At 70.2% G+C, this 54043-nt stretch carries 58 protein-coding genes and 2 tRNA genes (1 of these 60 cut by a window edge); 24 read left to right on the forward strand and 36 right to left on the reverse strand.

Features of this window, described 5'->3' with window-relative positions; all coding sequences use genetic code 11:
- Nucleotides 1–624 precede the first annotated feature (624 nt).
- The 3 genes from V3T34_RS20735 to V3T34_RS20745 all read right to left on the reverse strand — a co-directional run bounded on the left by V3T34_RS20735 (nt 625) and on the right by V3T34_RS20745 (nt 2000).
- Nucleotides 625–714: transfer RNA gene (locus V3T34_RS20735), tRNA-Ser, on the reverse strand.
- Nucleotides 715–796: 82 nt separating this feature from the next.
- Entirely contained in the window at nt 797–1141 is a 345-nt protein-coding gene (locus V3T34_RS20740) for a hypothetical protein (RefSeq protein WP_091887017.1), read from the reverse strand.
- 331 nt (nt 1142–1472) lie between these two features.
- Nucleotides 1473–2000, reverse strand: coding sequence for a cupin domain-containing protein (locus V3T34_RS20745; protein WP_060846262.1), 528 nt, complete (start codon nt 1998–2000; stop codon nt 1473–1475).
- A gap of 570 nt (nt 2001–2570) precedes the next feature.
- Here V3T34_RS20745 and V3T34_RS20750 point away from each other — a divergent pair.
- Nucleotides 2571–2768, forward strand: a complete 198-nt coding sequence (locus V3T34_RS20750) for a hypothetical protein (RefSeq protein WP_060846261.1) — start codon at nt 2571–2573, stop codon at nt 2766–2768.
- 63 nt (nt 2769–2831) lie between these two features.
- Here V3T34_RS20750 and V3T34_RS20755 read toward each other — a convergent pair whose 3' ends face one another.
- Both V3T34_RS20755 and V3T34_RS20760 read right to left on the reverse strand, forming a co-directional pair.
- Entirely contained in the window at nt 2832–4466 is a 1635-nt protein-coding gene (locus tag V3T34_RS20755) for an ABC1 kinase family protein (protein ID WP_060846260.1), read from the reverse strand.
- A 435-nt stretch (nt 4467–4901) separates the two neighbouring features.
- Nucleotides 4902–6227: a hypothetical protein gene (locus V3T34_RS20760; protein WP_305077988.1), complete on the reverse strand. Its 1326-nt coding sequence runs from the start codon at nt 6225–6227 to the stop codon at nt 4902–4904.
- A gap of 360 nt (nt 6228–6587) precedes the next feature.
- Here V3T34_RS20760 and V3T34_RS20765 point away from each other — a divergent pair, with 360 nt between their 5' ends.
- Entirely contained in the window at nt 6588–8636 is a 2049-nt protein-coding gene (locus V3T34_RS20765; protein WP_331369272.1) for a transglycosylase domain-containing protein, read from the forward strand.
- Nucleotides 8637–8667: 31 nt separating this feature from the next.
- Here the strand turns inward: V3T34_RS20765 and V3T34_RS20770 are convergent, their stop codons facing one another.
- From V3T34_RS20770 to V3T34_RS20795, 6 genes are all read right to left on the reverse strand, one after another.
- A complete protein-coding gene (locus V3T34_RS20770) occupies nt 8668–9378 on the reverse strand; it encodes an ABC transporter ATP-binding protein (protein WP_331369281.1) in 711 nt (236 codons plus the stop codon).
- 5 nt (nt 9379–9383) lie between these two features.
- A complete protein-coding gene (locus tag V3T34_RS20775) occupies nt 9384–10178 on the reverse strand; it encodes an ABC transporter ATP-binding protein (protein WP_305077986.1) in 795 nt (264 codons plus the stop codon).
- Between the two features lie 5 nt (nt 10179–10183).
- Nucleotides 10184–11023: a branched-chain amino acid ABC transporter permease gene (locus V3T34_RS20780; RefSeq protein WP_091753280.1), complete on the reverse strand. Its 840-nt coding sequence runs from the start codon at nt 11021–11023 to the stop codon at nt 10184–10186.
- Between the two features lie 5 nt (nt 11024–11028).
- Entirely contained in the window at nt 11029–11910 is an 882-nt protein-coding gene (locus V3T34_RS20785; protein ID WP_305077985.1) for a branched-chain amino acid ABC transporter permease, read from the reverse strand.
- Between the two features lie 237 nt (nt 11911–12147).
- A complete protein-coding gene (locus tag V3T34_RS20790; RefSeq protein WP_244533473.1) occupies nt 12148–13278 on the reverse strand; it encodes an ABC transporter substrate-binding protein in 1131 nt (376 codons plus the stop codon).
- 219 nt (nt 13279–13497) lie between these two features.
- Complete coding sequence (locus V3T34_RS20795) at nt 13498–13986, reverse strand: META domain-containing protein (protein WP_305077992.1); 489 nt, start codon at nt 13984–13986, stop codon at nt 13498–13500.
- Between the two features lie 258 nt (nt 13987–14244).
- Between V3T34_RS20795 and V3T34_RS20800 the strand changes: the two genes are divergently transcribed.
- Nucleotides 14245–14538 carry a helix-turn-helix domain-containing protein gene (locus V3T34_RS20800; RefSeq protein WP_060846253.1) on the forward strand — a complete coding sequence of 98 codons (294 nt, stop codon included), beginning with the start codon at nt 14245–14247 and terminating at the stop codon, nt 14536–14538.
- A 29-nt stretch (nt 14539–14567) separates the two neighbouring features.
- On the opposite strand, the gene V3T34_RS20805 is transcribed toward V3T34_RS20800, so the two are convergent.
- The 5 genes from V3T34_RS20805 to V3T34_RS20825 all read right to left on the reverse strand — a co-directional run bounded on the left by V3T34_RS20805 (nt 14568) and on the right by V3T34_RS20825 (nt 19733).
- Nucleotides 14568–15785 carry an NAD(P)/FAD-dependent oxidoreductase gene (locus V3T34_RS20805; protein ID WP_305077984.1) on the reverse strand — a complete coding sequence of 406 codons (1218 nt, stop codon included), beginning with the start codon at nt 15783–15785 and terminating at the stop codon, nt 14568–14570.
- A 118-nt stretch (nt 15786–15903) separates the two neighbouring features.
- Nucleotides 15904–16917 (reverse strand): zinc-dependent alcohol dehydrogenase family protein, encoded by a 1014-nt coding sequence (locus tag V3T34_RS20810; RefSeq protein WP_305077983.1) that lies wholly within the window; start codon nt 16915–16917, stop codon nt 15904–15906.
- Nucleotides 16918–17221: 304 nt separating this feature from the next.
- The gene (locus V3T34_RS20815) at nt 17222–18013 is read right to left on the reverse strand and encodes an ABC transporter ATP-binding protein (RefSeq protein WP_305077982.1); all 792 of its coding nucleotides are present in this window, start codon (nt 18011–18013) and stop codon (nt 17222–17224) included.
- Nucleotides 18013–18786 carry an ABC transporter permease gene (locus tag V3T34_RS20820; RefSeq protein ID WP_091887084.1) on the reverse strand — a complete coding sequence of 258 codons (774 nt, stop codon included), beginning with the start codon at nt 18784–18786 and terminating at the stop codon, nt 18013–18015. The genes V3T34_RS20815 and V3T34_RS20820 overlap by 1 nt, the downstream gene beginning before the upstream one ends.
- Nucleotides 18787–18791: 5 nt before the next feature.
- Nucleotides 18792–19733 (reverse strand): ABC transporter substrate-binding protein, encoded by a 942-nt coding sequence (locus V3T34_RS20825; RefSeq protein ID WP_305077981.1) that lies wholly within the window; start codon nt 19731–19733, stop codon nt 18792–18794.
- A gap of 184 nt (nt 19734–19917) precedes the next feature.
- Here V3T34_RS20825 and V3T34_RS20830 point away from each other — a divergent pair, with 184 nt between their 5' ends.
- Complete coding sequence (locus V3T34_RS20830) at nt 19918–20949, forward strand: SDR family oxidoreductase (RefSeq protein WP_305077980.1); 1032 nt, start codon at nt 19918–19920, stop codon at nt 20947–20949.
- A 68-nt stretch (nt 20950–21017) separates the two neighbouring features.
- Here the strand turns inward: V3T34_RS20830 and rnd are convergent, their stop codons facing one another.
- Nucleotides 21018–22178 (reverse strand): ribonuclease D, encoded by a 1161-nt coding sequence (rnd, locus tag V3T34_RS20835; protein ID WP_060846247.1) that lies wholly within the window; start codon nt 22176–22178, stop codon nt 21018–21020.
- 95 nt (nt 22179–22273) lie between these two features.
- Nucleotides 22274–22729 (reverse strand): hypothetical protein, encoded by a 456-nt coding sequence (locus V3T34_RS20840; protein WP_305077979.1) that lies wholly within the window; start codon nt 22727–22729, stop codon nt 22274–22276.
- A 325-nt stretch (nt 22730–23054) separates the two neighbouring features.
- Here V3T34_RS20840 and aspS point away from each other — a divergent pair, with 325 nt between their 5' ends.
- From aspS to V3T34_RS20855, 3 genes are read left to right on the forward strand one after another with little or no spacing between them, the layout of a single operon-like run.
- Entirely contained in the window at nt 23055–24869 is a 1815-nt protein-coding gene (gene aspS / locus V3T34_RS20845) for an aspartate--tRNA ligase (RefSeq protein WP_091887036.1), read from the forward strand.
- A gap of 9 nt (nt 24870–24878) precedes the next feature.
- On the forward strand, nt 24879–25778 hold the full coding sequence (locus tag V3T34_RS20850) for a glycosyltransferase family 2 protein (protein ID WP_305077977.1): 900 nt from the start codon (nt 24879–24881) through the stop codon (nt 25776–25778).
- Nucleotides 25772–26824, forward strand: a complete 1053-nt coding sequence (locus tag V3T34_RS20855; protein WP_305077976.1) for an acyltransferase family protein — start codon at nt 25772–25774, stop codon at nt 26822–26824. Before V3T34_RS20850 ends, V3T34_RS20855 begins: the two co-directional genes overlap by 7 nt.
- Nucleotides 26825–26847: 23 nt before the next feature.
- Here the strand turns inward: V3T34_RS20855 and V3T34_RS20860 are convergent, their stop codons facing one another.
- On the reverse strand, nt 26848–27066 hold the full coding sequence (locus V3T34_RS20860; RefSeq protein ID WP_305077975.1) for a CopG family antitoxin: 219 nt from the start codon (nt 27064–27066) through the stop codon (nt 26848–26850).
- A gap of 489 nt (nt 27067–27555) precedes the next feature.
- Between V3T34_RS20860 and ligA the strand changes: the two genes are divergently transcribed.
- Together ligA and V3T34_RS20870 are read left to right on the forward strand one after the other, a co-directional pair.
- The gene (gene ligA / locus V3T34_RS20865; protein WP_305077974.1) at nt 27556–30036 is read left to right on the forward strand and encodes an NAD-dependent DNA ligase LigA; all 2481 of its coding nucleotides are present in this window, start codon (nt 27556–27558) and stop codon (nt 30034–30036) included.
- A 32-nt stretch (nt 30037–30068) separates the two neighbouring features.
- Nucleotides 30069–30977 (forward strand): 3'-5' exonuclease, encoded by a 909-nt coding sequence (locus tag V3T34_RS20870; RefSeq protein WP_331369273.1) that lies wholly within the window; start codon nt 30069–30071, stop codon nt 30975–30977.
- A gap of 155 nt (nt 30978–31132) precedes the next feature.
- Here the strand turns inward: V3T34_RS20870 and V3T34_RS20875 are convergent, their stop codons facing one another.
- The 4 genes from V3T34_RS20875 to V3T34_RS20890 all read right to left on the reverse strand — a co-directional run bounded on the left by V3T34_RS20875 (nt 31133) and on the right by V3T34_RS20890 (nt 32572).
- Nucleotides 31133–31357, reverse strand: coding sequence for an AsnC family transcriptional regulator (locus tag V3T34_RS20875; RefSeq protein ID WP_091753266.1), 225 nt, complete (start codon nt 31355–31357; stop codon nt 31133–31135).
- A gap of 185 nt (nt 31358–31542) precedes the next feature.
- Entirely contained in the window at nt 31543–31755 is a 213-nt protein-coding gene (locus tag V3T34_RS20880; RefSeq protein ID WP_060846239.1) for a cold-shock protein, read from the reverse strand.
- A gap of 226 nt (nt 31756–31981) precedes the next feature.
- The gene (locus tag V3T34_RS20885) at nt 31982–32188 is read right to left on the reverse strand and encodes a hypothetical protein (protein WP_058618884.1); all 207 of its coding nucleotides are present in this window, start codon (nt 32186–32188) and stop codon (nt 31982–31984) included.
- Between the two features lie 27 nt (nt 32189–32215).
- Nucleotides 32216–32572, reverse strand: coding sequence for a DUF6496 domain-containing protein (locus V3T34_RS20890; protein WP_305077972.1), 357 nt, complete (start codon nt 32570–32572; stop codon nt 32216–32218).
- Between the two features lie 167 nt (nt 32573–32739).
- On the opposite strand from V3T34_RS20890, the gene V3T34_RS20895 reads away from it, so the two are divergent.
- The gene (locus V3T34_RS20895; RefSeq protein ID WP_091891786.1) at nt 32740–33126 is read left to right on the forward strand and encodes a hypothetical protein; all 387 of its coding nucleotides are present in this window, start codon (nt 32740–32742) and stop codon (nt 33124–33126) included.
- An 84-nt stretch (nt 33127–33210) separates the two neighbouring features.
- Here the strand turns inward: V3T34_RS20895 and V3T34_RS20900 are convergent, their stop codons facing one another.
- The gene (locus tag V3T34_RS20900) at nt 33211–33429 is read right to left on the reverse strand and encodes a hypothetical protein (RefSeq protein ID WP_060846237.1); all 219 of its coding nucleotides are present in this window, start codon (nt 33427–33429) and stop codon (nt 33211–33213) included.
- A 159-nt stretch (nt 33430–33588) separates the two neighbouring features.
- Here V3T34_RS20900 and V3T34_RS20905 point away from each other — a divergent pair, with 159 nt between their 5' ends.
- The 7 genes from V3T34_RS20905 (at nt 33589) to V3T34_RS20935 (ending at nt 41313) form a co-directional block, all read left to right on the forward strand.
- On the forward strand, nt 33589–34161 hold the full coding sequence (locus V3T34_RS20905; RefSeq protein ID WP_091891783.1) for a type 1 glutamine amidotransferase domain-containing protein: 573 nt from the start codon (nt 33589–33591) through the stop codon (nt 34159–34161).
- Nucleotides 34162–34867: 706 nt separating this feature from the next.
- Nucleotides 34868–36085: a tyrosine-type recombinase/integrase gene (locus V3T34_RS20910; protein WP_305077971.1), complete on the forward strand. Its 1218-nt coding sequence runs from the start codon at nt 34868–34870 to the stop codon at nt 36083–36085.
- Between the two features lie 313 nt (nt 36086–36398).
- Nucleotides 36399–36608 carry a helix-turn-helix transcriptional regulator gene (locus V3T34_RS20915; protein ID WP_305077970.1) on the forward strand — a complete coding sequence of 70 codons (210 nt, stop codon included), beginning with the start codon at nt 36399–36401 and terminating at the stop codon, nt 36606–36608.
- A 122-nt stretch (nt 36609–36730) separates the two neighbouring features.
- The gene (locus tag V3T34_RS20920; RefSeq protein WP_305077969.1) at nt 36731–37147 is read left to right on the forward strand and encodes a hypothetical protein; all 417 of its coding nucleotides are present in this window, start codon (nt 36731–36733) and stop codon (nt 37145–37147) included.
- A 100-nt stretch (nt 37148–37247) separates the two neighbouring features.
- The gene (locus V3T34_RS20925; RefSeq protein ID WP_305077968.1) at nt 37248–39725 is read left to right on the forward strand and encodes a hypothetical protein; all 2478 of its coding nucleotides are present in this window, start codon (nt 37248–37250) and stop codon (nt 39723–39725) included.
- 155 nt (nt 39726–39880) lie between these two features.
- Entirely contained in the window at nt 39881–40351 is a 471-nt protein-coding gene (locus tag V3T34_RS20930; RefSeq protein ID WP_331369274.1) for a hypothetical protein, read from the forward strand.
- Between the two features lie 242 nt (nt 40352–40593).
- Entirely contained in the window at nt 40594–41313 is a 720-nt protein-coding gene (locus V3T34_RS20935; protein WP_305077991.1) for a recombinase family protein, read from the forward strand.
- A 158-nt stretch (nt 41314–41471) separates the two neighbouring features.
- Here V3T34_RS20935 and V3T34_RS20940 read toward each other — a convergent pair whose 3' ends face one another.
- Both V3T34_RS20940 and arsH read right to left on the reverse strand, forming a co-directional pair.
- Nucleotides 41472–42005, reverse strand: a complete 534-nt coding sequence (locus tag V3T34_RS20940) for a DUF6428 family protein (RefSeq protein WP_305077966.1) — start codon at nt 42003–42005, stop codon at nt 41472–41474.
- A gap of 47 nt (nt 42006–42052) precedes the next feature.
- Nucleotides 42053–42814, reverse strand: coding sequence for an arsenical resistance protein ArsH (gene arsH, locus V3T34_RS20945; RefSeq protein ID WP_305077965.1), 762 nt, complete (start codon nt 42812–42814; stop codon nt 42053–42055).
- A 50-nt stretch (nt 42815–42864) separates the two neighbouring features.
- Here arsH and V3T34_RS20950 point away from each other — a divergent pair, with 50 nt between their 5' ends.
- The 6 genes from V3T34_RS20950 (at nt 42865) to V3T34_RS20975 (ending at nt 48024) form a co-directional block, all read left to right on the forward strand.
- Nucleotides 42865–43224, forward strand: coding sequence for an ArsR/SmtB family transcription factor (locus V3T34_RS20950; RefSeq protein ID WP_305077990.1), 360 nt, complete (start codon nt 42865–42867; stop codon nt 43222–43224).
- Complete coding sequence (locus tag V3T34_RS20955; protein ID WP_305077964.1) at nt 43217–43744, forward strand: arsenate reductase ArsC; 528 nt, start codon at nt 43217–43219, stop codon at nt 43742–43744. Before V3T34_RS20950 ends, V3T34_RS20955 begins: the two co-directional genes overlap by 8 nt.
- Nucleotides 43744–44169 carry an arsenate reductase (glutaredoxin) gene (arsC, locus tag V3T34_RS20960; protein ID WP_305077963.1) on the forward strand — a complete coding sequence of 142 codons (426 nt, stop codon included), beginning with the start codon at nt 43744–43746 and terminating at the stop codon, nt 44167–44169. The genes V3T34_RS20955 and arsC overlap by 1 nt, the downstream gene beginning before the upstream one ends.
- Nucleotides 44170–44203: 34 nt before the next feature.
- Nucleotides 44204–45499, forward strand: coding sequence for an arsenic transporter (locus V3T34_RS20965; RefSeq protein ID WP_305077962.1), 1296 nt, complete (start codon nt 44204–44206; stop codon nt 45497–45499).
- 9 nt (nt 45500–45508) lie between these two features.
- Nucleotides 45509–46705, forward strand: coding sequence for an MFS transporter (locus tag V3T34_RS20970; protein WP_305077961.1), 1197 nt, complete (start codon nt 45509–45511; stop codon nt 46703–46705).
- 575 nt (nt 46706–47280) lie between these two features.
- Nucleotides 47281–48024 (forward strand): hypothetical protein, encoded by a 744-nt coding sequence (locus V3T34_RS20975; protein ID WP_305077960.1) that lies wholly within the window; start codon nt 47281–47283, stop codon nt 48022–48024.
- A 40-nt stretch (nt 48025–48064) separates the two neighbouring features.
- Here the strand turns inward: V3T34_RS20975 and V3T34_RS20980 are convergent, their stop codons facing one another.
- Nucleotides 48065–48307 (reverse strand): helix-turn-helix domain-containing protein, encoded by a 243-nt coding sequence (locus V3T34_RS20980; protein ID WP_305077958.1) that lies wholly within the window; start codon nt 48305–48307, stop codon nt 48065–48067.
- Nucleotides 48308–48400: 93 nt separating this feature from the next.
- Between V3T34_RS20980 and V3T34_RS20985 the strand changes: the two genes are divergently transcribed.
- Complete coding sequence (locus V3T34_RS20985) at nt 48401–49042, forward strand: hypothetical protein (RefSeq protein ID WP_331369275.1); 642 nt, start codon at nt 48401–48403, stop codon at nt 49040–49042.
- Nucleotides 49043–49129: 87 nt separating this feature from the next.
- On the opposite strand, the gene V3T34_RS20990 is transcribed toward V3T34_RS20985, so the two are convergent.
- The 9 genes from V3T34_RS20990 to V3T34_RS21030 form a co-directional block, all read right to left on the reverse strand.
- Nucleotides 49130–49621: a hypothetical protein gene (locus V3T34_RS20990; RefSeq protein ID WP_305077957.1), complete on the reverse strand. Its 492-nt coding sequence runs from the start codon at nt 49619–49621 to the stop codon at nt 49130–49132.
- Nucleotides 49621–50100, reverse strand: a complete 480-nt coding sequence (locus V3T34_RS20995) for an XRE family transcriptional regulator (RefSeq protein WP_305077956.1) — start codon at nt 50098–50100, stop codon at nt 49621–49623. The genes V3T34_RS20990 and V3T34_RS20995 overlap by 1 nt, the downstream gene beginning before the upstream one ends.
- A complete protein-coding gene (locus V3T34_RS21000; protein WP_305077955.1) occupies nt 50069–50539 on the reverse strand; it encodes a hypothetical protein in 471 nt (156 codons plus the stop codon). The genes V3T34_RS20995 and V3T34_RS21000 overlap by 32 nt, the downstream gene beginning before the upstream one ends.
- 372 nt (nt 50540–50911) lie before the next feature.
- Nucleotides 50912–50989 (reverse strand) — tRNA-Pro (locus tag V3T34_RS21005).
- 25 nt (nt 50990–51014) lie between these two features.
- Entirely contained in the window at nt 51015–51389 is a 375-nt protein-coding gene (locus V3T34_RS21010; RefSeq protein WP_305077954.1) for a DUF1330 domain-containing protein, read from the reverse strand.
- Nucleotides 51386–52225 carry a helix-turn-helix domain-containing protein gene (locus tag V3T34_RS21015; protein ID WP_305077989.1) on the reverse strand — a complete coding sequence of 280 codons (840 nt, stop codon included), beginning with the start codon at nt 52223–52225 and terminating at the stop codon, nt 51386–51388. The genes V3T34_RS21010 and V3T34_RS21015 overlap by 4 nt, the downstream gene beginning before the upstream one ends.
- 14 nt (nt 52226–52239) lie before the next feature.
- Nucleotides 52240–52599 (reverse strand): nuclear transport factor 2 family protein, encoded by a 360-nt coding sequence (locus V3T34_RS21020; RefSeq protein ID WP_305077953.1) that lies wholly within the window; start codon nt 52597–52599, stop codon nt 52240–52242.
- Nucleotides 52600–52751: 152 nt separating this feature from the next.
- A complete protein-coding gene (locus V3T34_RS21025; RefSeq protein WP_305077952.1) occupies nt 52752–53375 on the reverse strand; it encodes a hypothetical protein in 624 nt (207 codons plus the stop codon).
- A protein-coding gene (locus V3T34_RS21030) for a TPM domain-containing protein (protein WP_060846013.1) crosses the window boundary here: on the reverse strand, nt 53375–54043 show its 3' portion. The gene runs 138 nt beyond the window's last position; the window shows 669 of its 807 coding nt (coding positions 139–807); its start codon lies off the right edge, out of view — the gene reads right to left on this strand; the stop codon is at nt 53375–53377. The genes V3T34_RS21025 and V3T34_RS21030 overlap by 1 nt, the downstream gene beginning before the upstream one ends.

Raw genomic sequence — 54043 nt, forward strand, 5'->3', positions numbered from 1 at the left:
GCACGTCCACCTGCCGCAGCTTGGCCACAACCTCTTCCGGTTTGTGCTTCTTCGTTCCCATCGCGTCCGTCCTCCGTCGGCTCAAAGCCATACTTCAGGGCGGACCACTCCGATGGGGGCTGACCAGTGCTATTCTGCCTCGTCCGCGTCGTCCGGCCGCATGACAGGCGCGATGCGCTGCCTGGCTTGGCCCTAGGCCCGGATATCCCCATAGGCATGCGCTGCGCCGCCACCGGGCAGAGGCTTACTCAGCGTCCTCAGCGCAGCACCCTCTGGGATCGCGATTTCGCTATTGCCGAACAAGCGTGGCTGCAAAGGATGTGCGACTCTTCTGCAACACGCGCCAGCGCCGAACAATCGTTCAGGACAGCGAGGGCATCGCTCGGCCGTGTCGCACCCCAGCGGTAAGGGCGCGTCGAGCGTGACGCAGCTCGAGGTGCCAAGACAGATGCGGTTAGTTCGGGGGTGTGGGAGTCCGCTGCCAGGGCTCTCGATGCCAGCCGCATTGACGCGTCGGAAAAAGCCCTGATTCTTCAAGGGCGCTTGCACGAAATAGCAAAACTATGCTGAGATCGTAGCAGAGAACACCACGAAAAACGCAAAACTATGGTGTTCGTGATGGTTTGGCGGAGAGGGAGGGATTCGAACCCCCGATGGACTTGCGCCCATGCCGCATTTCGAGTGCGGTGCATTCAACCGCTCTGCCACCTCTCCGCGGGCGCCGTCGCCAGCGCAGGCGGGGCATTAGCATGGGTTCTCGCCGCTCCACAAGCGGGGAGGGGCGAGAAATTCGCGCTCAGGCGATCGCGCGGCTGCCCGCGAGGCTGATGCGGCGCTGGCCGGGGAGGCGGGTCTCGGCGGGGCGGCGCTCGGCGCGGGACTGGGCGAACAGCACCGCGCCGGCATGGCCGGCGACGCGCACCAGGTCGGTCTCGGTGCAGGCCGAGGCGACGCGCAGGCCGAGGGCGTGGAGGTGGCTCTTGCCGTACAGGTAGGCGGCGAGGCGGGCGCGGGTGCCGGACGGAATGTCGGCCAGCACCGTCTCCACCATCTCGGAATCGCCGCGGTAGAGCGTGCCGAGCACGTCGAGGGGGACGGGACAGTCGTCGGGAGCGGACGGGCGGGCCTGCGGCGCGGGCATGGGAACCTCGGGGAGGGCGACGGGAGAAGTCGGCAAGGGATCGTGAATTGCCGTCAGGGTCGCCCCCCGTGCTTAACAGAAGGTTAAGCGTGGCCGTAAAAACCCGGAAATCCAAGTCCTCCCCAGACCTGATGCGCCGAAGCCACCGTCCTGGTGCGGGCCCTCCACGGACCCGCCCTCCGCCGATCCGCCGACCGCGCAATGGAGAGGGCGTGAGATCGGGGTGAAACCTGCGGCATCGGCGCACCGGGACTGGCGGCATCTGAAAACCGCGGGAAGGGAACCGTGATTACCTTCCCGCGTTATCCTCGCCCTTCGAGGCCGGCCGCGGTCACGGATGGCGGTGGATCGGGTCGACCCAGTAGACCGCCTCCGGCCGCTCGACGGGTTCGATGTCGGTGATGTTGACCACCACCGCCTCGTTGTCGGAGCGCACGAGCACGCATTCCAGCACCTCGTCCGGGGAGGCGTTGATCTCCTGGTGCGGCACGAAGGGCGGAACGTAGATGAAGTCGCCCGGGCCGGCCTCGGCGACGAATTCGAGCCGCTCGCCCCACCGCATCCGGGCCCGCCCGCGCACGACGTAGATCACGCTCTCCAGCGCGCCGTGATGGTGCACCCCGGTCTTGGCGTCGGGCTCGATCGCCACGGTGCCGGCCCAGATCTTCTGCGCCCCGACCCGGGCGTGGTTGATCGCCGCCTGGCGGAACATGCCGGGCGTCTGGGCGGTGTTGGGATCGAGGCGGTCGCCGGTGATCACCCGGACGCCGTCGTGCTTCCAGGGCGCCTCCTCCGCCCCGGCATGGCCGTGGGCATGATCGTGATCGTGATCTCGGGAGTGATCGTGGTCTTGCGACATGGCGGGCTCCGGCCGGATGGACGCCCGCATCCTGCGCCACGGCGCGGGGCCGCGCCAGGGCGACGCTCCGCCCGTCGTGTTTGTTTTAAAGAACGATGCTCGGTTGTGCGCGAGGGTCTAGGACGGAACAAGCCGGAGAAGCGGTCGATTATCTCCGAAACGACGCGGCACGGGAAGCTTCTTGTCTTTCGAGTTGTTCCATAAAAAGAACATTCTCGTTGACATTACGGTCCGGTCGGCCGATGCTGTCCTGGCATTCGAGGCCGGCGACCGGCCTTGCGCCGCGGTGATTTGAGGCGATTGCGCCGCGAGACCAAACGCTAAAGCACCCCGGCGCCGCACGGCACCGGTGGGCCAACCCGGAGACATGACGCGATGCTGCTCTGCCGCATGCCCTGCGCCGGCCGCCCCGTTCCGGCTTCCGCCGCCCTCTGTCGATGCGGCGTGCGCCGCGACCCCGTTCGCGCCGCCCGCCAGGGCCGCTGAAACCGGCCCGATCCCTGCATCACCCGTTTCGCGAGACGTTTTGCGCGGCGCCCGAGCGGCGGCCGCGACCGGAGATTGTTGCCCATGCAGCCCGCCCGCATCGTCGAGGTCGGCGAGACCTCGGCCGGGATCGTCGTTCCCGAGACCGACGGCTTCCGTTTCTTCTCCGCCCACCCGGACTTCCACACCCTCGAGGGCCGGATCTTCCGCAGCCCGCGCCACGCCACCCGCGCGGCGCAGGACCTGCACGCCCGCAAGCGCAACCGCCGCCTCGCCGCCTGAGCGAGGACCGGACGGATGGACGAGAGAGGGGCCGTCCCGCCGGGACGGCCCCTCTCCTATGTCTCAGCGGTTGCGGGCGAGGAGCAGGATCCAGCCGATCCCGATCGTCAGCACCAGGATGCCGATGGTGGCGAAGGCCGGCGTGCCGTGCTCCATCAGCCGGGGCGCGAGCTGGGTGGCGAAGGCCGCCACCACGAGGCCGACCGCGACCCGGGCGGCGGCACGCTCGATGCCGCGGGTCAGCTTGTCCATGCCCTTGAGCTCGATCTCGACCGTGACGCGGCCCTGCTTGAGGCGCACCAGCATCAGGTGGATGAGCGTCGGCAGCTCGGAGGCCGCACCGTAGAGCCCGGTCGCCAGGCCCTGGAACCGGCCCTTGAGGTCCTTGACCGAGAATTGCTGCCGCATGTGGCGGCTGACGGTCGGGCCGGCCGCCGCGAACAGGTCGAAGGCCGGGTCGAGCTGGCGCATCACGCCGTCGGCGGTGACGAGGCCCTTGAACAGGATCGCGAGGTCGGTCGGCATCGCGAGATCGTTCTCGCGCGCCATGGTCATGAAGTCGGTGAGGACGAGGCCGAGATTGAGCGTCGCGCCGTTGTGGCGGGTGACGAAGGATTGCGAGGCCGCCTCGAGCTTGGTCAGGTCCGGGTTGCTGGCGCCGGTCCAGTCGAGAAGCACCGCCATCAGCCCGTCGGCATCCTCCTGCAGCATCGCGCCGATCAACATCAGGAGCTGCGAGCGGCGGCGCTGCGACAGCCGGCCGACGATGCCGAAATCGATGAAGGCGATCCGGTTGCCGGGCATCGCCAGAAGGTTGCCCGGATGCGGGTCGGCGTGAAAGAGGCCCTCGATCATCGCCATCTGCAGGAAGGCGTCGACGCCGCGCTGGGCCAGGACCTTGCGGTCGAGCCCGGCCTCCTCCAGGCGCTTGGTGTCGGTCGGCGGGATGCCGTGGATGAACTCCTGCACCAGCACCCGCTCGGAGGTGTATTCCCAGTAGACCTTCGGGAACACGACGTCGTCGCGATCGGGGAAGAGTGCCGCCAGCATCTCGCAGTTGCGGCCCTCGTTGGCGAGGTCGAGCTCCTCGCGCAGGCCGTTGGCGATGTGGCGCATCTGCTCGGTCGGCCGATAGCGGGCCATCTCGGGCCACTCGGTCTCGACGATGCGCGAGGCATGCGACAGGAGCCGCAGGTCGGCCTCGATGATCTTCTGGAGCCCCGGGCGCCGGACCTTGACGATCACCTCCTCGCCGGTCTCGAGCCGGGCGCGGTAGACCTGGGCGATCGACGCCGAGGCGATCGGGTTGGTGTCGAACTCCGAAAAGATCTCGGCCGGCGGGGCGCCGAGATCGGCCTCGAGCTGGGGCCGGATCACCTCCCAGGGCAGCGGCGCGACCTTGTCGTGCAGCTTGCCGAGTTCTTCCGTCCATTGCGGCGCCAGCAGGTCGGCGCGGCTCGCCAGCACCTGGCCGAGCTTGATGAAGGTGGGCCCCAGGGCCTCGATCGCCCGGCGCAGGCGCTCGGGCTGGGACAGGCGTGCGAGGTCGACGGCGGGGGCGCTGCGCCAGGCGAGCCGCGGGATCGCCCTGAGGCCGAGGCGGTCGACGACCTTGTTGACGCCGAAGCCGATGAGGATGCCGGCGATTTCCTGGAGGCGCTGGCGGTCGCGCGCCGCGACGATGGCGGTTTTCAGCATCTGCGCGTCGAATCTGCTCGGCTGGGAGGGGTGGGGGCGACGGCCGGGGCGAGCCGGCCGGGCAGGGCGGTGGGGGCGCGGGGCTCGCCCGGGCCGGGGATCGGGGCTCGCATCGGCATCCTGGTCCTCCCGGGCATCGGCCCCGCCAATCGCCCGGTGGTCGGCCGCGGCGCGCTACCTTGCGGCGCCAAACGGGCGGGAAAGGGGCGGCGGGGCCCGTCGGCGGTAGCGCATGACCCGGACCGATACAATCGCGCCGGCGGACGGGCGCTCCATTGCCGCAACCCCGGCGGGCGGCCCGCACGCGCGAGGACCGACCGGGGAACGGCGGCGACGGGTCGGGGCCGGCGGCCGTCGCGCACGCGCGAAGGCCGGCCCCGGGCGATCCGGGGCCGGCCTCCATGGTGCTGCAAGGGCGAGCTTTGCGTCCGCGGATTACATCCGGCCGCCCGCACCCGGCTGGCCGGCACCGGCCGGCTTGCCGCCTTCGGGCTGCCCGCCCGGACGAGCGCCGCCGCGCTGGGTGCTGCCGGTGGTGTCCGGACCGGCGCCGCGGTTGCCCATCTGGCGCTCGCCGGCCTGACGCTCGTTCATGCCGTCCTTGGCCATTCCGTCCTTGGTCATACCACGCTCGGCCCCGTTGCGGCCGGGCTGGTTGCCCGCGGCCTGCTCCGGCCGGGCGCCGTTGCGCTCGCCCATCTCGCGACGGTCCTTGTCGCGACGATCCTGGCCGTCCTTCATCTCGCCGCGCGACATCTCGCGGTTGCGCTCGCGATCCACGGTGCCGTTGCGGCGCTCCTCGCTGCGGCTCAGCCGGTCCTCGCGGCGCTCGCCGCTCCGCACGTCGACGCGGCCGCGCACGCTGCCGGTGACGCTGCTGCGCTCGCTCACCACCAGGCGGCGGTACTCGGGCGACCCGTAGAGCACGCGCTGGCCCGAGATCGTGACGTAGCGTTCGGTGCCGGTGCGCTCGGACACGATCAGGCGACGGTATTCCGGCGAGCCGTAGATCACGCGCTGGCCGCGGACCATCACGTACCGGCCCGGCCCGCTCCGCTCGCGGATGACGAGGCGGCGGTACTCGGGCGAGCCGACCCGCACCCGGCGGCCCTGGAGCGTCACGAACTCGACCCGGCCGGGACGCACGACGCGGTTCTCGCGCCGCTCGACCACGACGAGGCGTCGGTACTCGGGCGAGCCGTACAGGACGCGCTGGCCCGAGATCGTCACGTAGCGGCGGCCGCCGACGGTGGTGATGCGGTCCTCACGGGCCTCGCTGCGGAAGCCGGCCCGGCCCTCGCGGTGCTCGAACCGCTCGGCCCGGTCGCCGCGGCGCTCGGCGCGGCGGTCACCGTCGCGATCACGGCGCTCGTCCATCGCCCGGCGGCCGTCGCGGCCCTCGGGTCCGCGCTCGGCCCGGTCGCGGGTCCCGTCGCGGTCCATGCCGCCCTTGCGGTCGGCCGTGTCGCCACGCTTGTCGGCCTTGTCCATGCCGTCGCGGCCGGCGCCCGGACGGGCGGCCTCGGCCTTGTCCATGCCGCCCTTGCCGGACTCGGACCTGCCCGCTTCGGACTTGCCCATCTCGGACTTGCCCATCTCGCCGCGGGCCTGGGCGCCGGGACCGGCCTTGGGGCCGCCGGCGTTGGGGCCGGACTGGCTCGTCTCGCCGCCGCGGCCGGGGGCGGCGCCGGGGCCGGCAGTCTGGGCGAATGCCGAGGTGCTGAGCAGCAGCGCGGCCAGTCCAACGGTCAGTCTGTTCATGTTCGTCCGCCTCCCTGTGCGCCGGCATCGCGATGCGGCGGCGCTGCGAAGATGCTTCAAAACGCCGACCCCAGATTATCGTTCCGGATCTTCTCTATCCCCGACGCGATCTCGTCTTCCCAACGGCCAAGTTTATATTGCAAGACTTGATGAGCTTGGGTCTGACACGGCGCGGACTGCGTCTCCACGCGCGGGCATCCTCGCGCGCGTGCGGCGCGCGAGTACGGTTACCGGAACCGTTTCGCCGGAGCCGACGTTTCTGCCGGACCGTAGCCGTTCCGCGTCTCCGGCCGCTGGCGTGCGGCCGGGGCGGGATTGGCTGCGTCCCGGAGGTGATCAGGCAGGATGGTGGCGGAGCCGATGACGACGCAGTCCGGGCGGGATTGGCTCGACCTCGCCAGCCCGAAGCCCGAAGCCGCGGCCCCGCCCGCTCCCTCCCGCCTCTCGGCCGCGCAGCGCGAGGTCTCCGACCGGCTCGCCCGGGCCCGGTCCGGCGCGGCGCGGGCCGGACGGGCGGCCCTCTCGCCGGTCCTGGCTGCCGCCGCCGTGCCGATGCGCCGGGTCGCACCGGCCTGGCAGGGGGCGGCCGCACGCTGGAGCGACCGCTTGAGCGCCCACCCCCTTACGGCCCGCGCCGCCGATGCGGCGCGGCGGGCCTCGGCGCTGCCCTGGGGGCGCGCTCTCGGCCTCGCGGCGCTGGGGACCGCCGGCCTCGCCGTCCTGTTCCTGGCCTGGTGCGCCGCGACCCTGCCGCCCCTGTCGGGCCCGGCGCTCACGACCCGCACGGTCGCCGTGCAGGCGGAGGACGGCACGCCGATCGCCCGGCGCGGCACCGCCCGCGGGCGCAGCCTTCCCGTCGAGGCGGTGTCCCCGGCCATGCGGGCGGCTTTTCTCGCCGCGCAGGATCCGTGGTTCGACGATACCTACCGGCTCGATGCGGCCGGGGTCGCCGCGGTGATCGGCCAGGCCTTCCGCGACACGATCAGCGACGGCCCGCGGACCGGCAGCCCGCGCCTGACCCAGCGGCTCGTGCGCCGCGACCTCATCGGCACCGCGCCGGGCGAGGCGCGCAGCCTCGCCGACCGGGTGCGCGAGGCGATGCTGGTGCTGCGTCTCCAGGCCGGGGAGGACCGGACGCGGATCCTCGCCCGGGCGCTCGACCTCGCCCGCTTCGGCCCCGGCCTGACCGGCCTCGACGCCGCCGCCCACGCCCTGTTCGGCAAGGAGGCGGCCGCCCTCGGCACCGCGGAGGCGGCGTATCTCGCCGCGCTCACCCGGGCGCCCGCCCTGCAGCCCGACCGCGACGTGACGGCGGTCCGGGCGCTCGCCCGCGACGTCCTCGACGGCATGGTGATGCGGGGTGACCTGTCGGGCGCCAGGGCCGCGGAGGCGAGCCGCACCCTCGACGGGCTCGCCCCCGTGGGCACCACCCCGTTGACCCGCAGCGGCGTCCCCGACCTCGTCCTGGCGGAGGCCGCCGACCGCCTCGGCCCCGAGGCGCCGCGGGACGCGGTGATCCGCACCACCCTCGAGCGCGATCTCCAGGCGATGGCCGAGGCTGCGGTGGAGCGCCGCCTCGAGGCCGCCGGCCGCGGCGGCGCGCGGGCGAGCCTCCTGATCCTCGGGCCCGACGGCTCGGTGCGGGCGGCGGTCGCCGGCGGGGCGCCGCTGCGCGACACGCCGGAGGCGCGGCGGGCGGGGAGCGCGAGCCTGCGCCATCTCGGCCGCGACGGCCGCCCGGTCTACGACCGCGTCGTCGCCGGCCCGGCGCCGGCGGCGGAGCGGCGCACCGCCCTGCTGGCGCTGCTCGCAGGCCTCGCCCGTCCTCCCGAGGGCGCCGACGACCCGGCGAGCCGGGACGGCGTGTTCGTCGGGACGATCGGCGACCTCCTCGTCGGCACGATCGTGTCGAGCAACGCGGCCGAGAACGGTGCCGGCGACGGGCCCGAGGCGCTGTTCCAGGACGTGGCGGCGCAATGGGCCAAGGCTCACCCGGCCCCGCCCGCCCCCGAAGCGCGCGAGACCGCACGCGAGACCGGGAGCACGGCCCGCAGTTCCGCCCGTCCGGCCTGGCAGAATCCCGGCGAGCGCACGGCCGCGAGCCTCACCGGCGTGCCGCGGGTGATCGATACCGGGCGGCTGCGCCTCGACGGGCAGGCGGTGCGTCTCGCCGGCGTCGAGGGCCAGGGCGGAAGCTACGCCCGCGAGTTCCGCCAGTACCTGCGCCGGCGCGAGGTGACGTGCCAGCCGGCGGGCGGTCCCGACCTCTACCGCTGCCGCGCCGGCGAGCAGGACCTGTCCGAGGTGGTGCTGTTCAACGGCGGCGGACGCGCCGCACCGGGCGCCCCGCAGGAATTGCAGGCGGCGGAAGCGAACGCCAAGGCGCGCAAGGCGGGGGTGTGGCAGTGAGCTCGGAAGCCGGCGTGAGGGCGCAAAGCCCTCACACCCCGAGATACGCCGCCGTCACCTCCGGGTTGCGGGCGATCTCCGCCGCCTGGCCCTGGAGGCGGATGCGGCCGGTCTCGAGCACGTAGGCGTAATCGGCGATGGCGAGCGCCGCGCTGGCATTCTGCTCGACGAGCAGGATCGTGCGCCCCTCGGCCCGCAGCGAGGCGATGATGGAAAAAATCTCGTCGACGATGAGGGGGGCGAGGCCCATCGAGGGCTCGTCCAGCAGCAGCAGCACCGGCTCGGCCATCAGCGCGCGGCCCATCGCCAGCATCTGCTGCTCGCCGCCCGACAGGTAGCCCGCCTGCTGGCGCAGCCGCTCGGCGAGCCGCGGGAACCGCGCCTCGACCGCCGCCTGGCGTCGCGCGGCCTCGGGGCCCGGGACGTGGTAGGCGCCGAGCCGCAGGTTCTCCGCCACCGTCATGTTGGCGAAGACCTGGCGGCCCTCCGGCACCTGGACGATGCCGCGGCGCGCGATGCGGTGGGCCGCCTCGCCGGCGATGTCGACGGGGGATTCGTCGCCGAACAGCACCCGGCCGGACCTGGGCTTCATCAGGCCCGACAGGCTGCGCAGGATCGTGGTCTTGCCGGCGCCGTTCGAGCCGATCAGCGACACGATGCTGCCGCGCCGCACCGTCAGGCCGATGCCGTGGACCACGTCGGCCCGGCCGTAGCCGAGGCGCAGGCCCTCGACTGCGAGCAACTCGCTCACGAGACCGCTCCCCGGCTCACGCTGACCTCGTGGCTGCCGGTGCCCAGATAGGCCTCGATCACCGCCGGGTGGGCGCGCACCTCGGCCGGCGTGCCGTCGGCGATGCGGCGGCCGAAATTCAGGACCGTCAGTCGGTCGCACAGGCTCATCACCAGGGGCATGTCGTGCTCGACGAGCAGCAGGGTCAGGCCGCGCTCGTCGCGCAGGCGCCGCAGGAGGCCGAGGAGAGCGTGGGTCTCGGCCGGGTTCATGCCGGCGGCCGGCTCGTCGAGGAGGACGAGGCGCGGCTCGCAGGCGAGCGCCCGGGCGATCTCGAGCCGCCGCTGGTCGCCGTAGGGCAGGTCGCCGGCGCGGGCGTTCGCCGCCTCCGACAGGCCGACGAAAGCCAGGAGGTCGCGCGCCTTGGCCTTGGCCTGACGCTCCTCGGCCCGGAAGCCGGGCCCGCGCAAGAGAATGCCCCAGGTCGAGGACAGGCGCGTGTGCAGGCCCGTCATCACGTTCTCCAGCACCGTCATCTCGGAGAAGATGCGGATGTTCTGGAACGTGCGGGCCAAGCCCAGCGCCGTGCGCCGGTAGGGCGCCAGCCCGTCGAGGGGCTGGTCGCCGAGGCGCACGCTGCCGGCGCTGGGAGCGAGCACGCCGGAGACGAGGTTGAACAGGGTGGTCTTGCCGGCGCCGTTCGGGCCGATCAGCCCGTGGACGGTGCCGGGCCGGACCGCGAAGTCGACCGAATCGACCGCGACGAGCCCCTGGAAGCGGCGGGTGAGGCCCTGGACGGTGAGCAGTGCCATGGTCGTCAGCCGGTCCGGGCGATGCGCCAGGGCAGGATACCCCGCGGCATGAAGAGGACGGCGAGCACGATGATCAGGCCGTTCACCATCAGGCGGAAATCGGCGAGCGGGCGCAGCACCTCGGGCAGCAGGGTCAGGATGGTCGAGCCCAGCACCGGCGCCAGGGGCGAACCGATGCCGCCCAGCAGCGCGTAGCTCAGGATCGTCACCGCGGCCTCGAACCCGTACTCGTTGGGGCCGATGAACGAGGAGACGTGGGCCGAGAGGCAGCCCGCCACCCCGGCCATCGCCGAGGACACGACCAGCGCCACCAGCCGGTAGCGCGGCAGGTTCACGCCCATCACGCCGGCCGCCGCCTCATCCTCGCGCATCGCCTCCATGGCGCGGCCGACGCGGGAGCGCGCCACCAGCGTCAGGCCGACGAGCAGCACGACGAGCGTGCCGTAGATCGCCACGACGCCGCCGCGCTCCGGGATGCTGGAGAGGCCGAGCGCGCCGCCGGCATAGTCCCAGTTGAGGAAGACGATGCGGGTGATCTCGCCGAGCCCGATCGTCGCGATGGCGAGGTAGACGCCGGTGAGCCGGAGCGTCGGCCCGCCGACGACCAGCGCCAGCAGGGCCGGCACCACGGCCGAGGCCAGCATGGCGACGCCGAACGGCACGCCGAACTTCACCGAGAGCAGGGCGCCGGTATAGGCGCCGACGCCCATGAAGGCGGCCTGGCCGAGCGAGAGCTGGCCCACCGCCAGCACGACGTAGACCGACAGCGCCAGGATGCCGTTCACGCCGATCGCGTGGATCAGGCTCTGGTAGGTCCAGTAGAAGTCGTCGAGGGCTTCCCACATGACGATCAGGCCCGCTTGGCGGCGGCGCGGCCGAACAGGCCGAGCGGACGGAACCACAGGGTGGCGACGAGGAGCGCGAAGGCGATCATGTCCTTGAGGGTCGAGGAGAGGTAGGCGGCGGTGAGCACCTCGGCGAGGCCGAGGATGAGGCCGGCGAGCAGCGCGCCGCGCAGGTCGCCGAGGCCGCCCACGATGATGACGGCAAAGCCGCGCAGCATCATGTGCTCGCCCATGAAGGGCTGGATGGCGTTGAAGTTGAGCCCGACCAGCACGCCGGCCGCGCCCCCGATGGCGCCGGACAGGAACGACACCACCCGCAGCATCAGGGCGCCGTTGATGCCCATGAGCGCGGCGGCATCCGGGTTCTCGGCCACCGCCCGGATCGCGAGCCCGATCCGCGAGCCGCGCACGAGGGCCAGCAGCGCCAGCATCAGCACGATGGCGGCGGCGAGGATCAGGATCTGGGTCGTGCCGACCCGCACGTCGCCGAGGCTGTAGGCGCCGCCCGAAAACACCTCGGCGGGAAAGCGCCGGATCTCGGTGCCGAGCGCCGCCGCCATGCCGGCATAGAGGAAGAGCGTGGCGCCCAGCGTCACCATCAGGGACGAGAGCTCGGGCGCCTTGGCCTTGCGCAGGCGGGTGAGGAGCAGCGTGTCGAGGAGAATTGCGACGAGGCCCGCGATCAGCGCGCCGACGGGGAGCGCCGCCCAGATCGGCAGGCCGAGTCCTTGCGTGCTCCAGAGCGCCGCGAAGGCGCCGAGCGCGAAGTAGACCCCGTAGGTGAGGTTGATGACGCCCATCACCCCGAACATCAGCGTGAAGCCGATGGCGAAGAGGGCATAGGTCGCGCCGAGCACGACGCCGTTGACGAGCTGCTGCTCAAGCATGGGGCTGCTGGGAGTTCGATGGGCGCCCGGCGCCCGCTGCGGTCCGGCTTCAGGGCCGAACAGGATGACGAGGGCGCGACGTGGCCGATATCGCGCGGCGGGTCAATCGGTGGGGGGCACTGTCGGAGGACGGGAGGTATTACCACGCATCCCATCGTGAACCGGGTGCCGTGCGCATTCCCTCTCCCCGCGGGCGGGGAGAGGAGTTTTTCCGCGTCTCGACAGTAATCGAGTTTCTTACTGCAGCAGCTGGAACTTGCCGCCCTTCATCACCAGCACCACCACGCCGGAGGTATCGGCCGGGTCGCGGGTGTCGGAGAACGAGAACGGGCCCATCACGCCGGTGTGCTTCACCTTGATCAGCGCGTCCTTGATCTTCTCGGAATCGGGCGCACCGGCCGCGTCGATCGCCTTGGCGACGATGAACAGGGTGTCGTAGGCCTGGGCCGCGAACTGGTCGGGCTGGTCGCCGCCGTACTTGTCCTTGAAGGCGTTGACGAAGGCCTGGTTGGCCGCGTCCGGTTTGCCGATGAACCAAGGGCTGCCGACCAGCGTGCCGTCCGCCGCCTTGCCGGCGATGTCGCCGAGCTTGGGCGAGTTCAGGCCGTTGCCGCCGATGAAGAACACCTTGTCGGGAATGCCGAGCTGGCGCGCCTGGAGCTCGATGCCCGAGGCCGCCTCGACCAGCGCCGACAGCACGATCGCGTCGGGGTTCAGCGCCTTGATCTTGGTGAGCTGGGCGGAGAAGTCCGAATCCTTCGAGCCGAAGGTCTCGGTGGTCAGGGTCTCGATGCCGAGCTTCTCGAGCGAGGCCTTCATCACGTCGTAGGCCGACTTGGTGAAGGCGTCGTCGTTGCCGTACATCACGGCGACGCGCTTGATGCCGAACTTCGTCTGCGCGGTCTTGAGCGTGACCGGGATGACGTCGGATTCCGGCAGCGAGGTGCGGAAGACGTAGGGGCCGATCGCCGTGATGCCGTTGGCGGTCGTCGAGGTGCCGACGATCGGCACCTTGCGCTCGTTGGCGACGGGGCCGGCGGCGAACATCTCGTTCGACAGGGTGGGGCCGAGGATCAGCGGAACCTTGTCGCGGCCGATCAGCTTGCGGGCGGCGTTGAGCGCCTGCTCCTTGGCGCCGGCCGAATCCTCGTAGGCGAGGGCCAGCGGTCGGCCGCCGAGCACGCCGCCGGCCTTGTTGATGTCGGCGAGCGCGAGGTCGAAGCCGCGCTGGATGGCGATGCCGTAACGGCTGTTCGGACCGGTCAGGATCTCGATCGCGCCGAGCTTCACCGGGGTCTTGTCCTGCGCCAGCGCGCCGGTCAGGCTGCTCCCCAGCATCGCCGCCGCGAGCAGCATTCTCCTCGACATCGACCGCATCCCGGTTCCTCCTCGCATCCGCTCTTCTGGTTTAGGCCGCATCGGTGCCGCGCCTGCGGCGGGAGCCGAGGCCCGGACCGTCGCGCCGGACGGACGAGAGCGCCTTAAAGCACTGGACCACGGAGGTAAATCGTTTCCGGCGGCCTTCCCATGCGCGAACGGCCCCGCCGAGGGGCGAGGCCGTCGTGGCATGCGGCGAAAGGATGATTCTCAGAGAGCGCGGTCGAAGCGCAGCTCGCCGGCCTGGCTCTTGATCACCAGCTGCGAGCCGACGAGGTCCCACTGGCCCGAGGTGCGGAGCGCAGTGAAGAACTGCATCTCGGAGGCGCCGACCGCCTTGTCGCAGCTGCGCTTGGTCAGCGCCAGCGGACCGACCGCGAGGTGCTGCTCCTTGAGCGGGAAGGCGGTCGCCGCGAAGGTGTTGCAGCCGCCGAAGCCGCGGGCGCGGTACTGCTTGTCGATGATGAAGCTCGGCCGGTCGGCGCCGGCGAAGGGCTTGCCGTTGAGGCTGACCGCGGTCCAGGTCGAATCGAGCGGGAAGACCTTTTCCTGCGCCTTCATCGGCGGGATGTATTGCGGCTGTGCCGCCTTGTCCCGGTTCTTCTGGCCGTAGCCCATCATGTTCTGGGCCGAAACCTGCGTGGCGGACGCCAACAGCGCGACGGCACCGGCGGCCAGCGCAACCTGCATCGCCTTCATCGCATTCCCCATTGCATTGTCGTGTTGATCGCGGACCGTAGAGAGGGCCCTGCACGCCTGCAACCCCGGCCGCCGGCGCGGATGGCCCGCATCGGCATCTTGCCGACGACTGTTGCATTTATGCGGCAAGCTTGGCGGTAATGTGGCAGGTCTCACGAAAGCTTGCCGGTGTGGCAACGAAAGCGGGGCCGCGTCGTTAGCCAGGACGGCGCGGCGCCGAGGCGCGGCAAACCCATACCAGGCGGGGGACGAGAGTCAGTGAACGGCGGAGACGACATCACGGCGGCGCAGCTGCGCCGGGGGCGGGACCTGCTGGGCTGGTCGGAGGACGATCTGGCCCTGCGCGCCAACGTCGACGCGCAGAGTATCCGGCAGTTCGAGGCGGGCCAGTACCCACCCTCGCCCCAGCAGCGCACCGCGATCCGCGGTGCCCTGGTCGCTGCGGGCGTGGAGCTGACCGGGGGCGCGGTCCCCGACGCCCGGCTGCGCCCGGACGACGCGCCCGACAAGGGCATCCCCCCGAGCGAGCTCACCACCGAGAACGACCGGTAGGGGGGTCCGGGGCGCCGCATCGGGGCGCATCACCCCAGCGCCAGCGCCTTGAGGTCGAAGCCGGGATCCGCCGCCTGGTCGGGCGTCGGGCCCCGGCCGGCCTGGAGCAGGCGCCGGGCGATCATGTGGTCCGCCGGGCGGTTGAGCGATTCGACGCTCGTCAGCCGGCCGTCCCGGTAGCGGAAGACCGAGACGCCCGCGCCGGGTGCGTCCCGGCGCACCGCCTGGTCCTGCGGCCCGGACAGGCCGGCGATCTGGAGCTTGAGCGGGCCCTGGTCGCTCCAGAACCACGGCACCGCCGCGAAGGCGGCGGGCCGGCCGGCGAGGCGGGCGGCGAGGCAGCGGGCGCCGTCGACGGCGTTCTGCACCGATTCGATCCGCACCCGGGCGCCGTCGGCATGCGGCGAGGGGAAGCTGGCGCAGTCGCCGATCGCCGAGATCGCGGGATCCTCGGTGGCGAGCATCGCATCGACCGCGACCCCGTTCTCGACCCGCAGGCCAGCCGCGGCCGCCAGCGCGTCGTTGGGGATCACCCCGATTCCGACGAGGACCAGGTCGGTGGCGACCTCGCGCCCGTCCGCCAGCGCGACGGCGCGGGCGCGCTCCGGCCCGACGATGCGCGAGACCGCACTGCCGAACAGGAACCGCACCCCGGCCGCGACGTGCGAGGCCTCGATCAGCGCCGCCATGTCGGCGGAGACCGCCCGGGCGAGGGGACGGTCCAGCCCCTCGATCACCTTGACGGGCATCCCGGCCTGGGCGCAGACCGCCGCGAATTCGAGCCCGATGAAACCCGCCCCCACCACCGCGATCGAAGTCGCCTCGGCGAGGGCCGCCTTGAGGGCGTCGGCCTCCGCGAGCGTGCGCAGCTGGTGGACACCGGGCAGGTCGGCGCCCGGCACCGGCAGCGGGCGGTTGCGCGCGCCCGCCGCCAGGACGAGGTGGTCGTAGGGCAGGGTCTCGCCCGAGGCGAGGAGGAGCCGGCGGCCGGCGCGGTCGATGGCGGCCGCCCGCTCGCCGCCGCGCACGCTCAGCCGGTGCTCGGCGAAGTAGGCCTCCGGCCGCAGCGACAGGCCGGCCGCGTCGGTCTTGCCGAGCATGTAGGCCTTCGACAGGGGCGGGCGGCCATAAGGCAGGCCCGGCTCGTCGCCGACCAGGGTCACCGGGCCGGCATAGCCGTTCTCCCGCAGGGAGGCCCCGAGCTGAAAGCCGGCCTGGCCGGTGCCGACCACCACGATTCCGTTCATGACGAGCCCATATCCCGGATGCCGCGGCGCCGTCGAGCGCGGGAATGCGCGGCCGGGGGTACGGCCGGGCGCCGCAGGCTCTTACGACCTGCCGCAGGCCCTTGCGAGGCGCCCGGGACTACCAGGCGACGCAGAGCTTGCCGAAATGGCTCCCGCTCTCCTGGTGGCGGAAGGCCTCGGGCAGTTCCGCGAAGGCGTAGGTGCGGTCGATCACCGGGCGGATCCCGGTCCGGTCGAGGGCCGCGACGTAGTCCTGCTGCTGGCGCCGGCTGCCGACGATCAGACCCTGAAGCCGGGCCTGCTTGGCCATCAGCGCGGAGGTCGGCACCTCGCCGGCCCGCCCGGTGAGCACGCCGATCAGCGCGATATGGCCGCCGACGCGGACCGCCTCGATCGACTGCGCGAGGGTACCGGGCCCACCGACCTCGACGACGTGATCGACGCCGACACCCCCGGTCCAGTCGCACACCTGGCGGCCCCAATCGGGATGGGTACGGTAGTTGATCGTGTGGTCGGCGCCGAGCGCCCGCACCCGCTCGAGCTTGGCGTCGGAGGAGGAGGTAACGATCACCGCCGCCCCCATCGCCTTGGCGATCTGGAGCGCGGCGATCGAGACGCCGCCGGTGCCGAGCGCCAGCACCGTGTCGCCGGCCTTGAGCCCGCCATCACCGACCAGCGCCCGCCAGGCCGTGAGACCCGCGGTGGTGATGGTGGCGGATTCCGCAAAGCTCCAGCCCCGCGGCGCCTGCGTGAAGGCCCCGACGGGCCGGACCGCGTGGGTCAGCGCGAAACCGTCGACGCCGTCGCCCGGCACGCGAGCGAAGTTGCCGACCGGCGCCTGCGGCAGCCCGTCGGTCCAATGCGGGAAGAAGCAGGAGACGACCCGGTCGCCCGGGGCGAAGTCGGTGACGCCCGCACCGACCGCCTCGACGGTGCCGGCCCCGTCCGACATCAGGATGCGACCGTCCTCGGCCGGCGAGCGCCCGCTCGCCACGATCAGGTCGTGGAAGTTGAGCGAGGTCGCCCGGATCGCGACCCGGACCTCGCCGGGGCCGGGCTGGCCGGGATCGGGCCGCTCGGCGATCTCCAGGCGGTCGAGGCCGCCGGGTTGTCGGACGACGAAAGCCTTCATGCTGTCCTCCTGGCCGGTCGCGCCGCCGGAGCGGGGAACGGGGTTCGAGCCAGGGACAGTTAGTTCATGGGACCGGGGATTCGAGCGGGAGCGGCGGATTTCGCGATGCCTGCATCCCATCCGCGACCTCATCCCGAGGTGCGACCAACGGGAGCCTCGACGGAGGGCTCCAGGGATCGGAGAGGCCTCTGGAGCCCTCCGTCGAGATCAGTCGAGCGTCGATCGCCTGCGATCTTCGATCGCCGACACCTCAGGATGAGGTCCCGGGTGGGACGGAGGCCGAAACGAATCGCCGACAATGTCCTCAATGCGCCGCCGCTAGCACCGCCTCGGCCCGGATCTCCTCGGTGAGCTGCGCCTTCAGCCGCGAGAAGTCGGGACTGGTCTTGAGGGTGTAGTGACGCGGATGGCCGAGATCGACCGGGACGTCGGCCTTGATGCGGCCGGGCCGGGCCGTCATCACGATCACCCGCGAGGCCATGAAGATCGCCTCCTCGATGTCGTGGGTGACGAAGATCACGGTCTTGCGCTCGCGCTCCCAGATGCCGAGCAGCAGTTCCTGCATCAGCCCGCGGGTCTGGTTGTCGAGCGCGCCGAAGGGCTCGTCGAGGAGCAGGATGGCGGGGTCGTTGGCGAGCGCCCGGGCGATGGCGGTGCGCTGCTGCATGCCGCCGGAGAGCTGCTTGGGGTAATGCCCCTCGAAGCCGCGCAAGCCCACCTTGTCGATGTAGGCCGCGACGATCTCGCGGCGCCGGCCCGCCGGCACCCCGCGCTCGCGCAGGCCGAAGCCGATATTCTCCGCGATCGTGAGCCAGGGAAACAGGGTGTAGGACTGGAACACCATGCCCCGGTCGGGGCCGGGCCCGCGGACCTCGCGGCCCCCGACCAGGACGCGGCCGGCGCTCGGCCGGTCGAGCCCGGCGATGATGCGCAAGAGCGTCGACTTCCCGCACCCCGAGGGCCCCAGGATGGTGATGAAGTCGTTCTTGGCGACGGTGAGGTCGGTGGGGGAGAGGGCCTGGACGGGCTTCCCGCCGCGGTGGCCGGGAAAGACCCGCGCCACGCCTTCGACCGCGACCTCGATGGTGTCCCGCATCAGGCGAGCTTCCAGGGAAACAGGAGCCGGTTGGCCGCCTTGAACAGGAAGTCCGAGACGAGGCCGATCAGCCCGATGACGATGATGCCGAAGATGATCTGGCCGGTGGCGAGCAGGGCCTGGCTCTCGATGATCATGTGGCCGATGCCCGAGGACGAGCCGATCAGCTCGGCGACGATGACGTAGGTCCAGGCCCAGCCGAGCACGAGGCGCAGGATCTCGGCGATCTCCGGGGCGGTCGCCGGGATGAGCACCCGGCGGATGATGCCGGCGTCGCTCGCTCCCAGCGTGTAGGCCGCCTCGACGAGGTCGCGCCGGACCTGGCCGACCGCGACCGCGATCATCAGGATCAGCTGGAACACCGAGCCGATGAAGATGACGAGCAGCTTCTGCGTCTCGCCGATGCCGGCCCACAGGATCAGCAGCGGCACGAAGGCGGAGGCCGGCAGGTAGCGGGCGAAGGAGACGAAGGGCTCGAAGAACGCCTCGACCGGCTTGTAGGCCCCCATCATCACGCCGAGCGGCACCGCGATCAGGGAGGCGAGCAGGAAGCCGCCGACCACCCGGTACACCGTGATGCCGATATCCGACAGGAAGTCGAACCGGGTCAGCAGCAGCCAGCCGTCCTGCACCATGGTGACGGGGTCGGCCAGGAAGGTCCTGGGCACCAGCCCACCGAGCGTCGCGGCGGCCCAGGCCGCCACGAACAGCACGAAGAAGCTCAGGCCCAGAAGAACCTTCGCCGGGCCGCCGACCGGCTGCAGCGGGCGCAAGCCGGTCACTGCACGAAGCGCGGATCGGCGAGGGCGGCGATGTCGGGCTTCTGCCGGATCACGCCGATCTCGAGCAGCAGGTCGGCCGCCTGCTCGGAGAACTTCTGGTGCTCGCCGTTAAAGAACGCCTTGTTGGCGGCCCGGTCCTGCCAGCGCAGGAACTGCGCCGACTTGCCGAAGGCCTCACCGGTCTGCTTCACGTCGGCGCCCATGATCTCGTAGGATTTTTGCGGATCCTTGGCGATCATGTCGAGCGCCTCGAAGTAGCTGTCGGCGAGCGCCTTGGCGGCCTTCGGGTTCTGGTCGAGGAACTCGGGCGTGCAGCCGAAGGTGTCCATCACCATCGGGTAGTCGAGGGTGGTGGCGATGATCTTGCCGGCCTGCGGCGCGGCGCGCACCGAGGACAGGTAGGGCTCGTAGGTCATCGCGGCGTCGTTCTGGCCTGCGATGAACGCTTGCGCGGCCGGACCCGGCTCCATGTTGACGACCTTCACGTCCTTGAGCGACAGGCCGTTGGCCTTGAGGATCCAGGCCAGCCCGAAATACGGGGCGGTGCCGGGCACCGAGGCCGCCACGGTCTTGCCCTTCAGGTCCTTGATCGCGGCGACGTCGTTGCGCACGGCGAGGCCGTCGGCGCCGTAGGACTTGTCGAGCTGGAAGATCTGCTTCGTCGGCACGCCGTTGGCGTTCCACACCACCCAGGTCTCGACCGTGGTGGCGGCGCATTGCACGTCGCCGGAGCGGATGGCGAGGTGGCGGCTCGCCTGCGGGATCTTCTTGAGCGAGACGTCGAGGCCGTTCTTCTTGAAGATGCCGGCTTCCTTGGCGAGCGTCAGGGGAGCAAAGCCCGTCCAGCCCGACAGGCCGACGGTGACCTTCGTCTCCTGGGCGAGCGCCGGCCCCGCCAGCGCGACCGCTCCCAGCAAACCTGCCGCCAACGCCTTCATCGTCCCCTCCCGCCCGGGCCTTCCGGTCGCGCCCGTCGTACCGGCGCCCGGCCCATGTGTATAGACATAACAGCGGGCAGACTGCCCGCCGATCCGGCACGTCCCCGTCTTCCCGAACTCCCTGCACCCGGAAGCGCCCCAGCGCGTTGTCGGGGCTGACGCAGGTGTCGCGAGGAGCAATCGGATGAGCGGAACAACGCGCCCCACCGTCGTGGTGACCGGCGGCAGCGCCGGGGTCGGGCGCGCCGTGGCGGCGGCCTTCGGGCGCCGGGGCTGGAACGTCGGCATCGTCGCGCGGGGACGGGCCGGGATCGCGGCGGCGGTCGCGGAGGTCGAGGCGGCCGGCGGCCGGGCGCTCGGCTACCGCGCCGACGTCGCCGACCCGAAGGCGGTGGAGCGGGCGGCGGATGCCTTCGCGGAGGAGTTCGGCGGCATCGACGTCTGGGTCAACAACGCGATGGTGACGGTCTACGCCGAGGTCGGGCAGATGACCGCGGAGGAGTTCCAGCGCGTCACCGACGTCACCTATCTCGGCCAGGTCCACGGCACGCTGGCGGCGCTGCGCCACATGAAAGCCTCGGACCGGGGCACCATCGTGCATGTCGGCTCGGCGCTCGCCTACCGGTCGATCCCGCTGCAATCGGCCTATTGCGCCGCCAAGGCGGCGGTGCGCGGCTTCGTCGACAGCCTGCGCACCGAGTTGCTGCATCGTCGCAGCCGCATCCGCCTGACGATGGTGCAGCTGCCGGCGGTGAACACGCCGCAATTCGACTGGGCCCGCTCGCGCCTGCCGCGCAAGCTCGAGCCGGTGCCGCCGATCTTCCAGCCCGAGGCGATCGCCGAGGAGATCGTGCGGGCCGCCCACGACGCGCCGCGGGAACTCTGGATCGGCACCCCGTCCTGGCTCGCGATCTTCGGCGCGCAGGCCGCACCGGCCTTCACCGACCATTACCTCGCCCGCCACGGCTACCGGGGCGAGATGACGTCGCATGCGGCGCGGCGGTGCCGGCCCGACAACCTGTTCGAGCCGGTCGACGCCAAGCGCGACCACGGTGCCCACGGCCGGTTCGACGCGCAGGCCAAGGACCGGGTCGTCGCCGCGGACCCGATGTGGCTGCATATCGGCCTGATCGCGGCAGCCGGGCTGATCGGCGGGACGGCACTGGCGGCGGCGCGGCGCAGTGGCCGGCGGGAGCCCCGCATCGCCGGCCGCTGAGGCCGCGACGGGCAAGGAGGGGCCTTGCGGAACCGGCGTCGCCACCGGTCCCCGCGAGGGCTCCGCTCTCAGGCCTCGGGCAGCTCGCGCACCACCACGCGGCCGCCCTCGGCCGACAGGGCCAGGCGGCCGGCCTTGAGGGCCAGCGCCTTCTCGCCGAACAGGCCGCGGCGCCAGCCGTGCAGCACGGGCACGTCGGCGGCGCCGTCCTCGGCCAGGGCCTCGAGGTCGTCCACGGTGGCGATGATCTTGGGCGCGACGCGCTCCTCCTCGCAGACCGCCTTGAGCAGCACCTTGAGGAGCTCGACCAGCGCGCCGTTGCCGCCGCTGCGGGCGCGGCCGCGCTCGGGGGTCGGCACCGAGGCGGGATCGCGCGACAGGCCGCGCTCGACGGCGGCCAGGATGTCGGTGCCGGTGCGCGAGCGCTCGAACCCGGCGGGGATCGTGCGAAGCCGCCCCAGCGCCTCGACGCTGCGGGGCGCCGAGGTGGCGATGTCGATCACCGCCTCGTCCTTCAGGATGCGCCCGCGCGGCACGTTGCGGGTCTGCGCCTCGCGCTCGCGCCAGGCCGCCACCTCCATCAGCACCGCGATCTCGCGGGCCTTGCGCATCCGGGAGCTCAGGCGCTTCCAGGCATGCTCCGGGTCGGCCCGGTAGGTGTCGGGGGAGGTGAGGACCGCCATCTCCTCGTCGAGCCAGGCGCCGCGGTCGGTCGCGATCAGCTCGCGCGCCAGCACCTCGTAGACCTTGATCAGGTGGGTGACGTCCGAGAGCGCGTAGCTCAGCTGCGCGTCCGAGAGCGGCCGGCGCGACCAGTCGGTGAAGCGCGACGACTTGTCGATCTTCGCCTTGGCGACGTCGTTGACGAGCTGCTCGTAGGACACCGAGTCGCCGTAGCCGCAGACCATCGCGGCGACCTGCGTGTCGAAGAACGGCTGCGGCAGGAGCCCGCCGAGCAGCCAGATGATCTCGAGGTCCTGGCGGGCCGAGTGAAAGACCTTCAGCACGCCCTCGTCGCCCATCAGCGCGAAGAACGGCGCGAGGTCGATGTCGGGCGCCAGCGGGTCGACGAGCGCGGTCGATCCGTCCGGTGCCGCGATCTGGATCAGGCACAGCTTCGGATAGTAGGTCGTCTCGCGCATGAACTCCGTGTCGACGGTCACGAAGGGTTGCGTGGCAAAGCGCGAGCAGACCGAGGCGAGGTCTTCCGTCGAAGTAATCAGCTTCATGGGTCCGGCTATAGCGGAGCCGGTCGCCCAGCGCGAGACGCCGCGAGACGCCGGCGCCGTGGGTTATGGGGATTGGGCGCCGCGGACACCAAAAATCACGCGGCGCGGGCTTTCCCGCCGGGACGAACCGCCTCGAGCCGAGCCGCTTTGGGCCGAGCCGCCTCGGGCAGGGTCTTCCGCCGCAGGGCCGCCGCGCGGGCGCGCCGCGCCGCTTCCGCCCGGCGGATGAGCCAGTCGAGGATGTTGTGCTCGACCCGCTCGCCGGTGTCCCGGTCGGTCAGGCGGTGGATGCGGTCGGCGCGAAAGCCCCGGTAGCCGTCCCGGTCCCGGTCGGTACCGCAGACCAGCACCCGGCCGGGACCGATCTTGAGTTCGCGCGCTTGCAGCCGGCGCACGCTCCAGGCGCCGTTGCCGTCCTCGTAGACGAGCTCGAACCGGCCCTCGATCGGCAGGACCCGCCAGGCGCCGTCCTGGCGTTCGACGGACGCGTTCTGGCGTTCGATGAACGCGGGCGGGCGTTCGTGGATGGCGTCGCGGTGGTCGACGGGCATGGCGTGGGCCTCCGGTGGCTGGGTCCGGGTCGCCGCGGGCGTGCCCGGGGGCGGATCCGGTCGGGTGTCGAGCGACAGGTCGAGCAAGGGGTCGGGGTGAGGCTCGCAGGAGCCGAAAAAGGCGTTCTGATCCATGGGGATAATATAAGTGTTCGTCTTTTGTTCCACAAGCGCCGGGAGGTGTCCGGCGAGGCCCCGCGCTTGACTTCGCTCCCCCCTTCGCGAATGGGTGCCGCACGCTTTCGCGTGCGGACGAACTGTCCGCGCGCCCGGCCTGCCGGCCCCGATCGAGACAGCCCAAACCCTGGACAGCCAAGACACGCCCATGCACCGCTATCGTTCCCATACCTGCGGGGCGCTCCGCCCGTCCGACGTCGGCGCGACCGTCCGCCTCTCCGGCTGGTGCCACCGCGTCCGCGACCATGGCGGCGTGCTGTTCATCGACCTGCGCGACCATTACGGCATCACGCAATGCGTGATCGATCCCGATTCCGCGGCCTTCAAGGCGGCGGAAGCCGTGCGCTCGGAGTGGGTGATCCGCATCGACGGGCGGGTGCGCCAACGCCCCGCCGGCACCGAGAACGCGGAACTGCCGACCGGCGCGGTCGAGGTCTACATCACCGACCTCGAGGTGCTGGGCGCCGCCGCCGAACTGCCGATGCCGGTCTTCGGCGACCAGGAATACCCGGAGGAGACGCGGCTCAAGTACCGCTTCCTCGACCTGCGCCGCGAGAAGCTGCATGCCAACATCATGCGCCGCGGCGCGATCATCGATTCGCTGCGCCGGCGGATGCGCGAGGGCGGGTTCTTCGAGTTCCAGACCCCGATCCTCACCGCCTCCTCGCCGGAGGGCGCGCGCGACTTCCTGGTGCCGTCGCGCCTGCATCCGGGCAAGTTCTACGCCCTGCCGCAGGCCCCGCAGCAGTTCAAGCAGCTGACGATGATCGCCGGCTTCGACCGGTACTTCCAGATCGCGCCGTGCTTCCGCGACGAGGACGCCCGGGCCGACCGCTCGCCGGGCGAGTTCTACCAGCTCGACATCGAGATGAGCTTCGTCACCCAGGAAGACGTCTTCCAGGCGGTGGAGCCGGTGCTGCGCTCGGTGTTCGAGGAATTCGCCGAGGGCAAGCGCGTCTCGCCGAGCTTCGTGCGCATTCCCTACGCCGAAGCGATGCTGAAATACGGCGTCGACAAGCCGGACCTGCGCAACCCGCTCGTCATCGCCGACGTGACGGACGAGTTCCTGCGCGAGGACGTGACCTTCAACGCGTTCAAGAACGCCATCAAGGCCGGCGGCGTGGTCCGCGCCGTGCCGGCCCCCGGCGCCGCCTCGCAGCCGCGCTCGTTCTTCGACAAGCTCAACGACTGGGCCCGCTCCGAGGGCGCGCCCGGCCTCGGCTACATCGTGTTCGAGGAGGAGGGCGGGACGCTCACCGGCCGCGGGCCGATCGCCAAGTTCGTGCCGGCGGAGGCGCAAGCCGCCATCGCCGCCAAGGCCGGGCTCAAGGCCGGCGACGCGGTGTTCTTCTCCGCCGGGCCCGAGGCCAAGGCGGCGGGGCTTGCCGGCAAGGCCCGCATCCGCGTCGGCGACGAATTGGCCCTGTCCGACAAGGACCAGTTCGCGTTCTGCTGGATCACCGACTTCCCGATGTACGAGTGGAACGAGGACGAGAAGCGGGTCGACTTCTCGCACAACCCGTTCTCGATGCCGAACTTCGACCACGACGCCTTCATGGCGCTCGATCCCGCCGACCACGCGACGATCCTCGGCATCAAGGCGTTCCAGTACGACATCGTCTGCAACGGCATCGAGCTGTCGTCGGGCGCGATCCGCAACCACCGCCCCGAGGTGATGGAGAAGGCCTTCGGCCTTGCCGGCTACCCCAAGGAGGTCCTGGAGGAGAAGTTCGGCGGCATGCTGAACGCGCTGAAGCTCGGCGCCCCCCCGCACGGCGGCATCGCGCCGGGCGTCGACCGCATCGTGATGCTGCTCTGCAACGAGCCGAACATCCGCGAGGTCGTGCTCTTCCCGATGAACCAGCGCGCCGAGGACCTGATGATGGGCGCGCCCTCCGAGGTCGGGCCCAAGCAGCTGCGCGAGCTGCACATCCGCCTCAACCTGCCGCAGAAGCAGGGCTGATCGGAGCCGGTGCCCGGTCTCGTCGCGGTCGTCGTCGCGCATGACAGTGCCGGCGTGTTGCCGACCTGCCTCGCGGCGCTCGCCCGCGAGCACGTCCCGGCGCTCGTCGTCGACAACGCGAGCCGCGACGGCTCGGCGGACCTCGCCGCCACGTTGGGCGCGCGGGTCCTGCGGCTGCCCCGCAACGAGGGCTACGGCCGGGCCAACAATGCCGGCGTCTGGGCGGCGGGACGCGCCGAATACGCGCTGATCGTCAACCCGGACGTCGAGCTCCAGCCGGGCAGCGCCGACGCGCTGCTCGCCGCGGCCGAGGCCTATCCGGATGCCGGGCTGTTCGCGCCCCGCATCGTCGAGCCGGACGGGCGCTTCTTCTTCCAGCCGCGCTCGCTGCTCGCGCCCTACCTCACCAACCCGGGCGGTCGGCTCCATCCGCCGGAGGGCGATGCCTGCGCGCCGTTCCTGTCGGGCGCCTGCCTGATGGTGCGCCGCGACCTCTTCCTGTCGCTCGGCGGGTTCGATCCGAACATCTTCCTGTTCTACGAGGACGACGACCTCTGCCGGCGCATCGCCGATGCGGGCCGGGCGCTCGTCCACGTCCACGGCGCCCTAGCGTTGCACGGCCGCGGCGCGTCGAGCGCCTCGGCGCCCGGCCGGGTGCGCCGCTCGCGCTGGCACCAGGCCTGGTCGCGATCCTACGTCTCGCGAAAATACGGCCTGCCCGACCCCACGGGGGCGATGCTGGCGAAGAACGGCGTGAAGGCGCTGCTCGCCGCGCTCGCCTTCCGCCGCTCCGGGATCGAGCGCTACGGCGGCTCGGTCGCCGGTGCCTGGGCGGCCCGCAACGGCCGCTCCGCGCTGGCGCAGGAGGGCTTGACGGAAACGCCGCCGCAGGAAGCCGCGCCGTGGTGACGGTCGCGGCCGGCCTCGACAGGCCGCACAACGCCTTCGGGGCGGTGCGCCTGGCGCTCGCGCTCCTCGTCGTGGTCTCGCACGGCTTCAGCGTGACCACCGGCGCCGTCCTCGACGAGCCGCTGGCGCGGCTGACCGGCTACACGCTCGGCGAGCACGCGGTGAACGGCTTCTTCGCCGTCTCGGGCTTCCTCGTCACCATGAGCCTCCTGCGCCGGGGGCCGCGCGACTACGTCGTCGCCCGGGCTTTGCGCATCGCCCCGGGGCTGGTGGCGGCGACGCTCGTCGTCTCGCTCGGCCTCGGCAGCCTGATGACGGCGCTGCCGCTCTCCGACTACTGGGCCGATCCGGGCCTGTGGCGGTTCGTCCAGGGCACCCTCACCACCTTCAAGAGCAACGCCGCCCTGCCGGGGGTGTTCTCGGAGAATCCGTTCCGTTTCCCGATGGGGACGGTCTGGACGCTCAAGTACGAGGTGCTGTGCTATCTCGGCCTCCTGGCGGCGGGGCTCCTCGGGACGCTGCGCCGGCGCTGGCTCTGCCCGTTGCTGATCGCCGGCCTCGCCGTCGCCCTGGCGGCAGCCGGGCTGCGCGCCGGCGAGATGCCGAAGGGCCTCGAGACCTCGTTGCGGCTGCCGCTGATCTTCGCCACCGGCGCGGCGCTCTTCCTCTACGCCGACCGGGCCCCGTTGAGCTGGCCGCTGGCGCTCGCGGGCCTCGTGCTGGCGGCTCTCCTGCACGGGACCGCCCTCTACCCGCCGGTGCTGTTCCTCGCCGAGGCCTACGCGGTGCTCTGCCTCGGCCTCATCCCCCCGGTGCGCCACCCGGCCCTCGACCCGCGGGCGGACCTCTCCTACGGCACCTACCTGTACGGCTGGCCGGTGCAGCAGGCCCTGCACGCGCTGATGCCCGCCGCCTCGGCCTGGGCGCTGCTCGGGCCGTCGCTGGTCCTCACGCTGGCGGTGGCGGCCCTGTCCTGGCACGTCGTCGAGCGGCCGGCGCTGGGGTGGAAGGCGCGGCTGATCGGGAAGCGCGTGGCGGCGGCCTGAGGGCTTTCAATTGATCCGGCGGCTCAGCGCTCGGGCTCGGCGTCTTCCGGCCGGGACACGGCCAGTTCGAGCGCCCGGCGGATGAACCGCGGGTACGGCATTCCCTTCCGTGCCGCCGACGCCTCGACGGCATCGAGCAAGTCTTTCGGCAAGCGCATGTTGACGCGCTCCGTTTTGGGCGCGAACTCGAACCGGGCCGGCTTGAAGTGCGAAGAATCTAGGCCGGAAGAGACCCTTATCAAGAAAAAGCCTCGGCTTCGGCAACGAACTCCGGAAACCTAGTGCTCATAGGATGCGACCTCCATGCGGTGCATGGAGCGAGCCCTGAACGGCCTGATGGATATTTCGTCGCCATGCTGCCTGATCGTGAAGGCAACGAAGATCGATCGACCGGCGGCGTGCGTCCGATAGCGATCAGGCGCTGCTCCGGCGCCGAATGATCCAGATCGGGCTCGATTGGCGGCCGCCCGCGCAAGGCGTCCTCGATCTCCGCGATCGAAACGCCATGCTTCCGGCATTTCTCGCGACTGCCATCGTCCCACTTGATCCTGACCAACGACGCAGGCTCCTCCCGCCCATGATGCACACAAACGTATGTACGGGGCCAGGGTGGCGCCACAGTTAACGAAATGGGAGATTTCGTCAGGCACGACACACGGAGACCCGCGCCCGCCGCCGCGCCGCCTGGCGCCCGAGATCACGCCCGAACATCGTTCACGTCACGAGCGTCCATGCCCCCCACCCGCGACCCCGCCCTCGACGACCTCGACCCCAAGAGCGCGCAGAGCCTCCACGCCGCCCTCTCGGCGGAGATCGCGGAGCACGACCGGCGCTATCATGGCGACGATGCGCCGACGATCTCGGATACCGAGTACGACGCCCTGCGCCGCCGGCTCGAGAGCATCGAGGCGCGCTTCCCCGATCTCGCCGGCACCGGCGAGGCCTCGGCCAGCGTCGGCGCCAAGGCGTCGGACAAGTTCGCCAAGGTGCGCCACGCGGTGCCGATGCTGTCCCTCGGCAACGCCTTCTCGGACGAGGAGATCGGCGACTTCGTCGAGCGGGTGCGCCGCTTCCTCGGTCTCTCCGGCGGGGAGCCCGTCGCCTTCACGGCCGAGCCGAAGATCGACGGCCTGTCCCTGTCGCTGCGCTACGAGAACGGGCGCCTCGTCACCGCGGCGACGCGCGGCGACGGCGAGGTGGGCGAGGACGTGACCGCCAACGTGCGGACGATCAAGGAGATTCCGGAAGAGCTGGCCGGCGCGGACTGGCCGGACGTGTGCGAGGTGCGCGGCGAGGTCTACCTGTCGCACGCCGATTTCGCCGGCATCAACGCGCGCCAGGAGGCGGCCGGCAAGCCGCTCTTCGCCAACCCGCGCAACGCCGCCGCCGGCTCCCTGCGCCAGCTCGATTCCAGCATCACCGCCTCGCGGCCCCTGCGCTTCTTCGCCTACGCGGCCGGCGAGATGTCGGACCAGCCGGCCGACAGCCAGTTCGAGATGATCGAGGCGTTCCGCGCCTGGGGCCTGCCCGTCAACCCGCTGACGGTGCTGTGCGCCGACGCCCCCGCGATGCTGGCGCATTACCGGACGATCGAGGCGCGGCGCGCCGATCTCGGCTACGACATCGACGGGGTCGTCTACAAGGTCGACGACTTCGCGCTCCAGCGCCGCCTCGGCTTCGTCGCCCGCGCCCCGCGCTGGGCGCTCGCCCACAAGTTCCCGGCCCAGCGCGCCACCACCGTGGTCGAGGCGATCGACATCAATGTCGGGCGCACCGGCTCGCTCAACCCGCTGGCGCGCCTGAAGCCGGTCACGGTCGGCGGCGTCGTGGTGTCGAACGCGACGCTCCACAACGAGGATTACGTCCACGGCGTCGATGCCGACGGCGCGCCGATCCGCAGCGGCGTGGCGATCTGGCAAGGGCAGAGCCTGCGGACCGATCTCGACCTCGCGCAAGGCTCCGACGTGCGCGTCGGCGACACCGTGGTGGTCTTGCGCGCCGGCGACGTGATCCCGAAGGTCGCCGACGTGGTGCTGGAGCGCCGCCCCGCGGAGGCCGTGCCCTACCGATTCCCCGAGACCTGCCCGGCCTGCGGCAGCCACGCCGTGCGCGGCCTCAACCCGCGGACGGGCAAGCTCGACGCGGTGCGCCGCTGCAGCGGCGGCCTGATCTGCCCGGCGCAAGGCCAGGAGCGGCTCAAGCACTTCGTGTCGCGCAACGCCTTCGACATCGAGGGCTTCGGCGAGACCTACATCGAGACCCTGTTCGAGGCCGGCCTGGTGCGCCAGCCCGCCGACCTGTTCCGCCTGGACTTCGAGCCCCTGAAGGCTGCCGTGGTGGCGAGGCGCCAGGCGCTCTCGGCCGAGCGGGCCGCGGCTGCGGGCAAGGAGGTCAAGAAGGCGGCAAAGAAGAAGGACGACGAGGACAAGGCGATCAAGAACCTGCTCGCCGGGGTCGAGGCGCGGAGAAAAATCCCGCTCAACCGGTTCATCTTCGCGCTCGGCATCGAGCAGGTCGGCGAGGCGACCGCCAAGGCGCTGGCCAAGCATTTCTCCGACATCCCGGCCCTGATGGCGGGGGTGGCGGCGGCGGCCGCCTGCCAGCCGGGGCCGGACTGGATCGCGCTCGCGAGCCTCGACCGGGTCGGCGCCACCACCCGCGACCGGCTGCTCGCGGCCGCCGCCGACTCCCCCGACGCGGACCTCCTGGCCGGCGGCGCGGTGGCGCGGCTGTCGACGCCGCAGCGCGCCGCCTTGGTCGAGGCCTACGGCGACGCGGACGGCGTGCGTGCGGCGGTGGAGCGGGCGATCGCCCAGGTTCCTGGCGACGCCTACCGGGCGCTGGCCGACGACGGCGAGGTCGGCGCGGTGACCACCGCCTCCCTGATCCAGTTCTTCTCCGAGGCGCACAACGTCGCGGCGGTCGAGGCCCTGCTCGCCGAGGTCGAGACCGAGCGCGCGGCCCCGGCGGCGCAAGGAGCGGCCTTTGCCGGCAAGACCGTGGTGTTCACCGGCACCCTGGAGAAGATGACCCGCAGCGAGGCCAAGGCGACGGCCGAGCGGCTCGGCGCCAAGGTCTCGGGCTCGGTCTCGGCCAAGACCGACCTGGTGGTGGCGGGGCCGGGCGCCGGCAGCAAGCTCAAGGATGCCGAGAAGCACGGCGTGAAGGTCGTGTCGGAGGACGAGTGGCTGACGATGGTCGCCTCCGCCTGAAATTCGGCGTCTTCGCCGGGGAGAGCGCGGGGATGAGCTTTTCCCGCACCCTCGCGATCGACTTCGAGACCGCCAACGAGCGCCGCGACAGCCCCTGCGCCGTCGGCCTCGCCTGGATAGAGGACGGCCGGGTGGTGCGGCGGGAATCGCGGCTGATCCGCCCGGCGGAGATGCGCTTCTCGCCCGGCAACATCCGGGTCCACGGCATCCGGCCGCGGGACGTCGAGCGGGCGCCGTCCTTCCCCGAGGCGATGGCGCCGTTCCTGCCGGAGATCGCCGGCAGCCTGGTGCTCGCCCACAATGCGAGCTTCGACGTCGGGGTGCTGGCGGCGACCCTGCGGGCCTACGGCCTGGCGCAGCCGGCCTATACCTCGCTCTGCACGGTCCAGCTCGCCCGCCGGCACTGGCCGGGCGAGGGCGGCCAGGGGCAGGGCACCTACCGGCTCTCGTCGCTCGCCGCGCGGATCGGCGTGACGTTTCGCCACCACGATGCCGGCGAGGACGCCTATGCCTGCGCGCAGATCGCGCTCGCGGTGATGCGGGAATCCGGCGCGCCCGACGTCGCGAGCCTCGCCCGCCGCCTCGGCCTCGCCCGCGAGCGGGCCGGGGAGGGCGCGCGTGCGCCGGACGGTCTCGCGGCCCGCGCCCTGCGGGGCATCGCGGCCCCGCGTACGGTTCAGGATGCGGGCCGCGGCGCGGCGCCGCGCCAGGCCCGCGCGCCGCTGCTGCATTTCGTCGTCCGGGGCAGCAGCGGCACGCCCTACGACGTGCGGCTGGTCGAGGGCCGCGACGGCCCGCGGCTGCGCTGCTCCTGCGCCGGGGCGCGGTTCCGGCCGGATTGCCGCCACGTCCGGGCGCTCGCCGCTGGCGAGATCGACGCGCTCCTGTCGGACAATCCGGGGGACGTGGCGCAGCTGGCCGGGCTGCTGCGGGTGGGGTGAGGGGCGGGACGCTCGTCCGCCTGTCCCTGCCGCCGGTTCCCGCCCCGGGCCGAGCATGACGAAAACGACGGTCCGGACATGACAAAGGCGGGTCCACGCTCGCGCGCGGCCCGCCTCGTACGATTGACGGCGGTCTATGACGACCCGCGCGGCCCTCAGTGGGCTTCGCGCACGGCCACGGCACTCGGCGTCAGGCCGAACCGCTCGGCGAGATGCCAACGCAGCTCGCGGGACGAGTGGTATCCGTAGCTCTTGTCGATCAGGTGGCTCACATCGGTGGAGCCGCCATCGCCGAAGCGATTGATCTGGTCGACATGAAAAGTGGGGCCGTCGTTGAAGACGGTGGGCGCGCCGTCGCGCCGGGTGAACTCGAACAACATGGATGTCTTTTCTTCTATCTTTTCGGCGCTCCACGCGGGAGCGACTGTGCGTGGCGGGCGGCCAGGGGGCCGCCGGCGGAGCGTAACTTGAGCCCGCAAGCTCATAACGCTCCAGTGCGGCCTGGGTTCCGTAACCTTAACGGAATTAGCGTTAAGATCACGTTAACCCGGGCCGGGGGCCGCCTTTAGGCGACCTGCAGGTTCACGGCAGACATCTTGCTGCTGTCGCGACGGTCGGCCTGCAGCTCGTAGGAGACCTTCTGGCCCTCGACGAGGCCGCGCAGGCCAGCCCGCTCCACCGCGGAGATGTGGACGAAAACGTCCTTGCCGCCATCATCCGGCTGGATGAAGCCGAAGCCCTTCTGGTCGTTGAACCACTTAACAGTACCAGTATTCACGCGGTCGTCCTCGTCTCGTTAGAAGCCGCAACGCTCTGCCCTCGCGCGAGAGCATGACAGTGCGACAGCGCCAATTGTCCGGATGGGAGCTTCGATGGCCGGGGCCCACTGGGTCCCGGCCGGGCACGATGCCCGAGGCCGCCCGCCCGTTGCCGCTGAACCCCATGTAGGGGTGCAGTCTGTCCGGAACAAGGCAGGGCGGCCGCGACAACGCGCACCCCGCGTGTCAGCGGTTGGTGCGCCCGCGCTGGTTGGGGTCGACGCCGCCCTGGGGCGTGGTGTCGTTGGCGACGTCGCCCTCGTCGGTGTTGGCCCCGGCGAGATCCTCGGGATCGCCGCCGGACATGGTCATCCCCTTGGAGGTGCCGATGCCGGGATTGCCCTTCAGGTCGGCATCGGTCGGGGTGGTGGTCTTCGGTTGCTTCGAGGTCATGCGCGATTTCCTGTCGAGAGAGCGCGCCTAACGGTTGAGCGCCTGCTCGAGTTCGCCGCGGGTCATGCGCGACCGGCCCTTGATGTCGCGGCGCTTCGCCTCGTCGTAGAGCGCGGCGCGGGTCGCCTGGGACCGCGTGTCGCGCTCCTTCGACCGGGTGCGGCGGAAATTCGCCCTGTTGTCGGACGGGCTCTCCCGGTTCGACGCGCCGGCCTCCCGCAGCGCGATGGCGACGGCTTGGCGCCGGTCGGTGACCGGCTCGCCGTCGCCGCGCTCCAGCTCGCCCTCCTTGAACTCGTGCATCACCCGGGCGATCGTGCCCTTCTGGGCGTCGGTCGTCTTGTGTGAGCTGGTCTTGCGTGGGCTGTTCTTGCGTGCGGCCATGGTCGTCATCCGCTCGTTTCGGGCGTCCGGCGCTCCGTTCCGGCGGATCAACGCCGCGGGTCTGGCGTCGTTTCGCGCGATGCAGGCCGGCGTTGCGCGCGATTCCCTGTCGCCTCGGGCGGAGGGCTCCCATATACGGACGACAATTCTACGGTGTCGGACTGTCAATGGCGGGTATCTCGGTTTCCCTCGAAGGCTCGAACATCCAGCTCTCGTTCCAGAAGGACGACCAGTCGACCGCGGTCATCATGGATGCCAGCGCGGCCCGCGCCCTCGTGCGCGCGGTGGGACAGCTCCTCACGGTCATGCACGAGCCGGACGAGGCCGAGATCGACGACCTCGGCGAGGACGAGGCGGCGATGCTCGACGTGACCTCGCCGGCGATCGAGGTCGGCACCGACGAGCAGGGCCAGGCGGTGGTGGCGCTCCAGGCGGGCGGCCTGCCGCCGTTCCAGCTCCGTCTCACCGACGAGGAGGCGCGCCACGTCGCGACCTCTCTCAACGAGATCCTGAACGCCCCGCGCGACGTGCGCAGCTCGCATGGCGGGCACTGACGACGGCGCGCGAAAGACGATGCGAGGGGTGCGCGCCCCGGCGCAGAAACGAAAAGGGCGCCCAGTGGGCGCCCTTCGTGTTTTTCAGAACCGCGTGCCGGGATTGCTCGGTCCGCCCGGGAGGTAGTCGGGCTCGGAGCCCGGCCCGGTCGGGTCGGTGATGCCCGGATCGTTGACCGGGTAGGGCGAGCGCGGCCCGGTCGGGCCGGTATCCGGCAGGTCGTCGGGGGTGATCGGCGGCGGGATGTCGCCCGGGATCCCACCGGGAACCGGCTCGTGGCCGGGCAGGCCTGGATTGGCCATGGTCGTTCCTCCTGTCCGTCTGGGCATGCGGATCAACCGGCCCGGGCAGGCGGGGTTCCGCCGCGGCAGAGGGCGGGGATGGGCCGGGAATGGGGACCGGAACCGGCCCAGGCCGGGGTCGTTGCCCGGGCATCCCGCACTCTCCCCGGAGATACCCCGATGCCGAGCATCACGCAGGCTAAGATCCTCATCATGGCGACCGACGGCTTCGAGCAGAGCGAGCTCGAGGTGCCGAAGGCCAAGCTCGCCCAGGCCGGCGCCCAGGTGACCGTGGCGGCGCCGAAATCCCGTCAGGCGCCGGACAGCATCCGCGGCTGGGACGGGGCCGATTGGGGCCGCCCTGTCGCGGTCGACGCCGATATCGAGAGCCTCGACGTCTCGGCCTACGACGCCCTGGTGCTCCCGGGCGGGCAGATCAACCCGGACAAGCTGCGCCTGGAGCCGAAGGCGCTCGAGATCGTGCGCGGCTTCGTGTCGAGCGGCAAGGTCGTCGCCGCGATCTGCCACGCCCCCTGGCTGCTCGTCGAGGCCGGCGCCGCCAAGGGCCGCCGGATGACCTCCTACGCCTCGATCAAGACCGACGTGGTCAATGCCGGCGCCGACTGGCGCGACGAGCCGGTGGTCACTGACCAGGGCATCGTGACGAGCCGCAACCCGGGCGACCTCGACGCCTTCTCGGCCAAGATCATCGAGGAGATCGAGGAAGGCCGCCACGACCGCGCGGCGGCGTGAGGTCGAGCCTCCGGCAAGTTCCGCGGACGCCATGACGCGTATCCGCGCGGTGAAGCCAAAGGCTTCGCCGCGCGGACAAGACCGATCGACCTCATCGTGAAGCGATCGGGCCGCTACGCCATCGATTGCTAACGGCCAAGTCGGGGCACGCGCCGGTGTTTGAAGGAGCGGGATCGTCCCTGAGCGGGTGGACGACCGGAGCGCCTTTGCGCCGGAGCCCCTGCCATGCCGACGACCTGTCTGCCCTGGCGGGCGGAAGAACGCGAGGAGCTGCTTCGGGCTGCCGCTGAATAACCAGCGTTGAGGCTGAGGCCCGAACCGAAGGCGGTGAGGGAGTCGCGCGGATCGGGAACGAAGATCGCGCAATCGATGAGAAACGCCGATCTCGCCGGATATGCCTTCGCTGCGGCGGTCCGAGACGGCTCGCAGGGGTAGGCTCCGCTGAAATTTAAACCCTAGGAACAACAAAGGCGGCCAACAAGCCGCCTATGAGATGCTCTGCCGGTACAGAGTTTTTATGGTCGGAGCGAGAGGATTCGAACCTCCGACCCCTAGTCCCCCAGTATTCGAGGATGAGTTTTCAGAAGCGTCCGGAAGCCGTCAAATAGCGCAGTTTTCCCTCTGTACCTCTAGTTTTTTGAGCGTAGGAGCGGTATCTTTATTCCACAGGCATTCGGGCCTGTGGCTTCCGATTGGCTTCCGGAAAATGACTGCGCAACGCCTCACCCGCCAGACCGTCGCCGCCCTGACGGTCCCGCCCGGCAAGCTGGAAGCGTTCCTGTGGGATGCAGAGCTCAAGGGCTTCGGCGTCCGCGCTAGCGCGGGGGGAAGCCGCCGCTACGTCGTCCAGTACCGGGTGCCAGGGCAGCGAGCGACGAAGAAGCTCAGCATCGGTGCAGTGGACATCCTCACCGTCGATGAGGCCCGGCGGCAGGCCCGGACGCTTCTCGCAAAGGCCCTGACCGGCAACGACCCGCATGCCGAGAAGGCCGCGGCGAAGAAGGCAGCCGCTGTCACGCTTGGCAGCGTCGCGGATGCCTACTTGAAGCGCTGCGAGGCTCGCCAGAAGCCCGGGACCTTTTATCAGACCAAGCTCCACCTGACGAAGCATTGGGCGCCCCTGCGGGGCCTCCCATTGCATAAGGTGCGGCGGGCCGACGTGGCCACCAGGCTTACGGAGCTGCGCGACAGCAGCGGTGGGGTGTCCGCGAACCGGAGCCGGTCGGCTCTCTCGGCGCTCTTCGCGTGGGCGATTGGGGAGGGGCTGACGGAAGCCAACCCGGTAGTTGGGACGCACAAGCCTGCCGAGGAGAAGACGCGCGAGCGCGTCCTGAGCGACGCCGAGCTGAAGGCCATCTGGGGGGCATGCCGCAACGATGCCTATGGGCGCATCGTCCGAACGCTGATCCTTACGGCCCAGCGCCGGGAGGAGGTGGGCGGCATGGCGGATACGGAGCTGGATCTGGACGCCGCCCTGTGGACCCTTCCAGCCGCTCGGGCGAAGAACCACCGGGAACACCTTGTTCCGCTCTCGGCACCCGCGGTGGCAATCCTTCGGGAGGCACCGCGCCTCGAGGGCCGCGCTCTCGTCTTTGGTGAGGGAGCCGGCGGCTTCTCCGGCTGGTCAAGAGCCAAGAATGCGCTGGACAGACGGCTCACGGAGGCGGGGACGCCGCTGGCGCCTTGGATCCTGCACGATCTGCGCCGGACGGCCGCGACGACGATGGCGGATCGGCTCGGGGTCGCGCCGCACATCATCGAGGCAATCCTGAATCACGTCTCAGGCCACAAGGCAGGCGTGGCCGGCATCTACAACCGCGCGAGCTACGCGAGGGAGAAGCGGGAGGCGCTGGACCTGTGGGCCGCCCATGTGGCTGGCCTTTGCGAGATGCGGGAGGAGGCGCCTCCTCGAGCGAGCGCTTAAATTTTTTCTCAGGTCGTGCCGAGGGGGACCACTGGCCCACAACCGGTGATGTGCTGGGCCACAATGGTAGAGCCACCCTCTCAACGGTAATGGATGTATAGTCGTAGAACAGCACATCGTAAGGATGTGCCTGGATCAGAAATGACATCTGGTGGCAGCTTATAAGCTTGCGCGAACGCCTTTGGTTGTCTAATGTCGCCTCAGTTCAAGCTCGCAATCACATTTTGGGCGCGCACGCTGGGTGCGGGTCAGATTAGAGGCTGCTGATCCCGGCAGACCGATCCCCAGCTTCTTCCAACGCTGGAGACATACCGTGCCGCATACCGTGCCGGCGGGCGACGTGCGCCCGAACGCCTGTGTCGTCAACTTCAATGCCGCGTGCGAGGCCGCCAACCTCTCCATCTCGACCATGCGTCGGTTGGTCAAGGCGGGGCGCGGCCCGCGCATCCTGCGTCTCAGCGAGCGCCGCATCGGCATTCGGCGTGACGACCTGGACGAGTGGATCAACAGCCGGACGAAGTAGTTGCCGTCAACTTCTTCAGCTTCCCCTGATTTTCCCTGACTTTCAGGGGAACGAATTTGCATAATAAAGCGCGCAGACCCACTTAAAAGCTCACGTCACCCTGATCGTGAGCGAACTACACCATGTTGGACGGATATCTGACCCGTAAAGAAGTTCAGCAGCGGACCGGATGGTCTCTGGGCTTCATTGACAAGCTGCCGCGGACCAAGATCGGCGGGAAGGTGTTCATTCGTGTGACCGCCATCCGGCAGATGATGTCGGCCGTGAGCAATGCGATGCCTTCCGATCCGCCTCGCGCGCTGGCTTGGGATGCGATGGGCTTCTGGGGCGTCAACGAGCACCGCCCGCTCTGTGACGACAAGGCGGACCTGCTCACCAGCACTGTGAGTGGCTTCCTGCTGGAGCACCCCGGGGGCGACACCAGGTCCGACGACTTCGTGCGCTACGCCGCGACCAATCTGCCGGCCGGCGGCGGTGCGATCGGCAACGAGCTGCGCGCGGACATCCTGCGCGAGGCTGCCCTGCGTCGCCTGCTTTGAGCAGGTCGATAACAGGACGAACAAAAGCAAAGAGCCCAGGTCGCGGCCAACGACCCGGGCTCATTCTGCAATTAAATCTTGATTACAGGATCGCTCCACTATGGATATGCCCATTTTCAACACATCTGGCAACACCATTCACGCATTTCTGGAGCAAATTTTTCAGGGTGCTGATGCTGGCACGGTAGTTCTGTGGTCGAAACCCGGCGGGGTCCACACGTTCCCCGTGACCAACCTGGACGGGGCCGCCGCGAAGCTCGCGGAGCTGGCCCTGCGCGGGGACACCTACGTCGGCCGCGGGCTCCAGGGCGTGCCCCTGTCGGCGGGCGAGCGCGGAAAGCAAGAGGGTGTCGTCTTTGTCGGCGGTCTATTTGTCGACATCGATACCCGCGAGGGCCCCCACTCGACCCCGGCCGCGCAGCTGCCGGCCGATGCCGACGAAGCCCTGAAGCTCATCGCGGAGGCCAAGCTACCCCCGCCGACGCTCCTCATCGGCACGGGCGGTGGCTGCCACGCCCACTGGCTCTACAGCTCTCCCGGCATGATCCTCGGCCCGGATGAGCTGGCGGCGGAGAAGATGCTGTCCAAGGCTGTGCAGAAGCGCCTGCGCGACACGTTCAAGGCCCGCGGCTACGTCATAGATGGCACCGCCGACCTGTCCCGCGTTTGCAAGGCCCCCGGCACGCTGAACCACAAGACCGCCCCCGACCTGAAGCCGGTGCGCCTCATCCACCAGAGTGAGCGGTACGATCGGGCCAAGTTGGCCGAGCTGCTGGCCTCGGACCTGGGCATGGCGGCGCGCGGCGTGCCCAGCGCGGGCAAAGGCAGCGTCGCGGATATGATCCGGGCGGAGGCGACGAAGGCGCACCTGGCCTCTGGCAAGGCAAAGCCGGACGAGTTCCCCGCGGTTCTGGCTGGATGCGCCTTCATCCAGCACTGCGATACTTACGCCGAGGATCTAACCGAGCCCTGGTGGTACAAGATGGTTGGCGTTGCTGCCCGTACCGTGGACGGTCGCCGCTGGGCTCACGTGATGTCCAAGCGGTACATGAAGGGCTACGATTTCGCGGAGACCGAGAAGAAGATCGACCAGGCCCTGGCGGCCGCGACCGGCCCGACGCTGTGCGGTACCGTCGCGGAGGGTGACAGCACCTCGCCGCCCTTCGAGGGCTGCGCCCGCTGCCCCTTCCGGGCTTCGATCCGCACCCCGCTGGCGCTGGCCAACCAGGGGCGCGCTATGACCGCCATCCAGCAGGGTGTCGTGTTCGTGGTGAAGGGGCGCAGCTACCTGCACCTCGCGAGCGGAGAGAAGCTGGACCCGGAGGAGTTCGGCGACAGCGTGAAGTCCAAGCTCGGGGCCGCCCCGCACAACGCCCTGATGATGTCCCCGACCATGCCGAAGGTAATGCACCGGGACTACCGGGCGGGCGTGGCGCAGCTCATCCTGCCCGAGCCGGACGGTACCATCTCGGTGAACCTCTGGCAGCGCGGCGGGGTGATCCCAGCAGTCGGCAATTACCAGCCGATCGTGGACTTCTTCGCCCGGTTCCTGCCGGACACGTTGTCACGTGAGCACGTGCTGAAGTACCTCGCCCATCTGGTCCAGCACCCCGGCGAGAAGATCGAGCACGGCATCATCGTCACGGGCGGCTACGGCACCGGCAAGGGCACCCTCCACCGCATTGTCGCGGCCATCTTCGGCGACAAGAACGCCCGGAAGATCGAGGGTGTCGAGCTGGCCGAGCCCTACACCGCGCGCCTGGTGGACGCGCAGGTGCTGATGATCGAGGAGGCCCACCACGGCGAGCGCCTGGAGGTGTTCGAGAAGACGAAGGAGCTGCTGACGGCGGAGTTCTACTACGCTCACGACAAGCACGTGCGTCGCTTCCGGGGCCGGACCCCCCGCGGCATGTTCCTGGCGTCGAACGACGCGGCCCCGATGGTCCTCCCCCGCGGTGACCGCCGCTGGTTCGTCTGCTCCACCCCCGAGACCCCCGAGACGGAGGAGGAGAAGAAGGCCAATCGAACCTTCTTCAAGCAGCTCCACGACCTGCTGGACCAGGACGACAGCACGGTGGCGGCCTTCGCCGAGTACCTGCGCACCCTCTCCCTGGAGGGTTTCAACGCCAAGGGCGCGCCGCCCATGACGAAGGCGAAGGAGGTGGCCACGGAGGAGAGCCGCACGCCCATCGCGCAGATGCTGGCCGAGCTGATCCAGGCCGGGGGCATCCCGTTCCACCGGGACGTGATGTCGGTGGCGGAGGTGATCCACGCCCTCAAGACCTCGACCTGGGCGGACAACCTGGAGCGCCTGAGCCCGAAGAAGGTGGCCAAGGCCATGCACGACCTCGGCGCGCGCAAGGTGAACATGGACGGCGACGATCACCTGGAGGTGGTCATCGGCGGGAAGCCCGTCCGGCTCTGGGCGATCCGTAACGTCGCCCACTGGCGCGCCGCGACCCGTGAGGAGCTGAAGGCCGAGGCCACCCGGCCCGTCACGGAGCAGAACGTGGCCGACTTCAATGAGACCCGCCTCAAGCGGATGATGGAGGAGGCGGCCCGGAAGGCCCACGGCTAATCGCAGATCGCAGATCGCAGTACCTTTGAAAAAGGATCTGGCGTCTGCGCTGCTTCACCAGGGAGGAGGGCCGGGGTGGCAGGCACCCCGCTACCCTCATGAGGGTAACGAAAGCGTCCGGAGAATTTAAAATGTACTGCGATCTGCGATCTGCGATGGACCCGGGCGCTACTATCATCAAGCCGGTGACGACCCTCGGGGCGCTCCCGCCGGCCACCGAGGTGACCTTCCCCGGCCTGTTCGGGTGGTCGCCCGTCTCCACCGGCTCCCTCGCCGCGGCCCTCCGCCTGGACCGCGGTCTGTTCGCGACGTGGCGGTGCCGCGGTATCGGCCCGACCGAGCTGCCCCCCTTTTGGTTCCGGCCCGCACCAGGCCGGCCGCGCTATTACCGGGTGGACCAGGTGCTGGCCTGGCTCGCGGCCCGGCGCGGGGACCAGCTCGACACCACCACCGCCTGGCGGCTCAGCCTCGCGCGCGACCTCGGGCAGGAGGTGACGGACCCGGCCGAGGTGCGGAAGCTCGCCGTGCTCTACGCCCGCGCCGCCGGCCCCCGCCTCCCTGGTGGCGTGACCTTCACCCCGGTCGGGTTCCGGGACTACCTCGCCTCTCTGTTATCATCGAGCTAAAAACAAAAATTTCCGGAAGAATATATTGCGGATAGTGTTCCTAGAGGCGCGCTAATTCTCCAGAAAAAAGACCCACCCATTCTTGCTTATTTTCTGAAGTTGACGAATAGTCCTGCTAGGCTTCGCCTGCGGCGAAGCCGGGGCCGAGCCCGGTGCTGGCGAGCCCCGCTCCTCTCAGCAGCACGAGGTCAGGGATGGCGAAGGGTGCCGAGGTGCCTGCGGTGGTGCCGTGTGACAAGTCCATGGGTTCCCATGGTCTTGTCACACAGGGCCCCGCACCCCGTCCCGCCGTCGCCTACCTCCGGGTGAGCACGGACAAGCAGGGCCGATCCGGCCTCGGGATCGAGGCGCAGCGCAAATCCATCGCCGCCTTCGCCGAGAGTAGCGGCTTCGCCATCGTCGCCGAGCACGAGGAGCACGAGACCGGCAAGGGCGCTGACGCCTTGGAGCGCCGGCCCCACCTCGCCGCAGCCCTGGCATCGGCCCGCAAGCTCCGGTGCCCGGTCGTCGTCGCCAAGCTGGACCGGCTGTCGCGCGACGTGGCGTTCATCGCCGGGCTGATGGCGCAGCGGGTGCCGTTCCTGGTGGCCGAGTTGGGCGAAGGCGTGGACCCGTTCGTCTTGCACCTCTACGCCGCGCTTGCCGAGAAGGAGCGGGCCTTGATCGCGGCCCGCACCAGGGCCGCCATGGCAGGGCTCAAGGCGCGCGGCGTCCTGCTCGGCAACCGGACCAATCTGGGCGAGGCATCGGCCAAGGGCGCCAGCGTGAACCGGGCTGCGGCCGACGCCTTCGCCGCCAACATCCTGCCGATCGTCATCACGATCCAGGCGGCCGGCATCACCAGCGCCCGGGGCATCGCGGCCGAGCTGAATGCGCGGCGTGTCGAGACGGCGCGCGGCGGCGCGTGGTCGGCGGTGCAGGTCGGCCGGCTCCTGGCACGCGATCCCCCGGCGATGCGGTGACGATCCCCAAACGATCAGGAAACGATCCTGCGGATCGTCACCGCATCGTCGGTCGGCCCGATGGGTCGGCTTTGAGGGGATGCCTGGACTGCCAAGGTGATGGTCGGGGTGCAGGATGACCCATCGGCTCCCGGTGCGCGATATCGGCGAGCGGTTACTCAGCTGCAGCAAGGCTGCTTGCTGCTCGAGGAGCCGCAGCAGACGTTCGCTTTCTGCTCCTCAAGCCAGCGGTCACGCGGCTTGCAGCTCGCCGCACGCGGCGCCAGGGCGACAGCCAGCACCCCATCCGCTGGCACCGGGCTACTGGCGCAGTGCAGCTGCATGGGGGCCACGCCGTCGCTCACCTCGAACGTCAGGCGGGCGCTCAGGTCCAGGCCGACGTGCTCAGACACCTTGCGGATGATCGCGGCGAACTTGCCCGCTGTCATGTGCGTGCGGTCGCCGTCGATCACATCCCAGAGCTGCACGAAGATCTCAGACCAGGCTTCGGGGTTTCCGCCGCAGTCGAGAGCGGCGAACTGCCCGGCCTTCACCTCCGTGACATGATAGCCGCACTGGATGTGCCGCCCGTCGTAGGTGAACACCAGGGGCACGGTTGGCTGAGCATCGCAGGCGGCGAGCAGGGCGCCGAGCTGAATATCCTCGGCGGCCGGCAGCGCAGCGGCGAGCGGAGCAGACGCAAGGTTGAGCATGGGACCTCTCCTTTCAGGGTTTGATCACTCTGGGGCCTGCGCCCTGGTCAGCTGGGGCGCTTCACAAAGCCGATGTCGGCCGCCACGGCCTTGAGCCGGTCCGGGTCCCGCTCCTTCCTCTCGCTGTAGCGGTCCACTAGGTAGTCGGCCCTCTCGCGGGTTAGCAGCGTGAACTTCATCAGCTCCTCGCACACGTCCACCACGCGCTCGTAGAGCGGCCCCGGCTTCATCCGGCCAGCGTCGTCAAACTCCTTGTAGGCCATCGGCACGCTGGACTGGTTCGGGATGGTGATCATCCGCATCCAGCGGCCGAGTAGGCGCAGGCTGTTCACAGCGTTGAAGCTCTGGGAGCCGCCGGACACCTGCATGACGGCGAGGGTGCGGCCCTGGGTCGGGCGCACGCTGCCCTCGCTAAGGGGCAGCCAGTCGATCTGGCTTTTCATCACGCCGGTCAGGTTGCCATGCCGCTCGGGCGACACCCACAGGTGCCCCTCGGACCAGAGCGAGAGGTTGCGCAGTTCCTGCACCTTCGGGTGGTCGGCGGTGGTGTCATCGGGCAGCGGCAGCCCGTCCGCATGAAAAATCCGCACCTCGCCGCCCATGGCTTCCAGCAGCCGCGCGGCTTCGTAAGCCAGGAAGCGGCTGAAGGATCGCTCCCGCAGTGAGCCGTAGAGGATCAGGATACGCGGGGCGTGGGTGAACGGCTGCGCCGCCTGGAGGTGCGCTGGGGTCGGCACGTCGAAGTGCGCCGAGCTCAGGTTGGGGAAGCCGTCACGGGGCGAGGGGTCAGGCGGTAGGCTCTTGCTCAAGGCGGTGCTTTCATCTATATTTCAATGATGATTGAGATATTGCATCAATGATGGAAGAACGGCAAGCCGTCGCCGCCTTCGCGGCCCTCGGCCAGGATCATCGCTTGCGCATCGTGCGGGCACTCGTCACCGCTGGCCCGGACGGCCTGGCGGCGGGCGTGCTGGCCAGCGAGGTCGGCGTGGCCGGCACCAATCTCTCGTTCCACCTCAAGGAACTGAGCCACGCTGGACTGATCCAGTCCCGGCGGGACGGGCGTTCGATCATCTACAGCGCCGCTTTCGAGGGCCTGTCTGGCCTGGTCGAGTTCCTGATGCGCGACTGCTGCCAGGGTCGCCCGGAGGTCTGCGCCCCGGCCGTCGAAGCCCTGGCCGCCTGCCTTTGCCCTCCCGGAGACACCGCTCATGCCTGATCGCGTCTACAACGTGCTGTTCCTCTGCACCGGCAACTCGGCCCGTTCGATCCTCGCGGAAGCCATGCTCAATAAGGACGGACAGGGGCGCTTCCGGGCGTTTTCGGCCGGCAGCCAGCCCAAGGGCCAGCCGCACCCGCTTGCCCTGCAGGCGCTGCAGGAGAGCGACTATCCCACCGAGGGCCTGCGCTCGAAGAGCTGGGACGAGTTCGCCGCGCCGGGTGCCCCGGTGATGGATTTCGTGTTCACGGTCTGTGACAACGCCGCTGGCGAAACCTGCCCGTTCTGGCCAGGCCAGCCGGTCACGGCCCATTGGGGCATCGAGGACCCCGCCGCGACCGAGGGCCTGGAGTACGTGAAGGCTGCCGCCTTCCGCCAGGCGCAGCGTTACCTCAAGAACCGCATCTCGGCCTTCATCGCATTGCCGATCGCTAGCCTGGACCAGTTCGCGCTGACCGCCAAGGTGCGTGAGATCGGCCAGCAGGACGGCGCCACCTCGCCCCGGCCGGAGGTTGCGTGATGGACGTGATCATCTACCACAACCCGGCCTGCGGCACCTCGCGCAACACCCTGGCGATGATCCGCAATGCCGGCATCGAGCCGCATGTGGTCGAGTACCTGAAAACCCCGCCGTCGCGGGCACTGCTGGTCGCGCTGCTGGCCCGTGCCGGCCTCACGGTGCGTGACGTGCTGCGCGAGAAGGGCACGCCCTACGCCGAGCTGAACCTGGACGACCCGGCGCTGACGGATGCCCAGCTGCTCGACGCCATCGAAGCGCACCCGATCCTGCTCAACCGACCGCTGGTTGTCTCGCCTAAGGGCGTGCGCCTGTGCCGGCCGTCTGAGGCGGTGCTGGATCTCCTGCCGGCGCAGCAGAGCGAGTTCGTCAAGGAAGACGGCGAGCGGGTCGTGGACGAGCACGGCCGCCGCGTCGCCACCGCCTGAGCCTCACCCCAACCGACAACAAGAACCCTCCTCGATGCTCGCGCTTGCCATCTTCCTTGTCACCCTCGTCTTTGTCATCTGGCAGCCCAAGGGCCTCGGGATCGGGTGGAGCGCCCTGGCCGGCGCCGCCGTGGCGCTCGCCACCGGCGTGATCCACCCCGGCGATATCCCGGTGGTCTGGCATATCGTCTGGGACGCCACGTTCACGTTCGTGGCGCTCATCATCATCTCCTTGCTGCTCGATGAGGCCGGGTTCTTCCACTGGGCGGCCCTGCACATCGCCCGCTGGGGCGGTGGCCGGGGCCGCCGGCTGTTCCCGCTGGTGATCCTCCTCGGCGCGGCAATCGCGGCGGTGTTCGCCAACGATGGCGCCGCGCTGCTGCTGACGCCGATCGTGCTGGCGATCCTGCTGCGCCTCGAGTTCAAGCCGGCGGCGGCACTGGCGTTCATCGCCGCCTGCGGGTTCGTGGCGGACAGCACGTCCCTGCCGCTGGTGATCTCCAACCTGGTCAACATCGTCTCGGCCAACTTCTTCGACGTGACCTTTGGCCGGTACGCGGCGGTCATGGTGCCGGTAAACCTGGTCTCGCTGGCGGCCACGCTGGCGGTGCTGTGGTGGTATTTCAGGCGGGTCGTGCCAGCAGCCTACCCGGTCGAGGCGCTGGAACCGCCCCAGCAGGCGATCCGTGACCCGCTGGTGTTCCGGGCCGCGTTCCCGCTGCTTGGCGTGCTGCTCGCCGCCTACTTCGTAACCGCTCCATTCGGCGTGCCGGTGTCGGTGGTCACCTGTGCCGGCGCGGCGGTGCTCCTGCTGCTCGCCAACCGGGGCCGGGTCATCCCGATCCGCAAGGTGCTGGCCGGCGCACCCTGGCAGATCGTGCTGTTCAGCCTCGGCATGTACCTGGTGGTCTACGGCCTCAGGAACGCCGGCCTAACCGACGAGCTTGCCAAGGGCCTGGTCTGGCTGGGTGGGAAGGGGCCGTGGGTCGCCACAGTCGGCACCGGCTTTGCGGCAGCCATCCTGTCGTCGGTGATGAACAACATGCCGTCCGTGCTGATCGGGGCGCTCTCGATCCAGCAGGCCCCGGACCTAGCGCCGCTGACCCGCGAGCTGATGGTCTACGCCAACGTGATCGGCTGCGATCTCGGGCCGAAGTTCACACCGATCGGCAGCCTTGCGACGCTGCTCTGGCTGCACGTGCTTGCCAGCAAGGGCCAGACGATTACCTGGGGCCAGTACATGAAGGTCGGCCTGGTCATCACCCCGCCCGTGCTCCTGGTCACGCTGCTGGCGCTGGCGGCCTGGCTGCCTGTGCTCGGCACTCCGTAGGCAGGGCCGATGCCTCCGGCCCGGCGCTGGCCGGTGATCTCCGCCCTGGGCGTGATCGAAATCCTCGCCTGGGGATCGTCGTTCTACCTGCCGGCGGTCCTCGCCGGCCCGGTCGCGGCAAGCACCGGCTGGCCGCTGGCCTGGGTGGTCGGCGGCCTGACCCTCGGTCTGCTGGTGGCCGCGTTTGCCTCACCGCACGTCGGCGCGGCAGTCCATCGTTACGGCGGCCGGCCGGTCCTGGCCCTGGCGGCAATGCTGCTCGCGGCGGGCCTCGTCACCCTAGCCCTGTCGCCGGCCCTGCCGGCCTATCTGGCCGGCTGGCTGCTGCTCGGCCTGGGTATGGCCTGTGGGCTGTACGACCCGGCCTTTGCGACCCTTGGCCGGCTCTACGGCGCCAAGGCGCGGCCGGCGATCACGACCCTGACGCTGTGGGGCGGGTTCGCCAGCACCGTGTGCTGGCCGCTGTCGGCGTTCCTGGTCGCCCAGGTCGGCTGGCGGGGCGCGTGCCTGGCCTATGCGGGCCTGCATCTCCTGGTCACGCTGCCGCTGGCGCTGATCTTTATCCCGCCGGCCCCGCCGCTGCCGGCGGCGGATGCCCACCAGGCGGCGGCCGGCCCGCTGTCGTCAGCAGAGGGGCGGGCATTCCTCCTGTTCGCTGGGGTGCTCGTGCTCGGTGGCGCGATCATGGCCCTGGTGTCGGTCCACCTCATCACCCTGCTGCAGACGCGCGGCGTGGCGCTCGCCTCGGCCGTCACCTACGGGGCGCTGATCGGCCCTGCGCAGGTCGGCGCCCGCATCGTGGAAATGTCCTTCAAGGGCCGGCACCACCCACTCTGGACCCTGACGGCAGCGTTTGGCCTGGTCGCCCTCGGCCTCGCGCTGCTCGCCGGAGGCGTGCCAGGCGTCGGGATCTGGCTGGTGCTCTACGGCGGCGGCAACGGGATCTATTCGATTGCGCGGGGCACGGTGCCGCTCGCTCTGTTCGGCCCGGACCGTTACCCGCTGCTGGTCGGTCGGTTGGCCCGGCCGGGGCTGGTTGCTCAGGCCCTCGCGCCGCCGGCCGGCGCATTCGTGCTGACCCACGCTGGCTCAGACCCGCTGTGGTGGCTGCTGCTCGTCCTGGCCCTCGTCAACCTTGGGCTGATCGGTGCGCTGTGGCGGACGCAGCAGCTACTTCTCAGAACTACCCTGGCTCAAGCCAGCTGAGCCAGGGGCGCTAGCCTCAACCGAGCCGAAGCCGATGTCGTGGTGATGCAGGTCACCTGTCCGACATCGAGCGGGGCGCCGCGCCCTGACCCAGACCCAGGCGCACCAGGTCGCCGGGCACACCGGCGTTGAGGCCGAGTGGCTGGCCTGAACCACGACAGACGATCCCGGAACGATGGTTTCAATCGTTTTTCAATATCGAAAAACGATTGAAACCATCGTTGCCTTGCTTGGCTCTGTACTGGTGCCCACGTGTCCAGCATGACGCATCGCCCCAAGCATCTTCCCGCCCTTGCGCACCGGGCCAGCCGCGCCTCTGCCCTCGCCCGATCCGAGCGGGCGCGGCAGCGCGCGGCAGCCCTCGCCCCGATCATCGCTGAGCTGCGCGCGGCCGGCGCCACCAGCCTGCCGCGACTGGCGGCCGGGCTCACCCGTGCCGGCATCCCGGCGCCCCGGGGCCCGGTGTGGTCCCACGTCGCTGTTCTGCGAATGCTGAAGTTGATCCACACGCCGGCGGCCGATGCGTAAGTTGACAACCGTATTGAACGGGGCTGTACAATAGCCATCTCACCAGGATGGACACGCAACAACTTCTTCACGCCCTCGCCACCGTGCCGGGCACCCCGGGGCAGCACATCACGCGCCGCATGGCCGTCAACATGATCGCCGCGGGCCGGGCGATAGCCGGTGGCGCCCTGGTGGAGCTGATCGGCCCGGAGGTAATCCCGGTCCTGGTGGCGGCCTGCGCCCCGGCGCCCGCGCTGCGCAGCGCGATCGATACGGCGTTGCTGGTGCGCCATCGAGAGATGCCCGCCTTCCTCGCTTCCAGCGGCGGCAGGCCCGAGTTCGCGAACTGGTACCGGCGAGCCGAGTACACGCTCCCGGCCGAGATGCCGGAGATCGTGGACATCTATCGGGGCTCGATGGGCTGTAGCCCGGCCGCAGCGGCCACTGGCCTGCACTGGAGCCTGAACTCCGATGATGCCGCCTACTACGCCTGCCGGTTCGCCGATGCCGCGATGACGGGCGTGATCGTCGTCCACGCCCGCGTGCCGCGCGACGGCATCGCCTGCATTGTCAGCGGGTGCGCGCACTCTGAGCTGGTGCCGGTCGAGGCGCCTACCAGCTTCGAGGTCATCACCGACCACCAGCGCATCGGTGATGCGGCGGAGCGCAGGCACCACCAGCTTGCAGCCATGAAGGCCGCAGGCGGCTGGTTCGAGACGATCACCACCGGCATGGCCGGCGCGGCTGCCAAGGCGAACCGGGCCAGGATGGCGGCTGCCGGCGTGGCGCCGGGGACCGCCATCGTGGCGTGATGTGGTTTCAATATTGATCCGATATTGAAACCATCGTTCTTCAATGTTGGTCTGCGTTTCGCAGGCGCACACCGGCGCCGCCGCCGTTCGCCGGGATGAAGTCCACCCCCGCCTTCTCGAAGGCGAGGACGATCAGGGTCTTGTTGCTGTCCCGCATCTCGCCGCCCTTCTCGAAAGCGCGAACCGTGACGACGCTCAGGCCCGTAGCCTCCGCCAACGCCCCTTGTGTCCAGTCGAGCAACGCACGGGCGGCCCGGCACTGAGCCGGTGTGAGAGCGACCATGTAAGTTTCCTTTTTAGAAAGTTTTGCTTGCTGGCTGGGGAAGGACCGGCTACTTTCCTTTTTAGAAAGTCAAATGCTAAAAAGGAAGCCTCCATGACCTCTCGCCGTACCCTCCATTGGAGCGTCGCCCTCCATGGCATGAAGGCCGGCCGCACCGCCCGGCAGCCGGTGCGCGAGGAGCGGCTGCGCTCTGGCGCCAGCGGCGACCTGACCGCTTGGCGGGGCCGCTCTGGGCGCCGCTATGTGTGCAGCGTCTATCCCGCCAGCGCCGCCGGCGATCTCGCTGGCGATGCCGCGGCCCTGGTGCTGGCGGTGGCCCGCAACGTGGCCGGTACCGCGGCCTTGCTGGCGATCGGCAGCGTCCCAGCCGGCGCGACTGAGCTGCACGTCCATCGTCTCGCCGAGACCGCCGACGACCGCGCCGCCGCGGTCGCCGACCTCGCCCCGCCATCGGTCACCAACGTGCTCGATGCCCTGCTCGCCCTCTACACGGCGCCCGGCGCCTGGAGCCGCCAGGGTGGCGGGGGCTTGGACCTCGAGGCAGCCTTGTACCGGATCATCGGCGACCCGGAGGAAGCCGGCATCAGCGAGGGTGAGGCCCGGCGGCGCGAGGCGTTGGTAGCCGGCACGTTCGAGGCCTGCGGCGCCGACCTGGTGGCGCTCGAAGCCGCCGCCCGCCGGCAGGACGTGATGGTCGCGGTGTTGCGGGCCGGCCGGGAGCGTCTGGCCGCGTAGGGGCTGCGCCCGAGCAGCAGCGCGCCTGTGTGCTGGTGCCAGGATTGAAGCCCAAGGCACCAAACAGGGGAGTAACGTCTAAATGAACTAGACTTTCGGATGAAACTTTACAACGGGCAGAGGCGGCAATCGAAGATCAGAAGACCAGTCCAGATTCGCAAACAGGGCTCTAAAGTAAGAATACGTTGCTGGACGCGCAACATTCTCGGCGAAAAGTTCTATAATGCTATTATCAACTTCCGTAAAGCCATTGTATATAACATCATACTGTGCAACACACTTTGCGTAGGTACGGCGCTCAGATTTAATCTCAACGGTCCAGACCACAGTTGCAAAACAGGCCTTCTCTTCTTCGAAATAAGTAAATTTCGCCAATTTTCCTCCGTAGCTAGGGGGAGAGCTATTTTCAGCCCCGCGCACAGGAGGACGAACATCCCGATTGACCTTGAAATCTACCCTGCTCAGCAGAATGTTAACAAGATTTGCCTGTCGGACAGCCTTGTTGTACTTCCGACGACGCTCCTCCGGATCCGGAGAAGCGTCGGCCGACACGAGTTCTTGCTTGGCGTTCTTGCTCATTAGTTGCTTGCAGCGAGAAGTTCGTCGTAGAACAGGCCCAGGTTGTCGTTCGACACAGGCTCGGTCGTCGTTTGCCAGCCGCTGTCCGCATGCCTGAGAAGGGCCTTCAAGATATCAGGGGCGGGTTGGGACTTTTGGCCAGTCGCAACACTACCCTGAACTCCTTCGGGAGCCTGCCAAGTGCCAGCATCTTTTGCCGACGAGGCATCCACAACGACCCGCTTTCCACGCGAGATATGGATTTCTTCGTCCATTGCATCAAAAACGCGGACGAGGGTGCGCAGCGTGGGATTGGCGTTGTCGCCCAAAAGCTGGGTCATTCGCGGCCTTTTGATCCCGAGCCGATCAGCCAACTCGGCACGGGTCAGCCCACGCTCGTTCATGACTTCTTGAATGAGGTACTGAAGCTCCGTAACCAGCTCCTCCTCTCGTTCAATCCGCCGAACGTCAGCGTCGCTTACGTGCCGATCGTCCATCATCGCCTCCACCTTTCTCGTGCGCGGGCCGGTATTCCGCCAGCCCTCCGATCTCCTTGGCAACTGCCTTGAGAAGATCTTGATCCGCCTTGTTACGCTTCTTGCTGGGATCCACCTTGACGCCCACGAAGCACTGAACCCCTCTGATCGGGAGGATCGCACCGTAGAGCCGCCACTGCCACACCTTGAAAACCCAGATCGCTACCGAAGCACCCCGACCGTCAGCGAATGCCCCTTCACGCCTGAAGTGATCCTCGCCCAGGCGTGCCGGCCCATTCGTCACGAACTCTTCGAAGTGCTTCTTGAGCTTCGTGCGGCGCTGCACGTCCTCGCGGCTTCTCCCCTGCGCTATCTCAAGCCACTCATCGTGTGCCTTCCGAGCCAACAGGATTCGACCTGCTGGCCCCTCGGCGTGACACTCGAAATCGGCGGCAGCGGTCAAGCGGTCGCCTCGTAACGATGCCCTTCGCCGGTAAACATATGGCTTAACTCGGTGCGCTCGGTAAGGGGGGAGGCGGGAAAAACATCACCGTCGCGGACGCGACGTGGTGGCTCGCTGCCATGCCAGATTCTGATGCATCCGCGCAACCGCAGAATGTGTCAGCCCAGCGCACGTAGGTATAAGGGTGGTGGTTCGTAGCATCGAACGTGTGAAGCCGATCTGGGAGCCATGCCGCCTTCAACGGCAGATGCGCCGGATGGCTGACAAGGCATCACAGCAACAGATCTCAGTTTGGCTTCCGATTGGCTTCCTGATCCTGAATTTCCGGAAGCCATCAGCACCTGCAATCCCGGCTAAGTGCTTGATTTTAATTGGTCGGAGCGAGAGGATTCGAACCTCCGACCCCTAGTCCCCCAGACTAGTGCGCTAACCGGGCTGCGCTACGCTCCGACGCCCCGAGAGGGCGAGCGGGGTATTAGCGCCGTGCTCGGTCCGGCGCAAGCCCCTTCCGCGCGGTCGGCCGGCCGGCGAGGGCGTCGGGGGCGCGGTGGTCGGGGGAAACGCCGTCGATCAGGACGACGACGCCGTCGGAATGCGCCGTGCGCAGGGGCAGGATGGCCCGGTAGGCGGGGGACTCGTACCAGGCCCGGGCCGCGGCCCGGTCCGGGAAGGCGATGACGACGAGATCGCCGGCGAAGTCGCCTTCGAGCGGCTCGGGGCGGGCGCCGTGGATGAGGAAGCGGCCGCCGAACGGGGCGAGGGTGGCGTCGATGCCCGCGAGATAGGTCGCGATCGCAGGGCCGAGCGCGACATCGCGCAGGTGGGCGACGGCATAGGCGGGAACGCTCATGGATCGGTCTCCGTCGAGGGGGCGGTCCGCGCCGGGCCGTGCGGCGGGGCGAGCCGGTGGAGAAGGGCGGCGGTCTCGGGATCGGCGGGGAAGAAGGCCTCGAGGGCGAGCTCCGCCAGGGTGATGTCGACGGGCGTGCCGAACACCGTGGTGGTCGACAGGAGCGAGAGCCGGCCCGCCGGGACGGCGAGGACGAGGGGCACCGCCACCCCGCCGCCGTCGCAGGAAGCGGCGTGCGAAGGGACGTCCGGCGGGGCGGGATAGGCGGCGAGCTCGTCGGCGAGCCGGGCGAGGACCGGATCGCCGCTGGCGGCGACCTGCTGGCGCAGGCGATCGAGGAGGTGGGCGCGCCATGCGCGGAGGTTGAGGATGCGCGGCGCCAGCCCGCCGGGATGCAGGCTCAGGCGCAGCACGTTCACCGGCCCGGCGAGGAGGGCGGGGTCGACGCCGTCGAGGAGGGGCGCCACGGCGGCGTTGGCGGCGATCAGGGTCCAGTGGCGGTCGACCGCCAGCGCCGGGTAGGGGGCGTGGCCGTCGAGGATCCGCGCCACCGCCCGGCGGGCCGGGGCGAGGGCCGGGTCGTCGAGGGAGCGCGCGGCGAAGACCGGGGCGTTGCCGGCGGCGACGAGCAGGGCGTTGCGCTCGCGCAGGGGGATGCCGAGGCGCTCGGCGAGGCGCAGCAGCATCGCCCGGCTCGGCCGGGCGCGGCCGCTCTCGAGGCAGCTCAGGTGACGCTGGGAGATCTCGGCCTCCAGCGCCAGGTCGAGCTGGCTCAGGTGCCGGCGCCGGCGCCAGATCCGCAGGATGTCGCCCGGCGGACCGGCGGGCGCGGGGATCACCGGCGCGGCCCTCAGGCCGGCACCCGGTCGAGGAAGCCGGTCACCTCGGCGAGGCGGCCGTCGTCGAGGATGGCGAAGTCCGTGCCCTCGACCACGCCCTCGCCCCCCTCGGGCGCCCGCGCCCAGGAGAAGCGGAGGCGGTCGCCGTAGCCGTCGGGCCGGCCGGCGAGGCGGAAGCGCAGGCCGGGAAAGCGCGCCTGCACGGCGCCGATCAGGGCGTCGAGGCCGTCATGGCCCTCGCCGGCCATGAGGGGGTCGCGGTAGCGGGCATCCTCGGTGAAGGTCGCGGCGAGGAGCGCGCGGCGGCGGGCCGGGTCGGTCTCGTTCCAGGTCTCGAGGTAGCGGGCGGCGAGGGCGGCGGGATCGGTCATCGGAGCGTCCTTCCGGGTGGGTGCCGGACGAGAATGGACGCGGGCCGGGGGGCACGTCGATGACCTGCCGGGTCATCATCGGAGGACCCGGCAGGTCCGCAGCCAAGTCATCGCAGGCAGGTCACCGCCGGACGGCCCGTCGGGTCGTCGCGCTACTCAGTCACGATCACCCGGTTGGGCAGCTCGTCGGTGTCGCCGGGTCGCGGCGGGGCGGCCGCGGCCAGGATGACGCCGGTGGCCTCCACCGTCCGCTCCAGGCCGTCCGCCAGGGCGTCGCGGCGCAGGGCCGCCACGAGGTCGGCGAGGACCGCCTGCCAGGCCTCCGGGGCGGGGCCGATCCCGACATCCGTCACCACGTCGGCGTAGCGCTCGGCCAGCGCCACGTAGATCAGCACGCCGGTGCGACCGCTCGTGCCGGCCAGCCCCCGGGCCTCGAACTCGTGCCGGGCGGCGGCGCGGGCGCGGGCGCGGCGCAGCGGCCGGGGCAGGGCACGGGGCAGGCGCGCCCGGACCGGGCCCGCCGCGAGGCTCACGAGGAGCGCCAGGGCCGCGACGAGCTGGACCAGGAAGATCCGGGTGGCGGAGAGGCCGGTGAGCCCGATCAGCGGCCAGGGCACGATGAGCGCGCCCGCCAGCGCCAGCGCCGGAGGCAGGCTGCGGTAGGCCCCGGAGCGGGCCGCCACCATCACGACGATCTCGCCCGCCGTGCCGCGCTCGGCCTGCGCCACCGCGGCGGCGATGCGGGCGCGCTCCGCCTCGTTCAGGATCCCCGCCATCACCAATCTCCCGAGGCGCCGCCGCCGCCCGACGAGCCGCCCCCGCCCGAGAAGCCGCCGTCACCGAAGCCGCCGCCGAAGCCACCCCCGGCCCCGCCGCCGAACCCGCCGCCGAACCCGCCCTGGCCCGGCACGACGATCCAGCCGCCGCCGGTGCGGCGATGCGGCCGGCCGGGGCCGCCGCGTCCCCCGGCGAGGAGCCGGACGAGCACGAACCCGACCAGCACGAGCAGGATCACGACCAGCACCGGATCGAGGCCGCCGCCGGAATCCTCGCGCACCTCGGCCCGGCGCTGCCACTCGGCGGCGTCGCCCGAGAGGATGCCCAGGATCCCGTCGACGCCCGCCCGGATGCCGCCGGGAAAATCCCCGGCCTTGAACTTCGGTGCCACGGCGCTGGCGATGATCACCTTCGACAGGGCGTCCGTCAGCGCGCCCTCGAGGCCGTAGCCGACCTCGATCCGCACCTTGCGCTCGGAGGGGGCGACGAGGAACAGGACGCCGTTGTTGCGCGCCCTGGTGCCGAGGCCCCAGGCGCGAAACAGGCGGTTGGAGAAGTCCTCGACCGAGGTGCCCTGGAGCGAGGGCACGGTGGCGACCACGACCTGGTCGGTGGTCTTGTCCTCGTGCGCCTTGAGCGTCGCGGCGAGCGCCTCCCGCTCCTCCGG

It is taken from the genome of Methylobacterium ajmalii, assembly GCF_036448855.1.
In the GTDB taxonomy this organism is placed as follows: domain Bacteria; phylum Pseudomonadota; class Alphaproteobacteria; order Rhizobiales; family Beijerinckiaceae; genus Methylobacterium; species Methylobacterium ajmalii.

Excerpts from the sequence above, each read along its gene's own strand:
- V3T34_RS20805 (WP_305077984.1), bottom strand. The coding sequence starts at position 15,785 with ATGAACGGAATCGTGGTGGTCGGCACCGGCCAGGCCGGCTTTCAGCTC.
- V3T34_RS20975 (WP_305077960.1), top strand. The coding sequence starts at position 47,281 with ATGGACACGCAACAACTTCTTCACGCCCTCGCCACCGTGCCGGGCACC.
- V3T34_RS20895 (WP_091891786.1), top strand. The coding sequence starts at position 32,740 with ATGGCGGGTATCTCGGTTTCCCTCGAAGGCTCGAACATCCAGCTCTCG.
- V3T34_RS20925 (WP_305077968.1), top strand. The coding sequence starts at position 37,248 with ATGGATATGCCCATTTTCAACACATCTGGCAACACCATTCACGCATTT.
- V3T34_RS20995 (WP_305077956.1), bottom strand. The coding sequence starts at position 50,100 with ATGATGGACGATCGGCACGTAAGCGACGCTGACGTTCGGCGGATTGAA.
- aspS (WP_091887036.1), top strand. The coding sequence starts at position 23,055 with ATGCACCGCTATCGTTCCCATACCTGCGGGGCGCTCCGCCCGTCCGAC.
- V3T34_RS20775 (WP_305077986.1), bottom strand. The coding sequence starts at position 10,178 with ATGGCACTGCTCACCGTCCAGGGCCTCACCCGCCGCTTCCAGGGGCTC.
- V3T34_RS20785 (WP_305077985.1), bottom strand. The coding sequence starts at position 11,910 with ATGCTTGAGCAGCAGCTCGTCAACGGCGTCGTGCTCGGCGCGACCTAT.
- V3T34_RS20985 (WP_331369275.1), top strand. The coding sequence starts at position 48,401 with ATGACCTCTCGCCGTACCCTCCATTGGAGCGTCGCCCTCCATGGCATG.
- V3T34_RS20830 (WP_305077980.1), top strand. The coding sequence starts at position 19,918 with ATGAGCGGAACAACGCGCCCCACCGTCGTGGTGACCGGCGGCAGCGCC.
- V3T34_RS21020 (WP_305077953.1), bottom strand. The coding sequence starts at position 52,599 with ATGACCGATCCCGCCGCCCTCGCCGCCCGCTACCTCGAGACCTGGAAC.
- arsC (WP_305077963.1), top strand. The coding sequence starts at position 43,744 with ATGGACGTGATCATCTACCACAACCCGGCCTGCGGCACCTCGCGCAAC.
- V3T34_RS20825 (WP_305077981.1), bottom strand. The coding sequence starts at position 19,733 with ATGAAGGCGTTGGCGGCAGGTTTGCTGGGAGCGGTCGCGCTGGCGGGG.
- V3T34_RS20815 (WP_305077982.1), bottom strand. The coding sequence starts at position 18,013 with ATGCGGGACACCATCGAGGTCGCGGTCGAAGGCGTGGCGCGGGTCTTT.
- V3T34_RS20940 (WP_305077966.1), bottom strand. The coding sequence starts at position 42,005 with ATGCTCAACCTTGCGTCTGCTCCGCTCGCCGCTGCGCTGCCGGCCGCC.
- V3T34_RS20765 (WP_331369272.1), top strand. The coding sequence starts at position 6,588 with ATGACGACGCAGTCCGGGCGGGATTGGCTCGACCTCGCCAGCCCGAAG.
- V3T34_RS20745 (WP_060846262.1), bottom strand. The coding sequence starts at position 2,000 with ATGTCGCAAGACCACGATCACTCCCGAGATCACGATCACGATCATGCC.
- V3T34_RS20950 (WP_305077990.1), top strand. The coding sequence starts at position 42,865 with ATGGAAGAACGGCAAGCCGTCGCCGCCTTCGCGGCCCTCGGCCAGGAT.
- V3T34_RS20875 (WP_091753266.1), bottom strand. The coding sequence starts at position 31,357 with ATGTTGTTCGAGTTCACCCGGCGCGACGGCGCGCCCACCGTCTTCAAC.
- V3T34_RS20920 (WP_305077969.1), top strand. The coding sequence starts at position 36,731 with ATGTTGGACGGATATCTGACCCGTAAAGAAGTTCAGCAGCGGACCGGA.
- V3T34_RS20980 (WP_305077958.1), bottom strand. The coding sequence starts at position 48,307 with ATGGTCGCTCTCACACCGGCTCAGTGCCGGGCCGCCCGTGCGTTGCTC.
- V3T34_RS20905 (WP_091891783.1), top strand. The coding sequence starts at position 33,589 with ATGCCGAGCATCACGCAGGCTAAGATCCTCATCATGGCGACCGACGGC.
- V3T34_RS20900 (WP_060846237.1), bottom strand. The coding sequence starts at position 33,429 with ATGGCCAATCCAGGCCTGCCCGGCCACGAGCCGGTTCCCGGTGGGATC.
- V3T34_RS20970 (WP_305077961.1), top strand. The coding sequence starts at position 45,509 with ATGCCTCCGGCCCGGCGCTGGCCGGTGATCTCCGCCCTGGGCGTGATC.
- V3T34_RS20990 (WP_305077957.1), bottom strand. The coding sequence starts at position 49,621 with ATGAGCAAGAACGCCAAGCAAGAACTCGTGTCGGCCGACGCTTCTCCG.
- V3T34_RS20930 (WP_331369274.1), top strand. The coding sequence starts at position 39,881 with ATGGACCCGGGCGCTACTATCATCAAGCCGGTGACGACCCTCGGGGCG.
- V3T34_RS20870 (WP_331369273.1), top strand. The coding sequence starts at position 30,069 with ATGAGCTTTTCCCGCACCCTCGCGATCGACTTCGAGACCGCCAACGAG.
- ligA (WP_305077974.1), top strand. The coding sequence starts at position 27,556 with ATGCCCCCCACCCGCGACCCCGCCCTCGACGACCTCGACCCCAAGAGC.
- V3T34_RS20795 (WP_305077992.1), bottom strand. The coding sequence starts at position 13,986 with ATGAAGGCGATGCAGGTTGCGCTGGCCGCCGGTGCCGTCGCGCTGTTG.
- V3T34_RS20885 (WP_058618884.1), bottom strand. The coding sequence starts at position 32,188 with ATGACCTCGAAGCAACCGAAGACCACCACCCCGACCGATGCCGACCTG.
- V3T34_RS20740 (WP_091887017.1), bottom strand. The coding sequence starts at position 1,141 with ATGCCCGCGCCGCAGGCCCGCCCGTCCGCTCCCGACGACTGTCCCGTC.
- V3T34_RS20965 (WP_305077962.1), top strand. The coding sequence starts at position 44,204 with ATGCTCGCGCTTGCCATCTTCCTTGTCACCCTCGTCTTTGTCATCTGG.
- V3T34_RS21010 (WP_305077954.1), bottom strand. The coding sequence starts at position 51,389 with ATGAGCGTTCCCGCCTATGCCGTCGCCCACCTGCGCGATGTCGCGCTC.
- V3T34_RS20910 (WP_305077971.1), top strand. The coding sequence starts at position 34,868 with ATGACTGCGCAACGCCTCACCCGCCAGACCGTCGCCGCCCTGACGGTC.
- V3T34_RS20760 (WP_305077988.1), bottom strand. The coding sequence starts at position 6,227 with ATGAACAGACTGACCGTTGGACTGGCCGCGCTGCTGCTCAGCACCTCG.
- V3T34_RS20750 (WP_060846261.1), top strand. The coding sequence starts at position 2,571 with ATGCAGCCCGCCCGCATCGTCGAGGTCGGCGAGACCTCGGCCGGGATC.
- rnd (WP_060846247.1), bottom strand. The coding sequence starts at position 22,178 with ATGAAGCTGATTACTTCGACGGAAGACCTCGCCTCGGTCTGCTCGCGC.
- V3T34_RS20840 (WP_305077979.1), bottom strand. The coding sequence starts at position 22,729 with ATGCCCGTCGACCACCGCGACGCCATCCACGAACGCCCGCCCGCGTTC.
- V3T34_RS20955 (WP_305077964.1), top strand. The coding sequence starts at position 43,217 with ATGCCTGATCGCGTCTACAACGTGCTGTTCCTCTGCACCGGCAACTCG.
- V3T34_RS20790 (WP_244533473.1), bottom strand. The coding sequence starts at position 13,278 with ATGTCGAGGAGAATGCTGCTCGCGGCGGCGATGCTGGGGAGCAGCCTG.
- V3T34_RS20780 (WP_091753280.1), bottom strand. The coding sequence starts at position 11,023 with ATGTGGGAAGCCCTCGACGACTTCTACTGGACCTACCAGAGCCTGATC.
- V3T34_RS20935 (WP_305077991.1), top strand. The coding sequence starts at position 40,594 with ATGGGTTCCCATGGTCTTGTCACACAGGGCCCCGCACCCCGTCCCGCC.
- V3T34_RS20810 (WP_305077983.1), bottom strand. The coding sequence starts at position 16,917 with ATGAAGGCTTTCGTCGTCCGACAACCCGGCGGCCTCGACCGCCTGGAG.
- V3T34_RS21025 (WP_305077952.1), bottom strand. The coding sequence starts at position 53,375 with ATGGCGGGGATCCTGAACGAGGCGGAGCGCGCCCGCATCGCCGCCGCG.
- V3T34_RS20890 (WP_305077972.1), bottom strand. The coding sequence starts at position 32,572 with ATGGCCGCACGCAAGAACAGCCCACGCAAGACCAGCTCACACAAGACG.
- V3T34_RS20755 (WP_060846260.1), bottom strand. The coding sequence starts at position 4,466 with ATGCTGAAAACCGCCATCGTCGCGGCGCGCGACCGCCAGCGCCTCCAG.